Genomic DNA, 57,536 nt, shown 5'->3' on the forward strand with positions numbered 1-57,536 from the left:
AAAACATGGGCGAAAGTCAATAAAAACGGAACTCCTGACAAAAGATTCAAGAGCAATTATCAGATACCTGTTGTTCAATACGCAAGGCTGAGATTTTCTTCCAGTAGTGGTGTTAATGAGGAATATCAAATAAGTAATTTTGAGTTCGCCCAAGAGTTTGCAAATTCATTTCAGGAGTATAAAAGTTTGTGCAAGGAATTAGCTTAAAGTTGATTTCAGAAAGTAATAGATTAAAAATTTGATCTTTAATCATCTAGCAAAATTTAAAAATCAAATTTACTTTATCATCTAAAGTTAAATAAGCATCAAACTTTTTATCGTTCTTGCTTTTCATATCTTTGATTAATGATGTTTTGTTTTGAGTTAGTAGTAAAGTAAGATCTTTTATGCTAAGTTGTATTCCGCATATGGTTCTAAAGAGGATCCAGTTGCATTGCTCATCTGGGCATTTGACAATTTTCTCTTTGATAATGAGGTTATACTGTTGACATTTGGGACATTTTAATTGTGGGATATTTTCTTGGGGAATGTGCAGTGATAAAAGTTCGTTGGTGATTTCTGCTGTGTAGGCTTGGATGTCGTTTATAAATTGAGTTTTATTGAGTTCACCTTTTTCAATTCTATCCAGTGCTATTTCCCATTCTGCGGTCATTTGGACATTGGCTATTTTTTTATCTTTGACAAGGTTGTAAACCTGTAAGCCTTTATCAGTGGGAATTAGTGTTTTGCTTTTTCTGATGATATAATTTCTGCTGAGCAGGGTTTCAATAATAGAAGCTCTGGTGGCTGGGGTTCCAATGCCGATATTGGAGAGTGCTTTCTGTTCTTCTTTGTTTTCAATAGATCTGCCTGCATTTTCCATCGCTGATAAAAGATCTGCTTCAGTAAAAAGTTTGGGAGGTTGCGTTATTTTTTCCAGTAGTTCTGTTTTTGACATTTTCAGCTCATCTCCGATTTTGAATTCCGGAAGTTCAGTAAGGACTTCATTTTTATTATTGGAATTTTCATTATCAGACAGAATTCCTTTGATGGCTCGCCAGCCCTGATTGAGTATTTTTGAGCCCTTGATCTGGAATTCATAATGATGGACTTTTATCTGGATTTGGGTGACTTGTTTTAGACAGGTGTGGGATAGGGATTCCAATAAGCGGTAAGCAGTCATCTCGTAAATGGCTTTTTCCGTAGCGCTAAGTGCAGAAGGTGTTTTGGTGGTTATGAGTAATCCGTGATGGTCGGTAACTTTTAGATCATTAACGATCCGCTTGTTGAAGTTTCCGAATTTTAAATGGGTTATCGCGGCTTTGAAAGGTTCGGTCTGATTCAGTATTCTAACCAGCTCAGGTATATCAGTCCATACATCTTCAGGAATATACTTGCTGCCGGTTCTGGGATAAGTGATGAACTGTTTCTCATAGAGGCTTTGGGCTGTTTGTAAAACCTCATCAGCAGAAAGCCCCAGTTTTCTGTTGGCTTCTTTCTGTAATTCTGTGAGGTCGAAAAGTAATGGAGATTGCTCCTGTACTGTTTTAACAGATACATCTTCTACAAAGGCCCTACCCTCCCGCTCTATAATCTTTTGGATTTGTTCTGCCTGCTTTTTTTCTTCCCATTGTAATAGCGAAAGACTGGTGAAGTCTGTATATTCTTTTCTGTGGCTCAGCTGAATCTGAAAGTATTTTTGCTTGGTGAAGTTTTGATGCTGAAGAAACCGTTGACAGATTAAAGCCAGGGTTGGCGTCTGCACTCTGCCTAATGAATAAACATCTTGGTTCCCTGCGATGGTTAATGCCTGAGTAGCATTGATTCCTACCAGCCAGTCCGCTTCACTTCTGGCTTTAGCAGCTTGATACAAACCGTCAAAGGCATCGCCTGGCTGAAGGCTTTTAAAACCGTCCTGTATTGCTTTTTCTGTCAGGGAACTGATCCAGAGTCTTTCAAAAGGTTTGTTGCATTGTAGGTAATGATAGATATAACGGAAGATCAGCTCTCCTTCCCTTCCTGCATCTGTGGCGACAATAATACTGCTGCATTGCTTGATGACTTGTTGTATGGTGTTGAGTTGTTTTAAAGCGGAAGGATCAGGCTCATAGCCTTTTGCTTTCTTTAGTTTTTTAGGAGTTAGAATAAAAGGGTTGGGAAAGATAGGCAAAGAGGCTTTGTTAAAGCCTCTTATACCATAATCTTCTGGCATTCCTAACGATATCAAATGTCCCAATGCCCAAGTGACACAGTATCCGTTACCGGATAGATAACCGTCTTTCTTTTCATGGGCTCCTAATAATTGTGCGATTTCTCTTGCGACACTCGGTTTTTCTGCGATGATTGCTTTCATATGATGGATTTAGATTTATTATAGTTTTCGTCCTCTTGGTTTTCTAACCTTTTTTTGCTGGTCTTCCCGCTGTTGACTGGCAGGTTGCTGCTGTTTGGATTCTAAAGGCTCTTTCACATTTTTAGTAGCTTCATTGGTTTTACCATGGGTGTTAACCGCAGTTTGGGTCTTATGATCTTCTGTAGGCTTTGCCTCTTCTTTGAGCTTATTAGGATGATTGAAGGAGAAATCTGTTTTGGAAGTTTCTTTGTTGAAGGTAATATAACCTTGATAGGCTTTGCCCTTAGCATCGGTAAGACCGTCAATGTAAACGGTTTGCCCGGCTTTGAACTTTTCATACTGTAAATCATCCAGTTCTTTTCCTCTGAATATTTTGGGTGCTTCTTTATCCGTATGCTGAGTTTGCTGTTGATTGTGTTGTTGATTCTGATTATTGCCAAACAGAAATTCCACATACCGCTTATCCGCATTAAACTGTACGATGGCATTGAACAATTCTCCTTTTTTAGAAGTCATACCTTCAAGATACAATGGTCCTCCTTCCAGTAAAGTTTGTTTCTGATGTTCATCAAGCCTAATTCCTTTGATTTCATCAGGGATTTTCATGTACTCTGCCCGATAGGCAACTAATTCATTGGTTAAACGGTCACGGCTGATGACTGATGGAATGATTTCATCTGTTTTAGGATTGACAAGATCTACTACCCTGCCCATATTCCCGGTTTCTCTAAGGTTCTTTTTATCTTCATCACTGAACTGATGGCCTAAGAATGTATTATTGAAACTGGGCTCTTTTCGGATTCCATGCAGATGAACGGCAACCTGTCCTGTATCTCCTGTTTGAAGGGATAATCGGACATCCATCTTACTAACCGTCGTTCCCAGATTAATAGTAATCGGAATTAATGTATTGGTTTTAAAACCTCTGAGTAATGAATCCATCGCATTCATTTTTTCAAGCTTTTCCTGATTAAGTCCGAATTTTTCCATCGTTTTCCAGTCGATCTGTTCAGGCTGAAAACGATATTCCTGATTGTCTGTGTTGTTGTCCATTGTATTTTGATTTTTTGGATTGTTATTGTGTTGAGGTAAAACTTCGTAGCCTTTCAGCTTTTCTTTTTCTTCGGGGGATGCCTGATCAATATATTTTTGAAGATCCTGAGCGGTATTGACGGCATCATACTCCGAAACTTTGAAAAAGTTGAAATGCGTTGGATTTTTAAGCTGCCGGTAAAAATTAGAAAAGAAGTTGGAGAAAATATCTCCATGTTTATCAACGCTGATCAGCGGGTCGTTATCCTTTTTTTCTTGTGGAGGAACCTTTTGAAGGTTTCCATCTTTATCTACACCTTTGACCATCTCAACCTGATTGGTATGAATGTTCAGGACAAGGAGTGTGTCTGCTGATGGTTTGAGTTCATCGGGTTCCTGAGCGTTTATCAATTCATTTTCCATTGTATTTCATTTAATAGAACGAAGGTATAGGCTCAATTAAGAGGCTCTACAAGGTTGGAATGTTGATGAATGATTTGGCTGTAGATGTCTTGTTAGGATCAAGAGTTTAAACACTCTCGGATGAGTTGATGGACATCTGAAAGTTTATAGTACAGCTTTCCACTGATCGTATAGTAAGGCAGCTTTTTATCAGTTCTATACCGCTGTAATGATCGAGAACTTATTTTTAAAAGCTGTAAAACATCCTGGTTATCCAGAAGCTGTTCCCCGTCTACTTCTATAAATCTGGACTGGTTCTTAAGCATTTGTTCTTTCAGTAGGTCAAATCTTTCCATGATTCTCTCCATCCAGGCGATAAACTCTGTTCTTTCGATATTCATAATGGTGATTTTTATGATTGTTGGTGATGTAAAATTGAACAAGAGAAATCATATAAAATCACTACTTTTTCATAGTACCGAAAAGATTTTCACTGATTTTTTTATAGCTTTTAAGAATGATCGGTATGTTGATCCTAAGATGATAGGGAAAGAGATAAAATTGTTTTTATTAGAAAATTCAATTCTAAGTATCTGTTAAGATATTTTTTATTTTGAAACAAAAGCCATATTTTTATTAATGATTTAAGTACATCAGCTCATATAGGGAATATGTTTAATGTATTGAAGTAATTTTATTGTTCTCTTATTAATATTCGTCATTAATGGCCAATAATCGCAAATCAATTTACAGTGCACTTGCCGCTAATCTACTGATTGCTCTGACAAAGTTTATTGCAGGGGCATTTACCAACAGTACTTCAATGATATCGAAGGAATCCATTCAACAGTAGATACAGCGAATCAGCTGCTGCTTTTATATGGAATCAAAAGGAGCAGGAAGCCTGCAGATGAGTCCCATCCATTTGGATATGGTAAGGAACTCTATTTCTGGTCCTTTGTGGTTTCAATTCTTATATTTGGCTTAGGGGGCGCTTTATCCATCTATCAGGGAATTTTACACATTATAGAACCCGAGGTGATGAAAGATCCATTCTGGAATTATATTGTATTGATACTTTCCCTTATTTTCGAGGGGAGTTCTTTGTTTATTGCTGTAAAAGAATTTAACAAAACACGTAACGGGTTGAGATGGTGGGATGCGATCATCAAAAGCAAAGATCCGGGAAACTTTCTTGTGGTTTTTGAAGATGGCGCCGCCGTAGCAGGTCTGCTTGTTGTTATGATATTAATGGGGATCAGCCACTGGTTACAAATTCCGGAATTGGATGGGCTGGCATCGGTAATCGTAGGATTAATACTGGTTTTTGTCTCGCTTATTCTGGCCAGGGAAAGCAGGAGCCTGCTGATGGGTGAAGGCATAGCACCTGAAACAAGAGAAAAGATTGCTAAACTGGCTGAAAAAGACATTACTGTAGTCAGAACAAAAAATATACTCTCTACGTACCAATCACCTGAAGAAGTGGTACTGATGCTGATTATCGATTTCGAAGACCATCTGGATACAGAAGAGATCACAGAGGCCATACACCGTATTCGTGACCATATTAAAAATGAATTTCCATTGGTAAGGTTCGTTATTATTCAACCGGAATAACTTAATATATTTTATGATCTTGGAAATTTTCAATTTTTATCCTTTATTCGATACATAAACTATTATATATACCTTAAGATTACAAATATTAAAAGCTTTAGTTTGGTCAGATAATTAGATAACGAGTTAAAACGGTGATTAAAAAACCGTATCAACTGACAATAGATCAAAATTTATAGTATAACGTTATGAATTTTTGAATGGATACTCTTCGTATACGGTATTGATAAGTTCATCAGAATGAATATTTCGTGAAAAAATGGGATAATGAAAGGCATCAAGCTTGTTAAGAATACGAATAAGGTCCATCTTTTCTTTCTGGGTAAGGTTTCCGGCAACAATATTTGTTGCCTGACGAATTTTTTCCATATGTCTTTCGAGAACAACCAATCCTTTTTCGGAAATACGGATGAGCTTGCTTCGTTTGTCCATATCAGACTCTGTCTGCTCAACAAGTTTCTGACGAAGCAGTCTAGTAATTATAAGCATACCTGCTGGCTTATCATGAATATTCTTTTTGATAAGTGCCATTTTCGTCATTTCACCAAAAGCTTTTAAATTGATCAAGTAGATAAAGTCTTCCTGAGTCGAAAATTCAGAATTAACAATAGCGGACTTTGAATAAGTCTTAGCATATCGGTTGAGATGGACAATTAATGTGCTTATTGCACTTTCAGCCGTTCTTCCATTCTCTTTCCCTTCCCAATACGGTTCATCAGGAACACTCTCATAATCAACTTTATTTCCACCCGAAACCCATAATTTAAAGCCTTCAATAGTAGGTGGATAAGCGTTATTATCTGACTCGAATTGCTCGAGAAGAGTCATAAATTCTTTTATAAGGGTAAAATTCATTTTAATAAAATACTATACAAATATACCAGCTTTTAAATTAATATCAATTCTCTAATCATCGCATGGTAAGTTTGTTCAAAAACGATAAAAGAGAAACTATTATTATTTTATACACCATTCATTTTACCTAAATCACAAAAGAATATTAATAAACTAAATACAAAAAAACTGTCCGAAACTTTATCAGCTTCGGACAGTTTGTAGTATGTAGTCTTAAAATTAATTTGTTTTTTTTCTCCATTCAGCCTTAACATCTTCTGCTGCATCTTTTGTACTTTCCCATGCTTCATCGGCTTTATCTTTGATATCTTCCCATGCATCGGAAACATTTGATTTCACTCTATCTAACCAGTCTTCCTGTGTTGCTTCCTGATCATTATCTCTTTTTTCATTGATATAATCTTTCGCTTTATCCGCTAAGTCATTAATCTTCCATTTCGCATTATCCGCTGCATTTTTTAAAGAGTTTTCTGTTTCATTAACTGCATTTTCCGCTTTGTTATAATCTGAATTGTTCATAATATAATATTTTAGTAATTGGTGTATAAATAAACAATGTCCGTGCCTAAAATATTATTTAAAATGTTAAATTTTCTTAAAATACAAAATCATCATTTACAACAATTATAGTAAGTATATTCAGAAAAATTACTGGCAAATTACCTTTCGGAAATTTTAGCAATCTTCAGCAGTATTAGATTATGACATCTGAATTTAAATGAATCAAAAAAAAACATTATCCTCCGGATATACTCTTATATCTTCTCCAAAAGATGGCCAAAGTATTTTTTCTTCTTCGCAAGATAGCTCTCATTCACTTCATTGGAATCAATTTCTAAAGGGATTCTACTATTGAGAATGATTCCGGTATTTTCTATGGATTTGATCTTATCTGGGTTGTTAGTCAAAAGATTAATCATACTGATTTCCAAAATATTCAGCATTTTAACAGCTACATCAAAGTTTCTTCCGTCTGCCGGAAGTCCCAGTGTCAGATTGGCCTCAACGGTATCCAATCCTTTTTCCTGAAGTTCATAAGCCCGGAGCTTGTTGATAATCCCAATATTTCTTCCTTCCTGACGAAGATAGATAATCACTCCTCCCTTTTCAGACATATATGCCATCGCAGCATCCAGCTGTTGTCCGCATTCGCATTTTTTGGAATGAAAAACTTCTCCTGTAATACATTCCGAATGAAAACGTACATTTACGGTTGTGCTAAAATCTGTATTCTCTGCCACCCAAACCAAATGAGGACTCCAGTCTTCCTCATTGTCTGAAAATGCATATACGGTGAACACCCCATAATCTGTAGGTATTTTTGATTGTGCTTGTATTTTGAGCATTTTTTCTCTTTTTAAGTTTATATAATTATTTATCAAACGGACTTTTTTTGTCCTGCTTTACCCAGATAAGTTTTGATGTATCATAACCAATCTCCTGAGCTTTAGATATAAAATTTTGTTTTACGTTCTCAGGAATAGTCTTCTCACGAGACAGAATCCAGAGATAATCTAAGTTTTTACCAGCAACCAATGCATATTTATAATCTTCCAGCGCAACGACGTTATAACCGGCGTAAAAAGGCCAAAAAAAGCTCACTTTAAGTACAGCAACATCCTTATCTCCTTTGAATTTAGCAGTACCATCGACTGATACCCATTTGTTCTTCTTAAAATTATAGCCACTGTTAACTACCACTACACTTCCATCCGCATTAAGAGAGTACTGAGCCATTGCATTATCAAGATCTTTTTCAAAATAATAATCGAATCTTGCTATTTCATACCATGTACCTAAATACCGATTGACATCAAATTGTCTGACAGGCTGAGCTTTCTCAGGCATAGACGAACAGGAAGTCATACTATTTAGCAAAACGAACCATAGTATGACTATAAGAATTATTCTATTTTTCATTTTCAGTTACTTTTTTAAAGAAATAAATATTGAGTAAAAACTGGCTGTAACCATAGACGGCATCTTCAACAGGGATTGTTCCCATTCTAACGCCTAAAAAATCATCAGGATTATAATTAACAACCGGTGAAGGAATTAATGAGCCTGTCAGTATTCCATTCACTGCAAAGAAACCAGGCATCAGAACCAGGTATACAAAACTGGCTTTGCCTAACCATTCTTTTTTAGCCATAAAATGAAGATAACAAAGTGTAAGTATAGTTACAATTATCGTCAGCAATGTATATATTCTTTCATAACAAAGTAGCCCTACAACACCAAGAACAATAAAAGAAGTAAATACAATGAGATTATTAAAAGCATTCGTCCAGCCAAGATTAAAATACTTTTCAAAGCAATAATAAGTAAAAACACAAGCGAAAGGAATACAATAAAAAAACAACCATTCCTCTACTGGAAGTCCCGCTATTTTAAATCCTAAAGTATAATTGATATCAAACCACCATACTCCTTTTGCCGTGAACCAAATATCCCAGGCAATAAAGGGAATGGCTACAATGGTGGAAGACAGCAAAAATTTCCAAAAAAGCTTATTAAACTGTATTCTCCTGTCAAAAGATGCCAAAAAGCAGATAATGACAGTGAAAAAGTTAATCAGTATGTAAGTATAAGACATCATTTTTTATTGAAATACATTCTAAAATATTTAACAGGCACCCACAAAAAGCCGAAACATTCTCCATCTTCTTTTCCCAGATGCTTGTGATGCTGCTTATGAGCACGTCTGATGGCAAGAAAGTACGGATTCTTTGTTTTAGTGAAAATCTTAGCCCTCTGATGAATAAAAATATCATGCACAAAGAAATAAGCCATCCCGTAAAGGCTTATTCCCAGACCGATAAAAAACCAATAACTAAAATCGTGTTGTACTCCCAGATACAATAAGGCAATAGACGGGCTTGCAAAAATGAAAAAGAACCAGTCATTTCTTTCTAATTGGCCATCATGGCTGTGATCATGATGATCCCGGTGCAGGATCCAAAGGAAACCATGCATAATATACCGGTGAATAAGCCATGTAGCTCCTTCCATGGAAATAAACACGCCAAAAACAATCAGAACATTCATGATTCGTTATGTTTATTGTTAAAAAGATCATTTAAAACCTTGTATCTGAAATCGAAAATACTTTTAAGCTTTTCTTTTACAAATAACTGATGAGCTATTTTACCTAAAGATCCCATGGGAAGTTCATAGTCTACCGTATCTTTCATGAGTACTCCATGCTCATTAGGAATAAATTCATGAAAATGATTCCAGCGCTTATATGGACCTTTTTTCTGAAAGTCTGTAAAACTTTTATAATCTTCAACCTGGCTGATAATGGTTTTCCACCTCATGGGAATCCCCAATACAGGAGAGACTGTATAATCTATTTCCATTCCTTTAAAAATAGGCTTATCCTTCACATCGGAAAGAACCACAAAACCCATACTCTCAGGGGTTATTTCTGATAAATTATGAGGGGATGAAAAAAACTCCCATGCCTTTTCAATATTGCAGCTAAGCTGTTGTTCTCTGTATAATCTGTACATCATTTATTTTTATTGATTGTTAAACGCTCCACAAAATCATTTCAAACGGATTTCTACAATCAGAAATAAGCAGACTTGTAACGAATATAACTTTTGAAAGCAACCAGCAGCTTTTGTGAATTGGCAATCCTGATTCTCTGTTGTAATATATTCTGGGAGTTTGTTTTTTTTATTTTTTCAAAAAGGGAAAGATAATATCTATAGGCTAGGTATACTCCGAAGATGGATGAGCCTGGGAGTTTTTTAATTCCCTGCAACGCTTCTTTGAATTCTTCTTCAATTTCCTTTTCAATCAGCGTTTTAACGTTATTATCAAAGACTGACATATTCAGGAACGGAAAATAAGTTCTTCCTAAAATTTGATAATCATCTTTCAGATCCCGTAAAAAATTAACTTTCTGAAAAGCAGATCCTAATTTCATGGCAAAGGGTTTCAGTTTCTCATACTGCTGTTTATCACCTTCTGTGAATATCTGCAAACACATCAGTCCTACAACTTCCGCAGATCCATAGATATATTCTTTATACAATTCGGAGTTATAATCAATTTTATGAAGATCCATTTCCATACTGTGTAAAAACTGATCAATCAGCTGCCTGTTTATATCATACTGACGAACGGTTTCCTGAAATGAATGCAAAATAGGATTGAGTGATATACCATCTTCAAACGCCTGATAGGTTTCAGACTTTAATCTCTTAAGAAGTTTCTCTTTATCATAGCCATGAAAGCTATCTACAATTTCATCTGCCAAGCGCACATACCCGTAAACAGCATAAACAGCAGGTCTGATGGAAGGCTTCAATGCCAGTATTCCCAATGAAAAACTGGTACTGTATTTTTGCGTAGTGTACTTACTCACCTCGTAAGACAATTCATCAAACAATTTTTTCATATTATTTTATTTTTAGTTTACTGACTTCAGTCGCTACAATTTTTCCGGAAATTACTGATGGAGGAACGCCTGGACCGGGAACGGTTAACTGCCCTGTATAAAAAAGATTTCTGATCTTTCTATTTCTTATTTTCGGTTTCAAGACAGCTGTCTGTGATAAAGTATTGGATAGTCCGTAGGCATTACCTTCATAGGCATTATAATCGGAAATAAAATCACTTACACAATAGCTTCTTTTGTATTCTATTCTGGAAATAAGATCAGCATCACCGGTATGCTTTTCAATTCTTTCAAGCATCTCCATCAAGTATTTTTCTCTGATTGATTCTTCATCATGTATTCCAGGAGCAAGGGGTAAAAGCAAAAAGAGATTTTCACAACCTTCAGGCGCTACCTCCGGATCTGTTTTAGACGGGCAACAGGCATAAAAAAGTGGTTTGGAAGGCCATTTCTTATTTATATATATACAGTCTATATGATTATCCAGTTCATTTTCAAAGAACAGGGTATGGTGTTTTAAGTGAGGAATTTCACCTTTGATCCCAAGATAATAGATAAGACATGAAGGAGCAAATGTTCTCGTCTTCCAATATTTTTCGTTATAGTTTCTGAGAAATTTTGGGAGTAACGTTTCTGTATGATGATAATCTGAGGAAGCAATTATGGCATCAAACTCATATGCTTCACCATCAATTGTTATGGAAGATACCTTTCCGTTTTCTGTATTGATTTTTTGTACTTCGTGATTAAAATGAAAGGTCACCCCCTGCTTTTCCGCTACTTTCTTCATGGCGAGAACAAGCTGATAAAAACCTCCCATTGGGTATTTTGTTCCCAACACATAGCCTCCGTAATTCATAAGGCTGTAAAGAGCAGGAATTTGCTGCGGGGAAGCTCCAAGAAATATAACCGGAAATTCCATAAGAGATCTTAATTTCGGATCAGTAAAATATCCTGAAACATAGTTCCTAAAATTGCTTAAAAGATCAAGTTTCAGTGCACTTCCCGCTATTTTTAAAGAAGCAAATTCCAGCCAGTTATAACATGGTTTTGTTACAAACTCTTTCATCCCTACTTCATACTTAAATTGTGCAGACTGCATAAATTGATCGTATTGCATAGCGGCTCCTGTTTCTATTTTTTCAAAGAGCTTGCGGATATCTTCATTTTTCTTGGGAACTGCAATTTTTTCTTCTGGAAAAACCATTTCAAACTGAGGATCCAAAGAAACAAGATTAAAAAAATCGGATGCTTTACAGCCAAAATCACTAAAAAACCCCTCTATAATATCTGGCATCCAGTACCAGCTGGGCCCCATATCAAACACATATCCTTCATCTGTTTTAAATTGTCTTGCACGCCCCCCTGGCTGAGGGTGCTTTTCAAATACGTGTACTTCATTACCTGATTTTGCTGCATAAGCTGCCGCTGAGATTCCGGAAAATCCGGAACCTATCACCGCAATTTTCTTTCTTAAGTTTCCAATATTCATTGTAGTTTATTTAATAGTTTTTAGCAGATTCTATTAATATCTTATCAGTTCAGTCTATTGTAGACAATATCCAGCAAGTCTGTGGCTTCTATATTCATACGGTAAAAAGAATCATGAAATTCATCTAATTTAGAAAGTATACCAATAAGCAGCATTTGTTCAGAATGGTTCAGATTTCCTACTACCACCCTTGAAGCTTTACGGATCTCATCCATGTGCTCATCCAGCATAGAAAGTCCTTTTTCAGTTATTTGAATATGTTTGATCCTTTTATCTTTATGGGAGGCGGTCTGTTCAGCCCAGCCATTGCGGATCAAGCGGTTAATAATAAGTATCCCGGAAGATTTCTCACTAGCATTATATCTTATGAGTTCCATTTTTGTCATAGCTCCCATGGTTTTCAGGCTTATCAGATAAATAAAATCATCTTGGCTTGAAAAAACGGAATTACCAATTGAACGGGAGTACGTTTTTGCATATCTTCCCATTCTTATCAATAAGGTATTGATGATACTATCAGAACTTCTTCCTAATTCCTTTCCTACCCAATCTGGATGTTCCTGCTCAGAATAAGATTTCGAAGAAGCATTGATCCATTCTGTAAATCCCTGAAGATCGTTACTATAATGCACTTTATCTTCATTCTGTTCCATAAATTGCTGAACAAGTTCAACAACTGCTTTTATAAGATCAAAATTCATATCAGATAAATTAGTACACAAATATACTTATTATAGTTTATAAATACACTTTTTATTTTTTGTTTTTGTTTTCAAATTATAACCAAGTGTTAAAAGCACTTAAAAAAAACACCTTATAATCAACACCATATAAAAAAAACACCTTTAAAAAGGCCGATGCATGGAGTATATGCAACATAATAAAAATAGTATATTAATAAACTATAAATTTTTTAGAATATGAAAAAAGTGCACTTTAATTAAACGATTTATTAAGAAATAAATTGATAATGAAAGACTAATGAATCTGTATATTCTTTCCTATGACTCAACTGAATCTGAAAATATTTTTTTGATGAAGCTTTGATGCTGAAGAAACTGTTGACAGATTAAAGCAAGCGTCGGAGTCTGCACTCTGCTTAAAGATATTCCTCTTGGTTTACTGAGATCGTTAATGCCTGGATCACATTAATTTCTATCAGCTAGCTTTACTTCTGGCTACCTTCATACAATCCAGTTTATTAAAAGCCTTGCTGTACTGCCTTTTCAATAAAAGAACTGATCCAAAGTCTTTCAAAAGGTTTGCTGCATTGTATATAGTTATAGCGGAAGACCATCTTCCTTTCCTGCATATGTTGTTATAATAATACTATTACATTACAAGTTAAGGACATCATGTTTGTTTCTTCATTTAAATGATCAGCGACAAACCAACTTCCCTCAATTTCGATAAGGAGGAAGCCCGATATAGACTACCGTCTGTATCCTGAGAAATATAAAGTTGGTAAAGGTGAACAGGGCGCTTTGATCTGTGAACCTTATAAGTCAGAAATAGGAAAACACTGGCATTTCAAAAATACAGAAATTGCCAAAGTAAGCTCAGAAATGCTCTTTCCTATATTTTTGGATTATCTGGAACAGAATGACTTTGTCGGAGCAGATATGGCAAGAAGATATCTTCAAATGGGCTTTACAAGGGCGAGGCGGTATTTTAATTTTAAAGGAGGCAAAAAATACAATGCTGAAAAAGGATCAGCAGTTGGAAAAAGGAACGCGTGATCCAGAGAAAGCTAAAGCTGCGGATATTTTTTATAAAAAAAGGAAAGAGGCAGAGAAAAACCAAAAATACACCCAATTAAAAAAAATATGGAAAGAGAAGTATGGAGAAATTGTTTTGACAGCTTTATTATATTCTCTTTTTTAAAACAGCAGGGCTTTAACTGGGTTATAACTATTGCAATAATTTATAGATGCTATTTTTCATACGTTCCGCTATTCTGAAATACATTTAAACCTTCTATCTTCTCATTGGTAACATTATAAACAATTTCAACTGAAAAGGATGATACTTTATACAGTACAAATTTTAGTTTATCCTTATAAGTTTCACTAATTACAACACCTTCAGCGCTAACAAGTCTATGCTGAGATTCCTTTGATAGATTTTTAAAATCGTAATATGTGATGGACATAGAGTTAGTTTTTAATTTTATATCTGCCGGAGAACAAAAATTTTCTTTTTGTAAACAATACGTTAAGTTGGAAGTTAATATATTTTAAATACTATTGACCCGACATTCGGATGAATCGAAATGTGAGATTAATTCGTTCTTTCATTCGTATGGTTGATTTCGCAATGCGATGTTCCCAGTGTTCCTGAAGATCGCCTTTCATGATAAGTAATGAGCCATGAGGCAATGGTAAACTGTATTTACTCTGATGATGGTCTTTTTTTCTGAAATCAAAGTTTCTGGTTTGTCCAAGACTTATGGATGCGATAACCGGACGTTTACCATATCGGCTTTCCTTGTCCCGATGCCAGGCGACGGAATCGTTATGATCACGATATAGGTTTAACAGAACACCATTGAACTGACAGCCAAATTCCTTCTCAATTCTCTGTTTTAATGAAAACAATTCAGGAGTCAATGGATAAGTTGGTTTTTTATTTTCTTCGGAATCACTATATTTTGAATCACCATACCAGGCCGTTAATCTTGGAGTAAGCACCATCTTATCATACATTTTTTGAGTACGCTGTTCCCAGGGAGCAGTTTCCAACAATTTGTTTTTAAGTAGATCGGCCTCTTCCTTACTCAGAAAACTCTCTCTGTATTCCAAAAGGTCTTTTGGAAACTCATACAACTCTTCTGCATCAAATAAACTAAGCTGACTCATTGTAATTTTTCTTTAAATCATTTAACTTTGTCTTATTCCGTTTCTACGGAATAATTTTTTTTCATCATTTGTGTTTTTACTTCCCTTTGGGGAAATTTTTTGATTATGCCATCTACTCAAAATAAATTCAATTCTTATCTCCCATTTTTTCTTTGATCTGTTTGATATCAGTTTTAATTTCTGTGATAAAGTTTTGAATATGATGTTCTGAAAATTCATCAGGTTCATATTCTTTGGTAGTAATACTACAGGCAAATTCCCAGATTTCTTTAATTTCAGGCAATGGAATTTTATACGGCTCATAAAATTGATTGTCAGCCTTCACCCATATACCATCGGCTTCATGAAACTGAAACCTTTTGTAACTGATACCATCATTGGTGGTAATGAAAACATACGTTCTGTCCGTTTTCAAATCCGAAAGATTTTCTACATATTTTCCGACGATATAAGTTCCGTTCTTATAGGGGGGCATTGAATCTCCGTCAGCAGGAAATGCTCTGAACTTACCCCCTTTTAAAAAAGGTAATGATATGGTCTCCAGACTTTCTATGTATTCCGGATCTCCATAGCCATTCAAATAGCCCATAGAAGCTTTTTGGGGGATAATCTCAATCTGATTGTTTCCATCCTGATCAACCCTTATAGGCAGAACAATTCTATTCTCAGGAAGCTCCATGAGTTCATCGATAGAAAATTTTCTCACATCTACAGTCAACAATAGGTCGATGCTGATGTTATAGAATTTTGAAATTCTAAGCAGTATTTCAATTGGAGGTTCCGTTCTGCCATATTCATAGGCGACATATCTGGATCGGGTAAGAAATAATAGATCTGCCAGTTCTTGCTGAGTCATATTTTTCTTTCCTCTCAAAAACACGATGTTATCAGAGAATTTTGACATTGTTACAATTTTAGACAACAAAAATACAAAATATGTTTCAAAACGTAACTAATTTTACCACATGGAAAGAGCAATTGTACATATGGATTTAGATACGTTCTTTGTTTCCTGTGAAAGGCTGAAAAACTCCGAACTGGAGAAAAAGCCTGTCATCATAGGAGGTGGAGACCGTGGTGTTGTGGCGTCCTGCTCTTATGAAACCCGGTTTTTCGGAGTAAGGAGTGCCATGCCAATCAAAATGGCTTTGCGCTTGTGTCCCGAAGCAAAAGTCATTAAGGGAGATATGGAAATGTATTCCAATATGTCCCATATGGTGACTGAAATTATTCAGGAAAAAGTACCTGTTCTTGAAAAAGGAAGTATTGATGAATTTTATCTGGATCTCTCCGGAATGGATCAGTTTTTTGGATGCTATAAATGGACCCATGAAATCGCAGAAAGCATACAGAAAAACACAGGATTACCGATAAGTTTTGCTTTATCCACCAATAAGACCGTATCCAAAATCGGAACCGGAGAATCAAAGCCAATCGGAAGATTGGAAGTGAAAAAGTCTGACATACAGCCGTTTTTAAACCCGCTTTCGGTAAAGAAGATTCCTATGGTCGGAGATGTAACCTTTCAACTGCTCTCAAGACTGGGGATCAGAACGATACAAACACTTTCTGAAATGCCTGTTGATGTGCTTGGGCAGCTGATTGGTAAAAACGGAAATGAACTCTGGAAAAAAGCACACGGAATTGATGAAACCCCTGTCGTTCCCTACTCTGAACGAAAATCCATTTCTACAGAAGATACTTTTGCTCAGGATACTATAGATATTCAGGGGATTCAAAGTATACTCTCAGGAATGGTTGAAAAACTCTGTTATCAGCTCCGGGCAGAGAAATGGCTGGTATCGGTAGTAGTGGTAAAACTCCGGTATACCAATTTTGATACGGAAACCAAACAATGCAGGATTCCGTACACCTCAGCTGATCATACCCTGCTCAGGTATGTTTTGGAACTCTTTAAAAAAGTATATACCAGGCGTATGAGAATAAGGCTGGTTGGAGTAAAGTTTACAGGATTGGTTCACGGATGCCATCAAATGGATCTCTTTGAAGATACGGAAGAGTTGATATCACTGTATCAGACAATGGATAAAATCAAGAACCGGTTTGGAACTTCAAGTGTAGGAAGAGCCTCTGGTTTATTAAAATAATTACAAGATGTTTCTGAATTGTCATTCTTATCACAGCCTCCGGTATGGGACTATTTCTATTAAAGAACTGGTTGAGCAGGCTGTACATTTTAATATTAAAATCCTAGCTCTTACGGATATCAATACCATTACGGGAATATATGATTTGTATAAACTTTGCCAGGAGTATAATATCAAACCGATTGTCGGAGTGGAAATACGGGTTCAGGATGAACTGTATTATATCTGCCTGGCCAAAAATCAAAAAAGCATAGGAGAGATCAACAGGCTTTTAACCGCTTATAATTGTGAGGGTACTGAAATTCCTAAAGCAAATCCTGATTTTAAAGATACTTTCGTTATTTATCCACTGGAAAATATTCCTGAAAAGCTATCGGATCATGAATTTATAGGGATCAGGCAGGGTCAGCTCAACTTTTTGATTCAACCTGAATTGAAACAGTTCATCCATAAAATGGTCATCCTGCATCCGGTTACTTTCAGCAACCCTGAAGAATATGAGCTCCATAAAATACTAAGGGCAATTGATCACAATACATTGATCAGTAAGCTTACAGAAGCTGATTACTGTAAAGACAATGAAATGTTTACTGATAAAAAAAAGCTTCTGTCTCAATTTAAAAATTTTACTCAAATCATTGAGAATACAAAATATATTGTTAATAGCTGCCACTTTGATTTTGACTTTTCAACCCCTAAAAACAAAAAACATTTCACTGACAGCAGGGAAAATGATTTTAAACTTTTAAAACAGTTGGCGTATCAAGGGCTTTCAAAAAGGTATTCAGATGATCATCTACAGGCAAAAGCAAGAGTGGATAAAGAGTTAGGAGTCATTGACCAGCTTAATTTCTGTGCTTATTTCCTCATCACCTGGGATATTATTCAATACAGCAACCGGATGGGATTTATGCACGTAGGAAGAGGCAGCGGTGCCAATTCCATTGTCAGCTACTGTATAGGAATTACTGATATATGTCCTTTGGAACTGGATCTGTATTTTGAGAGGTTTTTAAACCTCAACCGTAAAACACCTCCGGATTTTGATATTGACTGGAGCTGGCAGACCAGGGATATTATCCTGGAATATATTTTTGATAAATATGGTAAAGACCATGTTGCTTTCTGCGGAACCAATGTTGAATTTAAATACCGCTCTATTTTCCGGGAAGTAGGAAAAGTATTCGGGCTTCCGAAAGAGGAACTCGATACACTGGCAACCAAACCCATCCAGGAGCATGATAACAATTCGGTATCCAGACAGGTTCATTACTACGGAAAATTGTTAGAAAAGTTTCCTAACCAGAGAAGTATGCATTCCTGTGGAATCCTGATATCAGAAGAACCTATCACCAATTATTCCGCACTCGAAATGCCACCCAAAGGTTTTCCGATCGTACAGTTCGATATGTATACCGCAGAAGAGATTGGCCTTGAAAAGTTTGATATTCTCTCACAGAGAGGTCTAGGTACCATTAACGACACGGTAAAACTGGTGAAGGAAAAAAGAGGAATCGATATCGATATCCGTGATACATCCCTATCAAAAGATGAAGCCAGATGCAATGAATTTTTAAGTTCCGGAAAAACCATCGGCTGTTTTTATATTGAGTCTCCTGCCATGCGGGGTTTACTCCGAAGATTGAAATGCGACAACTATAAAGTACTGGTTGCTGCTTCATCTATTATTAGACCCGGAGTGGCCCAAAGCGGAATGATGCGGGAGTATATTTTCAGGCATAACAATCCCACAAAATTTGAGTACTTCCACGAAGTTTTTGAAAAGGAATTAGGAGAAACCTATGGCATTATGGTGTATCAGGAGGATGTTATTAAAATTGCGCTTCACTTCGGAGGACTATCTGCTACTGATGGTGACATACTGCGAAGAGCGATGAGTGGTAAGGGGCGAGCTTTATCAGCTTTACAGAAAGTAAAAGATAACTTCTTTGAATCCTGTAAAAAGCTAGGGCATCCTGAACAGTTATCCATAGAAGTATACCGGCAGATCGAATCTTTTGCAGGATACTCATTCTGTAAAGCACACTCCGCTTCCTATGCCGTAGAAAGCTACCAGAGCTTATATCTGAAAGTCTACTTCCCTATTGAATTTATGGTTTCTGCTATTAATAACGGTGGCGGGTTCTACAGAACTGAGGTTTATATTCATGAAGCCCGGATGTCGGGAGCTGCTATCCATAATCCCTGTGTCAATCTGAGTGAATACCAGACAACGGTCTATGGTTCGGACGTTTATTTGGGATTGATGCATATTGAAAGGTTGGAACTTAAATTAGCGCAACTTATTCCTGAAGAAAGAAATCAGAATGGAGAGTATACTTCCCTGGAAAATTTTGTTAAAAGAATTCCTATTGGCATCGAAACACTACAAATTTTAATCTTTATCGGAGCATTCCGCTTTACCGGAAAACAGAAACATGAACTGCTGATTGAATCAAGATTTCTTCTGGGAACTCATAAGGTTCCTTTCAGACATTTGACTTTACTGGAAGAACCTCAAAAGGATTATAAGTTACCTAGTATAGAACGAAATAAGTTTGAAGATGCTTTTGACGAGATAGAAATATTGGGATTTCCTGTTTCATTCAGTCCTTTTGATTTATTACAGACCAGATACAGAGGCTCTGTTTTGGTAAAAGACTTATTGAAGTTCCATAAATGTCAGGTTAAAATGCTGGCGTATCTTATTTCAAGAAAGCATGTACCTACAAAGAAAGGAACGATGTACTTCGGAACCTGGATTGATGCAGAAGGAGAATATTTTGATACGGCTCATTTTCCCAGCTGTCTTGAAGAATATCCTTTTCAGGGTGGTGGCTGCTATCTCTTATTGGGAACAGTGGAGGTCGATTTCCATTTCCCTACCATTACCATTCATAAAATGGCGAAAATGCCTTTCATTCCTGATCCCAGGTATTCCATGGATAAAGAAAAATCATTGGAAGCCCAACGTAATTTGCATGAGGATGTCAGTATGACTTTTAGAAAACCGTATCCCCAGGAACATGAAATTGGATTATCCCGTAATAAGATGATTGAATAGTACAGAATAGAGATCCCTTCAATTAAAATTACACTACTGGTAAAAAATACTTAAAAGATTACTTCTGTATCTTTTATCAGAATCTTTACCGGTATTTGCAACTCCGTTTGAATTTTTACCCTTAATGCTTCCTGGGCAGAGGGTTCACCGTGAACAAGTATGATCTGTTTCGGTGGATTTTTAAATTTCCTTATCCACTCCATCAGTTCAGATTGATCAGCATGTGCAGATAATCCTGTCAATTCAACAACATTTGCGTTTACAGGATAATATTTTCCGTGAATTTTTAACTCATGAGATTCATTAAGCAATGCTCTTCCACGAGTACCTTCTGCCTGAAACCCGACAATTAATACGGTATTCCGGCTGTTTCCTATATCATGCTTTAAGTACTCAAGAACACGCCCTCCTGTCATCATACCACTGCCGGCAATTATTATTTTACTTTGTTTATTATGAACTATTTCTTCAGTATTCGTATATTCTTTATTGATATTCACCTGTTCAATAATTTCCAGCCATTTTTCTTTATTAACAATTGTGTGTTCAGCATATTCAACCATAATATCCGTAGCAGAAGCAGCCATTGGGCTATCCATAATTACAGGAAGATTGTAAGGGATTCTGTTCTGTTCCTTGAGCTGATAAAGAATATAAATAAGCTCCTGTGCCCTGCCTACAGCAAAACTGGGAATAATTATATTACCATGGTTTTTAACAGTGAGATTGATCCAGTGTTCCAATTTATCATATAAATTGGTATTGTCATGAAGTCTGTCTCCGTATGTCGATTCCATCACTATAAAATCCGCTTCGGTGAAAAAATCAGGAGGAGGTAAAATAGTGCTGTGAGTCCGTCCGATATCTCCTGAAAAAATGATCGTTTTCTCAAAACATTTGATCTCCACAGAACAGGCTCCAATAATATGCCCGCAGGGTTTAAACCTGCATTGAATATGATCACTAAGTTTGATCGCAGTGTTTTCACTAACCGTAAAAAATTGTTTAAAAGATCTTTCAGCATCATTTATCGTATACAACGGTTTTGCAGGATTATGTTTGGTATAATGATGAAAATTCGCTTTCTCCGCATCTTCTTCCTGCAGCTTTGCACTATCGAGTAAAATCAATTTTGCTAATTCTTTGGTAGGCTCAGTCATGTAAATTTTACCTTTAAATCCGTTTTTTACAAGAAGAGGAATATAACCGCAATGATCAAGATGAGCATGCGTAAGAATGACAATATCTATTTCAGCAACATCGACATGTAATGATTCCCAGTTTTGTTCACGCAAAGATTTAATGCCCTGAAATAATCCACAATCTACTAATATAGTAAGTTCCGAGGTCTTTAATAAATGCTTGGATCCGGTAACTGTTTCGGCTCCTCCAAGAGATTTTAAAATAATAGTATCCATTTTTTTAGTTTTATAAATCTGTTGCGCAACGGCCTATTCTGGCTCTGATACTTGAATAGTCTCCTGAATGCGCAATAGGTTTTTATGAATTAATACTGAAAAATTTTAGCGTATTTTGATCTCTTTTACTTCTTTTTTATCCAGATTAGATTTATTAATGGTAATATTTAATAATCCCCCTTTATAATTGGCTTTTATATGGCCTAAACTAATACTATCCGGTAAACGGAAACTGCGGACAAATGAGGAAGCTGAAAACTCTTTTCTGACATAATTTTCTTTTTCTTCTTTTTTCTCTGTACTGGTTGCAGCACTGATGATCAATGTTTCGTCCTCAACTGCAACTTTGAAGTCCTTTTTCTTAAATCCCGGAGCTGATACTTTAAGCTTATAAACACCATTTTTATCAATAATGTTAACTGTTGGCTCCGTTTTAGCCAACTGATTAACAAGATCATCATTCTTCCAAAAATCTTCTACCTGAGATTCTAATGATTGAGATTCATTTGATGGATTGGTTTTTTCCAAAGTTTTCATAACACAATTATTTTAAGGTTTATACTTCAAAGGTATAAGAGAAATAATTTTTAAATTATGACGATCGTTGCGTTTTGAAATGATGCTAATCACTTTTTTCCCAGGCATCGAGAATTTTAATTATTGAGGACATGTTCAATGTTGAATCTGTAATGGTAATGTATTTCAATCCGGTATCCTGAATTATTGATACATCCACAGGAGCCTGTTCCTGGAATCTGAATATAAAATATCTAATCCCAAAGGATATAAGTTTAAAAATAAGCCTGTTTGAAACTAGGTTTTCCTGATCAATAATTATGACAGCATCTTTTGCTTCTGCAAAATGAACGGTAGCTTCACTTAAAGGATTTATTATGATCGTAATTTTATGTTTTTTACGATTAGCCAAAGCCAGAAGCTTTTTATCTTCCTGGCTGATATGATAAACGATGACTTTCATACTGTCTTTTGAATCATCAAATGTATAGATCCCATTATCACTATTCAATGTATAAAATCATTATAAAAAGTGACAGAGATTAGTTTTTTAATTTTTGAAGACGGGGAACATCCAATATCGTAATCCTGCCTGCATTTCTATCTATTAAATTTTCTTCTTTAAAATCACTCAGAATTCTGCTTACCGTTTCAATAGCCATTCCAGCCATAGAAGCAAGGTTTTCTCTTGAAATTTCAAAATTTTCAGTGTGAGGATGTTTTGTATGGAGCTTAAGTAAAACTTCCGCCATTCTTTTTCTCACAGAAAAATAAGCAAGCTGCAATAGCTGCTCTTCGTGGGTAATAACATTCTGGGCAAGAATTTTGATGAATTTTTCCGCTATGTCCGGATATTTATACAGTAGTTGATCAATAACTTCTCTGGGAACTGAGCATAAGGTAGTATCCTCCAATACTTCAGCCGTCTCTTTATATTCTTTTCCTGCAAATAATGAAGTGATTCCAAAATATTCTTCCGGACTGTAGACTGCTGTCATGAATTCTTTTCCGTCTTCTGTCATTTTTGTTGTTTTCACTGAGCCTGATATAATAAGATAAACCGCATTTGCAGTATCACCCTCATAATAGATAATCTGTTTCTTTTTAAAAGATTTGACTTTTCGTTCATCAAAAGCTTTCTTTAATTCATCAAGTCCGTGCGCACCATGAAATAAATTGGTCATTTGACTAAGAATATTGCTATAAAGGCTTTTCTGACGTTCTTTCTTTTTCAATCGGCTTTCAATAGCACTGAGGAGTTCTATATCATCAAATGGCTTAGTAAGATAGTCATCCGCCCCCATTTCTATTCCTTTTCGGATTTCTATCCGATCCGTTTTTGCCGTTATAAAAATAAAAGGGATAAGCGCAGTATCCTCTCTTTTGCTTAAAAGATGTAAAACCCCATACCCGTCAAGCTCCGGCATCATAATATCACATAATATCACATCCGGTATATGCTTAATAGCCAGATCTACTCCCTGTTTACCATTAGAAGCCTGAAATACTTCATAACTGGCAAGCTGAAGAATCTCCGAAGTGCTTTCGCGGATATCGTCATTATCTTCGATTATCAGTAGGCGTATCTTTTCCATTGGTACTAAATTGGAGTATTGTTAGCTGAATTTTTATGAAATGATAAGGTAAACTCAGTACCCTTATCTGATGTACTTTCAAAATGAACCAGACCATCCATGAGATTTACATACCGCTGAACAATATTGAGACCTAAACCTGTTCCGGGAATATTTCCTATATTATGTGCCCTGAAAAATGGCTGAAAAAGACCGGACTGGTCTCCTTCGGGTATTCCTATTCCATTATCTTTTACTGAAAACACATACCTATCTTCATTTATTTCTGTAGAGAATTCAATCAACGTATGTTCTCCTGAATATTTTATAGCATTGCTCATTAAGTTCATTAAACAATTTCTTAATAAGTTTTGATCCAAATTGATTTCACTTTCTGATCCTGCGTGCTGGTAAATTATAATTTGGTCTTCTTTGGTGATAAGCTGCATTTCTTCTGTAAGTTCTTCTGAAAACTTAACAATATCAAATAAATCATAATGGGGTTTTACAATTCCGGTATCCAATTTTTCTAAGGAAAGAAAATCATTGAGGATGGAATTCAAACTGGCAATTGCATTTTTTATCTTATGGAGATGTTTTAATATTTGGATATTGTCTGAAGCTTGAAGATATTTTTCAATAAGTACGGCAGAAAGCTGCATAGAACTTAAAGGGGTTCGAAACTCGTGTGATGCCATTGATACGAACCGGCTTTTCATTTTGTTAAGATCTTTTTCTTTTTCCAGCGATGTATTAGCTTCTTCCTTGGCCACCTCCAATTCATGAAGCATTTTTTTTAGTGATTTTGTACGGTTTTCGACTAATTCTTCCAGCTCACCAGCATACCTTTTAAGAGATTCTTCCGCTTCTTTTTCTTTGGAAAGATCGTGGATAAAACCTGTATAAATCATCCTATCCTGATATTGTACTTCGCTTACAGCAAGCCTAAAAGGAAATTGTGTTCCATCCTTTCTTAATCCTCTGACTTCCCTTCCTTTTCCAATGATTTTCTTTTCTCCGGTAGTCTGATAATGAATAAGGTAATCATCATGTCTGCTTTTATCGGGTTCCGGCATTAATACTGAAATATTTTTTCCGATTAATTCTTCCTCTTTGTAGCCAAATATTTTTAGTGCAGAGGGATTCAGGCTTTCTATCCTCCCCCTGTCATCAATGGTTATAATACCGTCAATAGCCGTTTCAATAATGGCTTGCAACAGTTTGGCACTTTCCATAGTTATCGTATTATGCAGACATATAAAGTTATGCATTTTAGCATAATGAACATATATGATCTATGAAAATGTTTTCGTATTCAATATTATTTTTATTATAAACAATTATATGTAATAATTAATTCAAATATTCAAAAATGAATATGACCATTTTCAGGAATCGTTAATAGCGGAATTTCCAATTCTACAGCCTGTCTTGCGGCATGACTTCCCAAAAATAGTCTTTTGAAAAAACTTTTGTCATGATGGCCCATCACCAGCATATCGATGTCTTTGTATTTTAATATTTCCAAACCGTAATCTATATTTTCACTGTATATACAGTTGTAACAAATTTTACCATTAAGGTTCTTTAGAAATGTCTCTTTCTTATGTTCATAAGTGGCATCCTGAATCACATCATTATCACTCTGAATAATATGGGTAATTAAAAGCTCAGCGTCAAAGTATTTGGCAAATTCAATTAATAATTGGGCTGTTTTTATGTCTTTTTTATTCAGATCTGTAGCGAAAGCAATCTTCTTAAGCCCATTATATTTATGGTTTAAGGGAACTAAAAGAAGCGGATACTTTGTGTTTTCAATCATCTGTATGCTGTTGCTTCCGAAAATAAAACGGGTAAGCATCCCTGCTCCTTGCATACCCATGACGATAAGAAGCGGTTTTTTCTCGGCTGCCATATTGTTAATCACATGAACAGCATCGCCTCCCTCACTTCCATAATGTATTGAAGGATGAAATGGGAAAGCTTCATCTCCCCATACAACTTTTTCTCTGTCTTCCAATGCCTTTACCAACTTTTTAAGCTCTTTTGTATTTTCTTCATATAAATCTGGATATTCGTATACAGACCACGCGATCTGCCCCAGCATTGGACTTTCAACCGGTAATCCAAAGGCATGGCAGAAATCGATGTTGGCTTTCAGGGCATGGGCCAAGTGAAGTGCATAAAAAGCAGCATTTCGCGCTGGCTTTGAGTAGTCAGTGGCGACTAAAATCGTTCTCATAATCTGATTATTTATTTTGGTTAAACATATTTTCTAATGAATCATCTAAATGGTAAATATCCTTATATAATACAGGCTTTCCATCCGTTATAAGACAGGTCAGATAGGTTATAATAATCGGAACAGGTTGCTTTAGAACAAAATCTTTTCTTTTATACTCTGACATTGCATTTTCTAAAACAGGAATCTTGTTTCCTAAACCATCGTTTTTTAATAGGAGAGCTGCCAGCTCTTTAGCATTCTCAACACGAATACATCCGTGACTCAAAGCTCTTTCATCTTTACTAAACAATTGTTTTTGAGAAGTATCATGGAGATATATTCCATAAGAGTTGTCAAATCTAAAAACCACCGCTCCCAATGCATTATCACATCCGGATGATTGTCTTATACTATATCGGTAAGGGTTTTGACGGATCTCTTTTAGTTTTGATGAACTTATTTCAACCTGATTTCCATTTTTATCATAAACTGAATAATGATGGTTCTCTAAATACTGAGGACTTTTTAAGATTTTAGGCAGCATTTCTTTTATGAAAATACTTTGGGGAACCTTCCAGTCAGGCGCTGTTGTAAAATAATGAATACTGCTGCTCAAAACTGGCGTTTTGGTGTTTGGCTTTCCTATAATCACTTTAAAATCAAATACATCATCCTGGTGATAAAGTTTCAATGTATAGGAAGGAATATTGACCAGGATATAGGAAGTATCATGGGTATCAATCCACCGTAAGCGCTCCATATTGATGATGATTTTTTCAGATTCCCTTTGTGGAGCTATACAATCATCTTCCTCATAGAGAGTATTTAAATAGTTCTGGAAGTCCGTGTATTCTTTTATTTTAGGCTGAACCTCAAGGATTGTCTTAAGAAAATCTGTCTGCTGTCTTGCATTCAGCAGTATATGGTCGGATCGAAATCCATTTATATCATTGGAATCAATATATGATGATTTATACAAAGGGTTGTATTTCCCTAAATGCATGTTATTGATGAATGTGATAAGGGCGTCCGTCATCAGAATATCGAACTCAGCTTTTTCCTTTTGATTCTCTTCAACAGGAGTATCTCGCAATTTTCTTAATTTCTGAAGAGAAATGGCATCCCAATGATAATCAGATAAAGAAAGACCAAATCGATAGGAATATTCCAACAGTAACATTGCAGTTTCAGGTTGATCTGATTTCTCTGGAGTTATCCACGCATATTCAGAATTATTTCCGGTATAAAACCTAATAACCGATTGCGGATAATGCAGCTTTGAGAGCGTACCATTGTCTTTAAGTAAAGAAGTAATCTCGTTTGTTGTTTTCAAATCCTGAGCTTGTGTAATTATTGTAAAGCAAAGAATAATGGTGAATGTTAAAAAAGCTTTCATAATCTGAAGTTTATGCCACAAATTTCCAAATTACCATACTGTCAAATAATGACTGCCATCACTAAAAATAATGATATCGCTATACTTTAATCTGTTTTTTTCAACGCTTTCCAAATACTTACTAAATGCAAATCGATTTAAAATTTTATGCGTTTAAAAGATTGAAGTGTTGAACTGATCAGTATCATTTTTTGCAGTGATACCTGTCATATTATTTCTCATGCAGGTTCGTGACCTTTGGGATGAATTAACATACAGCATTGACTTAAGTAAAAAGTACTCTAAGAATTAGATGCAACTATAAAATTCTTGCAATGAGCAAACTTTAAACATTTATTAATCCAAAAAAAAATTGAAATGAAAACAAATGCGAAATTACAAAGAGATGTTCAAAATGCCATTAAATGGGAGCCATTACTGCATGCTGCAGAAATTGGCGTTATTGCAAAAGACGGTGTGATCTCTCTTACCGGCATAGTTGACAATTATGCGAAAAAAGCAGAAGCAGAAAATGCTGCGAAAAAAGTTGCAGGTGTTAAGGCTTTAGTTGAAAACATTGAAGTAAAATTTCCAAGCTCATTGAAAAAGGCTGATGCCGAAGTAGCCAAGGAAGCACTGGATGCCTTACAGTCTAATTACTCTGTTCCCGATGATAAAATAATGGTAAAAGTTGAAGATGGATGGGTAACCTTAGAAGGTGAATTACCGTGGCATTACCAAAAAGAGGAAGCAGCAAGTGTAGTAAAATATCTTACCGGTGTAAAGGGCTTGATTAATAAAATTACAATTAAATCAGAATTAGACGATGTGATACAAAAAAAAGACATTCAGGACGCATTGAAAAGAAGCTCAATTTATGATAATGATATTAAAGTATCTGTTTTAGGAACAACTGTAACTTTAACGGGAACTGCAAATTCACTGTATCAGAAAGAAGAAGCCGGTCGTATTGCCTGGAAAACTCCGGGTATATGGAATGTAAAGAATGAACTGGAAGTTAATTATGAGTATGATTTTTATTAACCCCGGATTTAATCTTTGACCTTTGGAAGATAACTTTTTCTGCAGTTCAATTTCAGTTCAATATAGATTACTATTAAAAAATTATCAAAATCTATTCATTAAATAAATCTGAACTCATGAGCAAATTAGAAAATAAAGTAGCCATTATAACAGGCGGCTCCGGAAGCATTGGCAAAATTACAGCTAAACTATTTTTAGAAGAGGGAGCAAAAGTAATGCTCGTCGACCTCTATGAAAAAGAATTACAAGAAGCTGCCTACGAATTAAATAGCGAACATATAAGATATGCAGTTGCTGATGTTTCAAAAGCTGTTGATGTTGAACACTATGTTGCGGAAACCATAAAGCTATTTGGAAAAATAGATGTGTTTTTCAACAATGCCGGTATTGAAGGAGTTGTGAAGCCAATTGAAAATTATCCTGAAGACGTTTTTGATACAATTATGTCCGTCAATGTCAAAGGGGTATGGCTGGGCAATAAATATGTTTTACCCCAAATGAATGATGGTGGAAGCATCATTATAACTTCATCTGTGGCCGGAATATTGGGGTTTGCAGGGTTAAGTGCTTATGTCACTAGTAAACATGCCGTAGTTGGCATTATGAGAACTACAGCCCTTGAAGCATCTTCGCGAAAAATCAGAGTGAATACAATTCACCCTTCTCCGGTAAATAACAGAATGATGCGTTCTATAGAAGAAAGCTCTTCTGCAGGGCATGGTGAAGAGGTTAAGAAGCAATTTGAGGCGGCAATACCATTAGGACGTTATGCTGAACCTATTGAAATTGCAAAACTGGCTTTATTTCTTGCAAGCGAAGACAGTCAGTTCATTACAGGAACAACTCAGATCATTGATGGAGGAATGTCTGCAAAATAGTAATATGTTTTGTCTGTAGTACAAAAAACAGTAAAATCAATTAAAATGAAAATACAAATAGGAATAGCAGACAATCATCGTCAGGCAATAGCGGATCAGCTCATAAAAATATTGGCAGATGAAAACGTTTTATATATAAAAACAAAAAATGCCCATTGGAATGTTGAGGGAGCTGACTATCATGACAAACGTACTTTTTTTGATACTCAATGCAAACAATTGGATGATATCATCAACAGTATTGCAGAAAGAATACGTTCTCTCGGTCAGTATGTACCGGCAACTCTAAAATCGTACGTAAGTTCAACACATTTTACAGAACAAAATGGGGAGAGACATAACAGCCATGCTTTTATTACAGAATTATTACAAGATCATGAAAGTCTTATTCTTAGACTTTGTGAATATACCATGAATTGTAAGGATGACTTACACGACGTAGCAACAAGTCATTTTATAACGCGTCTCTTAGAAATACATCAGAAAATGGCTTGGCCTTTACGTTCACATATAGTAGAATAATTTCGCAGACAAAAATTGGAGCTAACCATGATATCATTTTTGAGTAAAAGTTATTTCCAAATTTTATAAAATAAGTGCTTCGCATTTTCCCTGGTAAAAAGTCCTGTTCCTTCGGTCATTGTAGTGGCAGATCCACAAGCAATTCCCAGGGAAAGGACTTCTTTATAATCACCTCCCTTTACCAAAACCGAAACCATTCCTGCAACCATACTGTCTCCAGCGCCAACAGTGCTTTTTACTTCAACAACCGGTGCCTCAATCTTAATTTTTTCACTTCCTGAAAATAAGACAGCACCCTGAGAGCCCAATGATACTACCACAATCTCAGCTTTACCCTGTGAAATGATAAGCTGGGCGGCTTGATCTATATCAGGTTCTTCCAGTTTTTCTTTTCCTACTAAAAAGGCAAGTTCTCCAATATTAGGTTTTAATAAAAACACCCCTTCTTCTACCGCTATTCTAAGAGCTTCTCCTGATGTATCGATAATGACCTTAGTTCCCTTTAACTTATACATATTAACAAGTTTTCTTATAAAGTTTGGATTTGTTTGTGTTGGTAAACTACCACTGATGACGACAAAGTCCGGACAGGGGTTTATGGTAGGCAAACTGTTTAGAATACCTTTTTGTTGTTCCTGCGTCAGCTCTTCTCCGGGAAATCCGAACCTATACTGGTTGTTGCTGGAGATATCTAAAACGATGAAATTTTCCCGGGTTTCTGAAAAAACATGGAAAGGAAATATATTCAGCTCCTCGGCTTTAAGCAATTTTTCAAGTAACCTGCCGGTTCTTCCCCCTGAAGTAAAAAAAATGTCTGAGACTACTCCCAATCTTTTTAAGGCTCTGGATACATTAACTCCGCCTCCTCCCGGTTCATATCTAGGAGAATTACAACGCAATTTCTTTTCAGGAACGATGCTTTGAACGCTGCTGCTTTTGTCTACCGACGGATTCAGTGTTATTGTTAAAATAGTTTTGTCCATTTTTATTTTTTTTTAAGCTACACACGTACGTAGCTATCCAAATTTCAACAATAAAATACACACCACCAAGCATTTACCCTGATTAATATCATGATTCATTGTGATGTTGGTCATCTTATATTTTGTGAAGTTGCTGGAACTTTGAAGTATAAAACTGTATAAAAAATGAAAACAAATGCAGAATTACAAAAAGATGTTCAGGATGCCATTCAATGGGAACCTTTGCTGCATTCAGCAGAAATTGGTGTTGTTGTAAATAACGGAATTGTTTCCCTTACGGGTAATGTAGACAGTTATGCAAAAAAGCTGCAGGCTGAACATGCCGCAAAAAATGTTTTGGGAGTAAAAGTATTGGTAGAAGATATCGAAGTAAAATTACCAGATCCCAGGTCAAAAACCGATGTCGAAATCGCCAGTGAAATTATAGCTGCATTTAATGCAAACTCATTTATTCCACAAGAAAAAATAACAGTGAAAGTAGAAGATGGCTGGGTGGATCTGAATGGTGAAGTATCTTGGGAGTACTTAAGGGAAATTACAGAAAATGCTGTCAGGTATCTTCCCGGGGTTAAAGGTATTTACAATAATATCACCATTAACCCCGAAATCCGGGACACCGTTGAAAAAAGTGATATTGAGAGGGCACTTGAAAGAAGTTCGATCGATAATAGTGAAATCAGGGTGTCCGTAACCGAAACTACAGCCACATTAACAGGAACAGTACATACCTGGCATCAAAAGGAAGAGGCTGGTCGTATTGCCTGGAAAACGCCTGGTATACAGGATGTAAAAAATAAGTTAGAAGTAGATTATGAGTATGATTTATAACTAATAAACCTTTACCCCATTTCTAAGCATTGCAAACCACCGGTTTTGTTGATAGGTTAAATCCTATAGATTATAAACAAAATGCACTGGAATATTTTAAATCCAACATCGTGAAAACCAATTTTAAAAATTACCTTAGCATCGCAGGCAATATAGCTTTATTCTCCCGTCGCTTTTTTAAAGAAATTTTAAAACCGGGATTTGAGTTTAAGGAGTTTATACGACAGTGTTTTGTTGTTGGTTACCAGTCATTGCCTTTAGTAACGATAACAGCTTTTATCATGGGATTGGTGCTCACTATACAGTCACGTCCGGCTATGGCAAGGTTCGGTGCAGAATCTATGATACCCGGTATGGTTTCACTGTCATTAATAAGGGAAATTGCACCGGTCATTACGGCTTTGATTTGTGCAGGAAGAGTTTCGTCAGGAATTGGAGCAGAACTGGGTTCTATGAAAGTCACAGAACAAATTGATGCCATGGAGGTTTCAGCGATCAATCCATATCGGTACCTGGTGATAACCAGAACTCTTGCTACGACATTAATGATTCCTGTTTTAGTACTGTATGCCGATCTGATTGGGATTATCGGTGGCTTTATCGGCATCAATATGCATAGCGAAAGCAATCTTGAACATTATTTTTCCCATGTATTTCAATCGTTAGAATATGAAGATATTTTACCGGCTATCATTAAAACCTTCTTTTTTGGATTTTTTATTGGTATTATTGGTTGTTATGAAGGATTTAATGCTTCGGGGGGAACTAAAAGTGTAGGAAAAGCGGCAAATTCAGCCGTAGTTTCAGCATCATTGATCATTTTTATCATTGATCTTATAGCCGTACAGATAACCGACTTATTTTTTGAATTATGATGGAAAATAGGGAAAAATTTACAGCCGAGTATAATGAATTACAAAACTGCGAGACATTGATAGAATTTAAAAATGTTTACAAATCATATGGCAGTAATAAGGTACTCAATGGAATCAGCTTTACCGTTAAAAGAGGAGAAAACCTGGTCATTTTAGGAAAATCGGGCTCGGGGAAGTCAGTTACTGTTAAATGTCTAGTAGGTCTCACCAAAGTTGATAAAGGAGAAATATTAATATCAGGAAAGGATATAACAAAATTGGATGAGGAAGGACTCAACCGGATCCGAATGAAAATTGGTTTTTTATTCCAAAATGGAGCCTTATATGATTCAATGACGGTCAGAGAGAATTTAGTTTTTACGTTGCAGCACAATAATAAAATGCTTACCGAACAGGAAATAGAAATAGTTGTTAAAGAAGCTTTACAAAATGTAGGGCTGGAGGAAGCGATTGACCTATTGCCGGCAGAACTGTCCGGAGGAATGAGAAAGAGAATTGGGCTGGCGAGAGCACTAATCATTAAACCTGAAATTATCATATATGATGAGCCGACAGGAGGTCTTGATACCATCACAGCTCGTGAAATTATCGGGCTCATTCGAAATATCAAACTACAATACAATACCTCATCCATTATCATAACACATGATTTAACCTGTGCTAAATATACAGGTGACAGAGTCATCGTCCTTAAGGACGGTCTAATTAAGGCCGAGGGCAGCTATAAAGACATAGAAAATAATGCCGATGATTGGGTAAAATCTTTTTTTGAAAAATAAATAGAACAATCATGAACAATGAGTCATCAAACAACTGGAAATTGGGAATTTTTGTCACAATTGGCATCCTTCTTTTCATAACAACCATATACTTTATTGGGGTGAACAGAAATTTGTTTGGCTCTAACTTCGCTCTTCGTTCTGAGTTTAAAAACGTCAGCGGATTAAAGCAAGGCAGTAATGTCCGTCTTTCCGGAATTAACATTGGAACAGTCAGCAAAATAGATTTTATTTCAGATTCATTGGTTTTGGTAAAGTTATTAATTAGAAAGGATGTTCAAAAATATATCAAAACTGATGCAGTTGCCAGCATTGCATCTGACGGATTAATGGGTGATAAAATACTTATTATTACCCCCGGTCCACAATCTAACACTATAGTGAAGGATAATGACTTCATTACTTCTTATAAAACCATCGAGATTGATGATCTACTCTCGAGTGTAAAACAAAGTACCGATAACGCTAAGACCATTACTGATGAGCTGGTTAAATTCAGTAGTAAAATGAATGATAAGAATAGCTTGTTGACAAAAATAATGACCGATAAAGATTTTGCATCAACTATTGACAGAACCATAGAAAATTTACAGATAAGCTCTCAGGAACTGGCAAAATTCACCCTTATACTGAATAATAAAAACGGAACTATTGCAAAAATATTTACCGATAAGAAATGGTCAGATAATATTGAAAGCAGCATTTCTAATTTACAGAACAGCTCTCGTGAAATCAGTATTTTCACTACAAAACTAAATGACAAAAACAATATGTTTTCTCAATTATCTTCCAACGATTCTTTAGCTCTCTCAATAGAAAAGATACTGCACAATCTTGAAAAAAGCTCTGATGATCTTATTCAATTTACGTCTAAAATAAATAATGATGAAAATGTATTATCGAAACTTACTAACAATCCCAAACTTGGGAAATCTGTAGATTCCACTATTGTCAATATTGAAAAAGGTGTTGGTGAACTGAGAGAAATAGAAGCTGCCGCTAAGAACAATTTTTTGCTAAGGGGTTATTTTAATAAAAAGAAAAAAGAAAGTGAAAAACAAAAAAAATGATTGCTGCCTAATCCATTCAAAATGGTATGATTTATTTATTCATACCAACCTACTATAATATACACGGAAAGGCAACTAAGTTAAATATTTTTTATTTTAGGTTTGATTTCTTTGGCATACATCATTAAGCTTTCTTCAATACAGTTGAAAGCTTCTTTCTTATTTTTGAAACCAAATACCTGTACCGTTTTCCCTTCTAATTTTTTATATTCTTCAAAAAAATTCCGAATCTCATTAATGGTATAAGCCGGCAGGTCTTCAATATCATGGATATGCAGCAGAGAAAAATCATTTTCAGCTATTGCTATTATTTTATGATCTTTTTTATCTTCGTCTATCATCTCCATTATTCCTATCACCCTCGCATTAACCAGAGTAAGTGGAACGAGGCTTTCCGAACATAGTACAAGAATATCCAACGGATCTCCATCACTGTAATAGGTCTGTGGTATGATCCCATAATTGGCAGGATAATACATGGAAGATAAAAGAATCCTATCCAATCTTATTAATCCCGAGAGTTTGTCTATTTCATATTTTGTGCGGCTGCCGGTGGGAATCTCAATAACTGCTGTAACTATTTGTGGCAGATGCTCTCCTGGTGAAACATCATGCCACGGATGTTGGTTTCCTATCATTATATTAGTATTAATTGTTTATTTCCATTGTCTTAATTCATTCCTATAAGTTTCAAGAATATAGTATTCTTAAGAGTGGGTAGTAGTCACTATGCTTTTGCTTTTCCTATTCTCTTCACGTACTTATAGATCTCAAACCATAAGACAGAAACCGCTGCGATGAAAACAGTCATTCCCAATTCACCTATATTAAGAGCTGTTACTTTAAAGAATTGAGAGATAGGCTTTACGTATAATATTGCAAAAAGCAAACCCAAAACTAAGGCAGAAATACCAATAAGCAAGGGATTACGGTTTCTGAAACTTTCCACCACACTGTAAAAGAATGATCGGTTGACAAAACTCAGTAATATGTTGGCAAAGATCAAAGTACTGAATACCATTGCTCTTGTCTTGTCTTCATCCCCTCCATTTTGAACGGTAAATTGATAGACCAATAAAACGCCGAGGGTTATCAAGATCCCCTGAATAAAGCTGATTCCCAACTCATTCAAACTTAAAAAAGTATCTCCGATGGCTCGTGGCGGCTGCCTCATTGTGTTTTTTTCCATGGGCTCATTCTCATAAACGATAGAACAAGTCGGCCCCATCACTAACTCAAGGAAAATAACGTGTACTGGAGTAAATATGTGCGGAAATACCCATCCCAAAAACAGAGGCAAGGAAACCGTCAGTATAATAGGAATATGAATAGAAATAATATACTGAACCGCCTTTTTAATATTGTTATAAATTCTCCTTCCTGCAGCAATTCCAACAATCAGTTTTTCCAAATCATCATTCGTGATAACCAACGCAGCAGCTGATTTGGCAATTTCGGTTCCTTTACTTCCCATTGCAACACCAACGTGCGCTGCTTTTAAGGCAGGACCATCGTTTACACCATCTCCAAGCATAGCCACCACTTCGCCTTTCTTTTTCAGCGCATTGACTACTGCAAGTTTCGCATCCGGAAACATCCTGGTAAATAAAGTAGTTTTTTCCGAGATTTCCATTAATGCTTCTTCAGTATTATTCATTATTTCACTACCATTGATGGCAGGAGTAGTGTTGATAATTCCTGCCTGTATTGCAATTGCTTTGGTTGTATCTTCATTATCTCCCGTTATAACCTTTACCTTAATACCGGCATCATAAATACTTTGAAAGACCTCTTCTATTCCTTTTTTAGGAGGATCATAAAATACAGCCAGCCCTAAAAATTCAAATACAAAATCCTGCTGTCTTTTGGGAAAATTGTTCCCTACAAAATGCGACTTTGAAACTCCCAAAACGCGGTAACCTTGCTGTCCAAATGTTTTTATAATGTCCCTTATCTTTTCTTTCTCTGTCTCTGAAAGGCGGGAAACATTCAAAATTGCTTCCGGAGCTCCTTTTGCTGCAATAATTCTATCTTTATTTTCATTCTCAAAAAGATGAGTCATCATGGGTGGCTTGCCTTCAAGCGGATATTCATGAAACATTTTATATTCTTTTCGTAAATCATTCTTTTGAGTTTCGTCATACGTTTTATGCAGAGTGATTTCCATAGGGTCAAAAGGGACTGGCTCACTACTCCACATTGCATAATCAATAAGTTCACTTAAATCATCATTTTTAAATTCTTTTTCTTCATAAATTTTATCGGATAGGTAATTATATAAATGTTGAAGCTTCATCGAATTCTCAGTAATGGTTCCGGTTTTATCAGTACAGATAACCGTGGTACTTCCCAGGGTTTCTACAATACTGCTCCGCTTAATAATAATGCCCTGACGCATAAGCTTCCACGCTCCCAAGGCCATAAAAGTTGTAAATGCCACAGGAATTTCCTCAGGTAATACAGACATTGCCAGGGTTAATCCACTAAGCAGGCTCGTAACCAGATCTCCGGTTTTAATATAACTGAATATGCAGACCATCAAAAAAATAATGACCCCAATGACAGCCATCCATTTTACAAACTTTCGGATCTGGAATTGTAATGGTGATATTTCTTCTTTTATATTCAATATAGATTCCCCAATTTTTCCTACGCGGGTTTCTGAGCCTATTTTTTTAACTTTAAAAACCGCCAAACCTGAAACTGTAACCGTACCACTATATACAAGATTATCCTCGGATTTACTATCCTTAAAAACTGAAAAACTTTCGCCCGTAAGAGATGATTCATTCACAGAGAAATCATTGCTGTGCACAATCACTCCATCAGCATTTATATTTTTTCCTTCTTCAGTAACACATAAATCACCTACAACAATTTCATGGGTTGGAATTTCTACTATTTGGGAGTTTCTGATGACCTTACTTAAAGGTTCGTTCAGCTTCTCAAGTTCCTCAAGAGCTTTTTTACTGCGATTATCCTGATAAAAAGAAATAGCAGTTACCGCTACGATAGCCACAAACATAAAGGCAGCCTCACCATAATCCTCCACTATCACATAAATGACAGAAATAATGATAAGCAAGATGAGCATCGGTTCTTTTAAAATATTAACGACCAGATCAAACCATGTATTCTTACGAATTTCCTCCAACCGATTATATCCATTTCGTTGTCTGGAAGCTTTCACTTCATTATCTGTAAGACCTTTCAAGCCTTCGGGTATATTGTAAGACATAACAAATAAATAGGTTATCTAAAAATAAGCAATTATTATATACGAATTCAATTTCCCTTCTTGACCAGTATCAGGTTTCAATGTGATGTATATCATCGTATTTTTTCCCAAGTTTCTGGAATTTTGATTGATAAATTACGTTATCATGAAGACAAATACAGAATTACAAAAAAATGTTCAGGATGCCATTAAAAGAGAGCCATTACTACATGCAGCAGAAATAGGGGTGACTGCAAAAGACGGTGTCGTTGCCCTTACTGGAGTAGTTGATCATTATGCAAAAAAAATAGAGGCCGAGAATGCTGCAAAAAAAGTTATTGGAGTAAAAGTTTTAGTAGAAAACATTCTCGTTAAATCTCCAGATTCCTTATCAATAACTGATGATGAAATTGCCAAAGAGATTTTAAAAACTTTTAAATCCAATGCATTGATTCCAGAGAACAAAATCAAAGTAATTGTAGAAAATGGTCAGGTGACTTTGGAAGGTGAATTGCAATGGGATTATCAACGGGAAATTACTCAAAATTCAATCCGGTATCTTTCAGGCGTAAAAGGGGTAATCAATCATATTAAAATCATATCAGACATAATGGATGATATTAAACAAAAAGATATTGAACATGCAATGAACATGAACTGGGCGTTTTATAATAATGATGTTCACATTCAAGTATCCGGTGCTACAGTAATCTTAACAGGAACAGTAAATTCATGGTATCAAAAAGAAGAAGCCGGTCGTATTGCATGGAAAACTCCTGGGATACGGCATGTAGATAATAGGCTATTGGTAGATTATGAATATTCAAACAATAATTTATCATCGTAGATATGACTCTTTTATTCAAGCTGTAGAGCAGCGAATTGTGAAATTAGAGCAGACTTTGTTTTAACAATAATGAATAGCAATTAAGATTAACATTATTCTGTAAAAAAGTCACGAAAAATAACTTTTAAAATCCAAAGCAAATGTGTTTTTCAGCAATTTCAAGTTTTTCAGCAGGTATATCACTCACGGCTGTTGGTATAGCATGTATAAAAAAAACACGGCATTCTTCACAGCATCTTTTTGCATGTATTCCATTAATTTTTGGAGTCCAACAGGTAACAGAAGGAATACTATGGCTAACCCTTCCCCAGACAGATCATATCATTATGCAACGGGCTACAACCTTTATATTTCTATTTTTTGCAGAGATTCTGTGGCCTGTTTGGGTACCTATTTCTCTTTTAATGTTTGAGGACAATGAGCCACGAAAAAAAGTACAGAAGATATTATTAGGTGTAGGAATCATTGTGAGTATTTATTTGGCTTATTGTCTTTTATCATATCATGTGGAAGCAAAGATTATTGGTCATCATATTACTTACATACAAAACTATCCCGTTTCATTGAGAAATTACAGTATTATATTATACGGTGTGGCAACAATTGCTCCTCCGTTTTTTTCCCACCTAAAAAGAATGCACTTTTTTGGTGTAGCCATTTTGGTTTCTTATATAGTTTCAGAGATCTTTTACAATCATTATATACTTTCTGTTTGGTGTTTTTTCGCTTCGATCATAAGCATGTCTGTTTATATAATTGTGAGTGAAAAAACAGATAAAAATCAAAGAGAGTATCATGAAATTTATGTCAAATAAAAATAATTTAGCTATATCACTAAAAAACAACAGAAAAGATAAAGAAATACAAGCTCGGGAGGGTAAGCATGGTATTTTAAATGGATTAAAAATGGATTTCCCCAACTTTTCAAAAGCTCACTGTATTTCTTGAACTGAATACTTACAGATGTCTTACATTAACTTTAGTAAAGTAAGAACCTGATATTTTCTACAAAAATATCTTAATTAATAGTATATTATACTTAAAAACAATTTAGCAATGTCTATCAAACAAAATGTTGAGAATCAAACAAAAAAGATTAAAAAATTCTTCGGCCTATTAGGTCCAGGACTGACAACAGGTGCCGCTGATGATGATCCCTCTGGCATTGCTACATACTCTCAGACAGGAGCCCAATTCGGTTATGGGCAGCTATGGACCGCACTCTATATGCTACCATTTATGATCGCAGTACAGGAAGCCTGTGCAAGAATAGGAATAGTTACCGGTAAAGGATTAACAGGCGTAATTAAAGAACATTACAGTAAAAAAATCCTATATAGCTCGGTAGGGCTTGTTGTTATTGCTAATACGATCAATATCGGAGCGGATATTGGAGCAATGGCAGCTGCCGCACAATTAATTATTCCTGCCGATATTGTTATCCTGATGCTGTTTTTTACTATTAGTATACTTATATTAGAGGTCTTCACCAGTTATCGCGTATATTCAAAAGTTCTTAAGTGGCTGGCATTATCACTTCTTGCCTACCCCCTTACAGCTTTCATGATTGATCAGCCATGGAAAGAAATACTAAAAGCCTCTATGGTTCCTCATTTTGAATTTTCATTCAATTTTCTTTTCATAATCACTGGAGTTTTTGGGACGACTATAACACCTTATATGTTTTTTTGGCAGGCATCTCAGGAAGTAGAAGAAGAAAATGAAAGAGGGTTGATCAGAGATGGAAAACCAAGTATCGGATGGCGTCATATTCATGCGATGAGAAAGGATAATAATATAGGTATGGTCATTTCTGAATTTACAACATGGTGTATTATATTAGTTGGAGGAACTGTACTGCATAGTGCCCATATAACAGATATTAATACTGCCGCTGACGCAGCGAAGGCTTTAGAACCTTTAGTACAATCATTTCCAAATTCAGGAATGATATCAAAAATCATATTTGCCATTGGAATCATTGGGCTGGGATTACTTGCTGTGCCTGTTCTCTCAGGCTCCGCATCTTATGCTGTTTCAGAAGCTTTCAATTGGAATGCAAGTTTAAACCTGAAATTTACAAAAGCAACAGGTTTTTATATGGTTATTATTATCGCAACACTTCTCGGTCTGTGTATGAATTTCATTGGAATTAATCCTGTGAAAGCATTAGTTTATACCGCAGTACTCAACGGAGTAGCAGCAGTACCTCTGTTGTTTCTTATCATCCGAATATCTGCAAGTGAGCATATTATGGGAGAGTTTAAAAGCAGGCGGCTTTCAAAAACTTTATTATGGGCCACTTTTTTCTTTATGGCTACAGCATCAATTGCTATGTTTTTTACTATTTAAAATAAATCTGTAAATAATGTAGAAAGGTAACAGCTAATATTAACCATTTTTATATAATTATATATTAAGTTAATAGCTGCAATATCTGAGTGTTATATTAAAGGAAATCTTCTTTTGAGACTTAAATATTAAATAAAGGACTAATAATTATCATTCCTAATGACATCAATCAATGCAGAGAACAATTTCTCCTTTTCATTCAGTATCCTTCGTTACTATTTCAAGAAATAATCCTGTATTATAATTATAACCCAGTATCCAATATGCTGAAACTTTATTGCATCTAAAATTTAATGTTAATCTCAAAAGCTTTTTACACTGCTGAAATCAATGCTCAGATAACGTCATAGTCATTCATGGTTGTTACAAAATAATGCTCTATCATTTCCTTTGCATTTTCGCACATTGACAAAAGATCTTCTCTGGTCATATCCTCAAAAATAAAATCATCATGAACCTCAATAATGAACTCAGTCATTTTTTCAGTGTTCATAAGATCATAAGCCATTAAATCATTTAAATTATCTAATCTGCATTCTTCCTTAAAAAAAGGATGTTTTAGGGAAATAGAATTCTTAAATTGAAAAAGATGTATTGTTTTCATAATTTCTAGCGTTAAGGTGGTAATAAGAAAGTCTGTTTTATATATAAACATGATGTTTAATCATGAATGTTCAAACAGATTTCTTTTTGTAGATTCAGTTGATGAAATATTATATATATCAATAGGGTTAAAAAGGACAGAAACCAGAGGTTCCTATCCTTAATTAATTAAAACCTTTTGAAAACAGATTTACCTATTTTATAGAGATTTTAATAAGCTCATTATTAAAATTGAGAATCCCTAAGTCTATTAATTTTATCATGGTGTATATTCGTTTTCCCTAGTTTTTTTTACTATTACAATGTTTTCAAATATGGGACACCAGCATTTTGTACGATATATACTTTCAACTGCTTGCTATATTTTCCAGTCTAAAATTTGCATTATTTATAGTGATATAAACTTTAATGGATCTGATAAATCCCTGACTATTATACTACAAAGATGACCGTTTAAATATAGACTACACTATAGATATCCGGAATAATCTTACATATATCCCACCTTTTATAAGTCTTCCAGATTGCCAAGGCGTCTTTGCTTCAACTGCTTATAAAATGAAGGAGAAAGCCCTGTGATCTTTTTAAACTGGTTAGAAAGATGGGCCACACTGCTGTAGTTGAGTTTATAAGAAATTTCTGTAAGATTCAGTTCGTCATACAACAGCAGTTCTTTTACCTTTTCTACTTTATTAATAATGATAAAATGCTGGAGTGTCATTCCTTTCACTTCAGAAAAGGTATTCGCAAGATAAGTATAGTCATATCCTAATTTTTCGCTTATATAATCTGAGAAATTTTCTTTTGGAAGTTCATCTGAATAATGAATCATTTCGATCACTACATTCTTTATTTTCTCTATCAGGATACTTTTTTTATCATCTAATACCTCAAGTCCTGTTTTAAGTAAATTTTCTTTAAGGATTTGTCTTTTTTCTGAGCTAATATCATCCAACAATTCTACTGTTCCCAAATCGACGACAGCATTTTTAATGCCCAGTTTTTCCAGTTCCTGATGGACAACCATTTTGCAGCGCAAACTTACCATATATTTTATATACAACTTCATCTCCCTTACGATTTATACCGGCCAATTATTTCATTAACAGCCATTTATTCAAAGTTAGTCTATTCAATCGGAAATATCTATGATTTATACAACAAATTAAAAGACAATTGCAAAGCTTTCCTTTTTTAATGATTGAAATTTACAGGTAACAAAAAAAATTACAATGTCAAAAGAAAAAGACGGAAAAAAGAAATCAGATAAAACGCCACCCGCAAAATCCGCAAAAGAGAAACGGGAGGATAAAATGAGTAAACTAAGAGGAAGGAAACAAGAAGCCCGAAATAACGTAAACTGAGTGGTATCTGTAAAACGAGACGGAATTATACTCACAAAAACAGCTTTAGACTTTGAGAGTGAGGGTGTTTTAAACCCTGCTGTCATTCAGGATAGCGGAAAAATACACTTATTCTACAGGGCTCTTGCCAGAAATAATTTCTCCAGTATCGGATACTGTATATTATCAGATTATAAGACCATAGAAACAAGATTGAGCATTCCGGTGATCATTCCCGAGTTTGAATATGAAAAGCATGGGGTTGAAGATCCAAGAATCGTAAAAATCGATCATTTATTTTATATTACCTATACAAGTTATGATGGGGTTAACGCATTGGGAACACTTGCCGTATCAGAGGATCTTACTTCGTGGCAAAAACAGGGGATAATTGTTTCCAAAATTCCCTATAACAAGTTTAGATTTTTATCGGAGTCCCAAGGTGAAATAGGAGAAAAATACAAACGTTTCAACAAACTCCCGTCTGCTCATAAAAAAGATAAAGAGATCTTTCTTTGGGACAAAAATGTCATATTTTTCCCAAGAAGAATTAACGGTAAGCTTTATTTTCTTCATCGCATAAGACCTGATATCCAAATTGCAGGTATAGAAAGCATTGAAGATCTGAATCCAGATTTCTGGAAAGATTACTTCCTTCATTTTAAAGAACATATTGTATTATCTCCTAAATATGAGCATGAAGTAAGCTATATTGGCGGAGGATGTCCCCCTATAGAAACCAAGCATGGATGGCTTTTGATATATCATGGGGTACATGATACCATTGAAGGGTATGTTTACAGTGCATGTGCTGCTTTACTGGATCTTGATAATCCCCAAAAGGAAATTTCAAGGCTTCCTTATCCTCTTTTCAAACCCGAAGAAGAATGGGAACAGAAAGGAGAAGTAAACAATGTCTGCTTCCCTACCGGAGCCATCGTAGAAGGAGATACACTCCATGTTTACTATGGAGCAGCAGATCAAAGAATTGCTGTTGCTTCTTTAAGTATTTCAGAATTACTGAAAGAATTACTACGGTACACACCATAACTGACGATTCAATACAGGATGTCAGACTTTAAAACAGATATCATCATGAATAAAAATATAAAATCAGACGTGGAGGAAAAGACAAAAAGACGATCTGTACAAAGTAATAAAAACACATTTTATCATAAACCTGAAATTATCTTTATAAGTACTTTTCCTCCTAAGGTGTGCGGTATTGCGACCTATTGTCAGGATTTGATACAATCCCTTAAGTTAAAATTCAGAGAATCATTTAGCATCATTACCTGCCCGATGGAAACTGAGGATGAGCATTATCAATATGAAGCAGATCCAGCATATCGCTTAAATACATCCGATGCCATATCTTACTTGGAGCTGGCTGATAAAATCAACAAAAATGACAGGATTCAACTGGTTATGCTCCAGCATGAATTTGGATTTTTCAACGAAACCCAAGACGGATTACTCCTTTTCCTTCAAAATTTACAGAAAGACCTCATCATTACTTTTCACACTGTTCTACCGAAACCTGATCCCAAATTAAAAGAAAAAGTAAAAGAAATCAGCAGTTTCGTAAAATCCATTATTGTCATGACCGGTATTTCTGCGGATATCCTTACCAATGATTATGATATTTCATCTGATAAAATTAAAGTGATACCCCACGGTACCCATTTGCTGCCATTTATAGATAAAATTTCACTGAAAACAAAATACGGATTTAAAGATAAAAAGGTACTTTCAACATTTGGTTTACTGGGTGCTGGGAAAAATATTGAAACCACTTTAGAAGCTCTGCCTGCAATCATTTCCCAAAATCCGGATGTAATGTTCCTGATTATCGGAAAGACACATCCCGGAATCATTAAATATGAAGGAGAAAAGTACCGTGATTTTTTACAGGATACTATTAAGAGGCTTCATCTGGAAAAACATACGTACTTTATCAACCAATATCTGCCTTTGAATGAGTTGCTAGATTATCTTCAGCTTACCAATATCTATCTTTTCACTACAAAAGACAGAAATCAGGCAGTAAGCGGTACTTTTTCCTATGCCATCAGCTGTGGATGCCCTATTGTTTCTACCCCTATTCCTCATGCTGTGGAAGTCTTAAATGAAGATCTGGGAATTATTATTGATTTTGAAGCTCCGGAACAGCTTGCTGCTGCCGTGAATACATTATTGAAAAATGAAACCGCACAGGAAAAATTACGATCAAATAGTCTGGAAAAAATGGCTCCCACAGCCTGGGAGAATTCATCTATTTCACACGCCTTATTATTTCAACAATACAACAAAGACAAAATGACATTACACTATACATTCCCGATCATCAATCTTAGCCATATCAAAAATATGACAACGGATTTTGGAATGATCCAATTTTCTAAAATCAACAAACCTGATATCAATTCCGGGTATACTTTGGACGATAATGCCCGTGCTTTGATTGTAGCCTGCAGACATTACGAAGTAAGCAGAGATGAATCTGATCTTGACTTAATCTCAACCTACCTGAATGTAATAAAGTTTTGTCAACAACCGGATGGTAGTTTTCTCAACTATGTAAATAAAGATAAGGAATTTGCACAACAAAATTACGAAACCAACCTTGAAGACTCCAATGGCAGGGCAATCTGGGCATTGGGATACCTTCTTTCTATAAAAGCAATCTTACCACGACTTTTTTCTGATGAAGCAGAGTCCATCATTGAAAAAAGTCTTCCGTCTAGTGATAAAATTTATTCTACACGTGCAATGGCTTTTATTATAAAGGGATTGCATTATCAAAACTCTGAAAACAATATTCCATTATTGAAAAAACTGGCTAACAGACTGGTAAAAATGTATCAGCATGAGAAACATAAAGACTGGCATTGGTTTGAAAGCTACCTGACCTATGGAAACAGCGTACTCCCTGAAGCTTTATTGTGTGCGTGGATTACGACCCAGGACGAAATGTATAAACAGGTTGCCAATGAATCGTTCAAGTTTTTGCTTTCTAAAACATTTAGTAAGGGAGGCATTAAAGTAATATCTAACAAAGGATGGCTGCAGAGAGAAACGATTAAAAGCCCTGAATCAATTGGTGGTGAACAGCCTATTGATGTCGCTTATACCATATTGGCCTTATCCACATTCTATAAGGTTTTTAAGGATGAAAAATACCTTCAGATGATGAGAAATGCTTTTAGTTGGTTTTTAGGAAAGAATCACTTACATCAGATTATTTATAACCCTGCAACAGGCGGATGTTATGATGGGCTTGAAGAGAAAAATGTTAATCTCAATCAGGGAGCAGAATCAACAGTCAGTTACCTCATGGCAAGGCTCTGTTTTAAAAAGTAATAACATAATTAATATTGTAATACATTGTAATGAAAGTAAGTATAGCATTCATGACAATAGCCTTCAAAGTATTAGTTTACTGGTAATTCCAACCAACAGTCAAACTTCTGATCAAACACTGATGTTGGTCATTTATCCACAGAAATGACACATTAAAAAGTTATTCATAAAAATACCTCCCAAAGAAGAGTTAAAATAACTGTATTAATTCTATTGCAAATACAACAAAAATAAATAGAATAGTATGACTTGCAGCATATAAATGTAATTGATTAACACCTACATTTACTGTTCATAATAGTTGTACATTCTCATTAGTACAATTGACTCTCCCCTAAAAAGGAGGGTTTTTGTTATATAATCCACTATAGGACATTAGGGAGGCTAATAAGACTTTCACAAATTTATTATATATGTGTTTTCGCGGATATGATTGCGATCATATCCGCGAAAACACATATAATAGCGGATTTTTTTTATTATACAAAGTTTGCGATTCTATGTGTAATGGTCTAATGACTTTCATGTAGGAAATCATAATTACTAACTGAGGTGGCTGATTAGCAATAATTATGCAAACCCACAGGTAGCCAAAAGAAATCAGCCAATTTATTTATTATTATCCAAGAATCCAGTTGTAATAAAAAAATTATAGAGTAGAAAGTAACTGTTATCTAAAACTGCTGAACTCTTATTAAAAAGCTTAGTGCGGGATATAAAAACTCTCATAATGAAATAGATGATTTAACAATTAAAAAGGGGCTCTGCCGTACAGGAAACAACAAATATGACATTATAGCTTTCAGAGACCATCAAAGCAAAATAAAACAAGTATCGGTATCCCAAAGAAATGTGAGTTCTAACATCAAGCTATAATGGGAAGAATAATAAAAGTATAACAATGTTTATGTTTATTGAATAGTATAACTATATACTGTATCTTCACTAAGATATAAATAAAGTCTTATTTTAAATATTCCGAAAAATGTTTTTTTCAGGATATAAACACGCTCTATTGTATGTAGTTTTTGTAATTGATAATCAGTAAGAAAACATTCTATCTCATCCATCTTTTTTCCAATTAACTGATCTTCTGATATAATATTCTGACTTTTATCTTGGAAGTAATATTTTTTACTAGTCATATCGATAAATAATTTTTATTGCAAAATCTTTTTATTATTTTCTGAGTACTTTTTTTCAAACTTGATGTCCGACGGTGGTTAATTATAAGAACGGTTTGTTTGGTAAGGAAAAATTATTTCCCTGAGTCTTCAAAAGTTTTTTGTGGATTCAGTTGATGAAATATATTCTATATCAAGCTATATAATACATAGCTTAAATAAGTTTATGGTACGATTGTAATAAAAAGATAAATTAAAAATATAGCAATCAGTACAATTCCCTGCATAATATTGGTTCTGCCCGTTGCCAGTGAAACAGTAATAATAAAAAGCGACAGCCCTAAAAGTATTGTTGATTTAATATCTATTCCTAATGTCATTCTTATACCGGTTATTACAGATATGATAGCTATGGCAGGAATACTGAGTCCGATACTGGCCAAAGCAGAACCAAAGGCCAGATTTAATGAGGTTTGGATCTGATCACTTTTTGCAGCCCTGAATGCAGCCAGTCCTTCCGGAAGAAGAACAATACCTGCAATAATAATACCTACAAGAGATTTTGGGGCACCTGCGGAAACCACTATATGCTCAACATCCTTTGAAAGAAGCTTTGCCAGTAAAACGACTATTCCCAGGGATAATAGTAACAATATACAACTGATATACAATTGTTTTCGGGAAATCAGTTCATGATTATCTTGTACAGTCTGATTTTTGGACAGTTTATTCTCTGGAGAAATGAAAAAGCTTCGATGTCTAAACGTTTGAATCATAGTAAATCCGAGATAAAGTCCTAAAGAAATCAAGGCGATAAAAAGCAATTGAAAGGATGTATATTCGCCTCCGAGATGACTCACCGTATAATTGGGGAGAATAAGCACAAAAATAATAACTGACGTTAGCGTAATGAGTGCCGTACTTACTCCCTGTAATGTAAAGCTCTGCTCTCTGTATCTTAAGGAACCTATCACAATACAGCTCCCAATGATTCCGGTAAGGATTATCATTACGGCAGCAAAAACCGTATCTCTGGCAAGGGTAATGGTTTCCAAGCCTTTTGCTCCCATCATAATAGAAATAATAAGTCCTACTTCTATGACCGTAATGGCAAATGCCAGAAGCAAGGTTCCAAATGGCTCTCCCAAGCGATGGGCAATAACTTCGGAATGATACACTGCTGCCAAAACACTCCCCATCAAAAATAAAGCAAGAATCACAGAATAATATCCTGAAGAAAAAATAGTATTCCCAACATAAGAAAGCCACGCCAGGATAGGAACTAAAAAAGTCCACATCCATAAATATTTTTTTATATTCATAAAAACAATAATATTTTTTACAATTGAATTGTCCTTTGGAGAAAATCACAAGATTTATATTCCCTTTTTCAAAACAGTTTCTATAAATGATTTGAAGCAGACTAGAGAGGTTATACTGGAAATATCAAATAATGAAAAAAGTGAATAGGTCGGAACTTAAAGTCCGGATCATCAGTTCAATGTAGTTATTCAGCAAGATACGATTAATTAATCACTTATTTGGAATTATATAGTAGTATTTTAGGTTTGTAATCATGTCCTAAGGCTCAAAAATCTCCATTACTTCATAAATAGCCATCAAAGCAACTGTTTTTATGATCAACCCTCTTACATATTCTTAAAAAGAAGCTGGAATTTTGTAAAAGTGTGATATGTGCAACATAAAAGAAACAATCTGTAATACAATAGATTATTAAACACCCATCTTTGTATGGTAGCAATGAAGTTACACTAAAATCCACCTTATGGACACAAACCAAAACAAAGGCGACAAATTTTTCAAAACTCCTGGAGCCTGGATTGAGCAGTCAAAACAACTGAAAGAAAAATTTTCAACATTAACGGACCACGATCTGAAACTTGAAGAAGGGAAAGAAAGGGAAATGCTGGAAAGAATCGGAAACAGATTAAGAAAAAACCGTGAAGAAGTTCTCAATATTATCAAAGAAATCAATCTTTCATAAATTGTTTTCAAGGACAGTTAAAGCCAATGAAAAAATATATTTATCAAAAGTTTTACTGTAAAAGGGATGGAATATTAGATAGTTCTGTCCCTTTTATTTACAATACCATCTGCTCTTTTTATCTTTAAACCCACAGTGATGAATCATAGAGAACTTGAAAAATCGAAAGTATATATTACAAGCCAGATTGTAGATTACATCCCAAATTCTGTAGTGAGTAAAAATATACTGGAAAAACTGACCGGTAATATCAGTATTTTATCTTTTGATGACAAAGAAGGGTTATCTGAAAAGATTTCTCCTTTTGATACTGTTGCACAGATCATTGAAGGTAAAGCTGAAATCATTATAGACGGAGCTTCTTACTTTATGGAAGAAGGTGAATGCATTATCGTTCCTGCCCATAAATCTCATTCTATAAAAGGAAATAAGCGCTTTAAGATGATCGTAACAATAATAAAAAGCGGCTATGAATAATCTGAATACCCTATCTATTTTAACGAAAAAGATATTAAAAAAAACAGTTGAAATTCAAAAAGAATTTCCTGAACTCTATGAGCTTTTAGACGAAACACCACTATTTTTTTCTTTTACAGAGAAAAATATAACAATCAGAGATCTAAGACAGTATCTTATTTCCCTTATAATACAGCAAAAGGCCTTTGAAAAAAGGGCTATCATGAAAAATGATTTACAATAAAATTCTGATGAAAAAGTTAACTAAGCATCCAAAGAGTAAATTAGGGCTCAGAAATAAAAAAAATATTTCAAGAAGATCCTATTATTCCCAGTTTACCTCGCTGTTCTATCTACGAAATACAAACATAACCTTAGAAAGAGATGCTAAAGAGATTCTAAGAATGTTAAAAGAATTACAGCAGCTTATCAACAGATCAAGATTGGTATTTAGCACATACTGTAGTTTAAGCCAGCATAACCTGTGGCAGTCTGTTTTAGAAGACCTGAGCGGGAACATACAGAATATTAGAATCCAGTTTGAATATATACTGGAAAATATTACTAAAAAAAATAAAATCAATGCATCTATATTCTGGCAGCAAAACGAAGTCTATACAGATGAAATGGAAGTAACCCATAAAAAACTCATTCTATTGACTACTCAGATTTTACCGGAAGAAGAAAGATCATCATGGAAAGTAAATATTTGTAACTTTTACGATGAAATTTTTTCTTTACTCATTCCACTTATTGGGATGTGCAGGCTTGAATTGAACTTTATAGAAAAATATTCGCCTAAAATCTTCAACCAAACTGCTATGGATATTATTAAAAATATTCCAAAAAATTACACATTACAGGAAGCAAAAGAATATGAACATGAATACTTAAAAGTATTAACTAACTACAATCATAAATTCTATAGAAAAAATAATTTTTGGAACAGCATATTATACATCCTTTCAGGTGGTATGTGCCCATTACCATCAGAACGTACCTTATCCAAAAGAGAGATCAGCAGAAAAATGAAAGATAAGTTTTCTTAATGAACCTCCACCTAATTTTTTTATCTTATTAAATATTTTTGAAATGAAAACAATACATCTCTTTCGGTTTAACGATTCTATTTTCCGTAAAATTCCTTTCTTCAAAGAAGAGCATAGGTTGAAAACCGATGTAACGGAAATTGATTTAATGAATATTGAAATAGTAACTGAATATATTGTGAAAACACATGATGACTTTAGTTTCGACAATACATCAGGAAATGATCTTTTATCAATGTGCAAGAAAGCTCAAAAAACAATTGAACATTATTTTGTGATAAAACTGGATCACTATGATTTTATATGAAAAAGTTATTTAATCAAATGTTAGTATCATAATCCAAACAGTAAGATATTGGAGGCTTCCCGTATTTTAATCTTTTTAGCCTGGCTTTTATTAGAAAAAATGATACAGAAAAATTACATCCCCTGTATAGGCAGGTTTCACATGATTCTTTATAAGAAGTTTAGCTTCCACCACTACTTTTATAGTTCCTCTGAGATCTGTCACCGATTTCACAGTGGCCTGTAGTTTTACGTCAGTCTCTACAGGAACAGCCTGGCCAAATTTAAGGTTCTCAATCCCATAATTGATTTCCATTTTTACATTTCTCACCTCAGCAATTTGTTTCCAGAGATAAGGGATCAGCGATAAAAGCAAATAGCCATGAGCAATTGTAGATTTGAACGGGCCTTCTTTTTCAGCTCTTTCTTTATTAATATGGATCCACTGGTCATCTAAGGTTGCCTCTGCAAACCTGTTGATCTGCTTCTGATCTATGGTATGCCAATCAGAAAACCCGACCATTTGTCCTTCGAAAGCCTTATACTCTCTAAAATTGTTAATGATAATCATGTTTGTCTGTCTTTTTTATTTAGACTGATTGAAATTCTTCCTTGAAAAACCTCTCACGTCGATGTGAGAGGTAAATGAACATAATGGAAAATAAAAAGTAATTTAACTTACACCAATGTTCTTTCAAACAATATACTCAAATTCCAAAGATTACTGGACTTTGAATTGTAAAAAAATATAAAAATATAATACTGAAATTGAAAATAATATTTATTTCAAACAGATGATATTAAAGCTTAATTATGCCAGTTTTACATTAACCGCATTTAAACCTTTATCACTCTTTTGTACATCGAAAACGACTTTATCATTTTCACGGATTGATCTTGAGTCTAATCCTGAAGAATGTACAAATATATCTTTACTCCCGTCTGTAGGAGAAATAAATCCGAAGCCTTTTGCTTCATTGAAAAATTTTACTGTGCCTTGTTGCATTGTAATTATTATTAAAAAATTATTTATTGTTTTCTGTAAACTCTACAGATTTATTTATAAAATGATCTGACCGGCATTGTGAATCCTATCAGTTTTTGAATATTTTTAAGATCTAAGCGCTCATCGGTATCGCAAAATGAAATAGCGGTACCTTCCGTTCCTGCCCTTCCGGTTCTTCCGATCCTGTGAACATACGTTTCAGGAATATTGGGAAGCTCATAGTTTACTACATGTGGAAGATCATCAATATCAATACCTCTGGCTGCAATATCTGTAGCTACCAATACTTTAATCTTACTGCTTTTAAAATCATCAAGTGCATTCTGTCTTGCGGTCTGAGATTTGTTCCCATGAATCGCTGCAGCAAAAATCCCTACTCCTTCCAATTGCTGTACCAGCTTATTGGCAATATGCTTAGTACGGGTAAAAACCAGTGAACGCCTCATATTTTCATTTTGCAATAAATCAATCAACAAACCCGTCTTATCTCTTTTTTCCACAAAATAAACGGATTGTTTCACCGTTTGTGCGGTTGAAGATACTGGAGTTACAGTAACCTCTACAGGATTATTCAGAATTGTTTCCGCAAATTTTCTTATACCTGAAGGCATTGTGGCCGAAAAAAATAAGGTCTGCCTTTTCTGGGGAATCAGCTTTAAAACTTTTTTGACATCATTGATAAACCCCATGTCAAGCATTCTGTCTGCTTCATCCAAAACAAATATTTCTATTTTAGAAAGATCAATATGTCTTTGATTAACCAAATCCAGCAATCTGCCGGGTGTAGCCACCAGAATATCTACTCTTTTCCTAAGAGCCGCAAGCTGTCCGCCCGCTGGGACTCCTCCATAAACAGAGAGTTGTGATAAAGGTAAATATTTGCTGTACACAGCAAAATTCTCTTCAATCTGTATTGCTAATTCCCGGGTCGGCGTAAGTATTAATGTTCTGATCTCTTTATGATCAGGGGTATATTTTTTTAACAACTGAAGAATAGGCATTGCAAATGCTGCCGTTTTTCCTGTACCTGTCTGGGCACATCCTATAATATCTTTTCCTGCAAGAATATGGGGTATTGCTGTATACTGTATTTCAGTTGGCTTAGAATACCCTGCTTCTGTTACAGCACGGATAATAGGATTGATTAAATTTAAATTTTTGAAACTCATCATAATGTTCGGTCTTCCCGATATTTTGTAAGCAAATTCCCTTTTCAGAATTTGAATTGGTGTATCATAATGATGAATAAAAAAATCTTTTTTCTTCATCATTTTACTTGCTTAACTTCCGATAAATTACCTGTGTAGTATTCATGAGCCTGCAATAACGTATCCTTCTAGGATGAAAAGACTTGTGGAGTGTTTTCACATTCGAAACCCGATTGATAATTGGGTGGCTGAAAAAGCAAAAACTGAAAGAAAAAATGGTGAGTTTAAACTATTACAGAATGGCAAAGGCAGAAACCTGTTTTATAAATGCATTGCAAATATACAACAAAACAATTAGGTAACAGTAAATTTAATTAACTGATTATCAAAAATATATTCGTAGCTTACGCACATAAACTGAATTGTTTGCCTTTGCGGATGATTTTAAATTTTACTCCCATGCAAACTTCATTTCCCATAACTCATCCCCATTCCCAAACTACCGATCTGCATTCAACTCCGCATGTGACAATTGCTTACTTTATTATGATCCATCATAGACCTGATGCATTTAAAGAGATGTTTCAGAAAATTTATACAAGGGATCAGTTTTACCTTATTCATATCGACCGGAAAGCAAAAGCTGAATTTACAGAAGAAATACAATTATATCTAATACATTTCCCCAATGTGTATATTTTGGAAAGCATGAATATTGTGTCCGGAGGATTTAGTATGATCCAGGCTGAACTTAATGCGATGGAATATCTTTTGAATGTAAGTCATGACTGGGATTATTTTATCAACCTGAGTGGTGAAGACTTCCCACTCAAGTCACAAAATATTATACGTCAATTCCTTACCGTTAATAACGGAAGAAACTATCTTTTTTATTATGACCAGAAATTTTACAGGCCTGATACACTGCAAAGGATACAAAATCATTTTACAGAGCTGACCCATAAAATATCTTCATTTATTTATAAAAGAGAATTTATGAAGGAAGTTATACCTTATATTGGTGGGAAGTGGTTTATCCTTACAAGAGAAACCTGTGTATTTTTAACCAATAATAAAAGGGTAATGGATTTTGAAGATTATTACCTTCACACTCTTTTACCAGCTGAATCATTTTTCCAGACAGTACTCCTCAACACAGCCTTTAGTGATATTATTGTGAATGATGATAAAAGAGCAGTCATTGAAAAAACTTTTTTTAGTAAAGACCAATATGCTGACAACTTCATCGAAACTCTAAAATCCTCCAATAACCTTTTCATTAGAAAAATAGATGATAAAACAAATAAAAATATTCTAAAATATATTAATGACACTTATCTTCTTCCTTTACCTGAAATTAATGAAGTTGAAAGAGAACTTAAGAGAAATGATCACGACGACAAATGGTCTTAAGAAAACTTTGTACACTTGTAAATAAATTAGGAACTGTACACAAGGTAGTTTCATATGAATAATTAAAATAAAAATTGATGCTGATAAAAGAGGAGCTTTTGATGAACTATGGAGCTAAAATTGTAAATTTTACAAAGGGAAAATATGTATTTAAAGAAAATGATGACGTAGTCTCTTATTTTCAAATTTCAACAGGAACTGTGAAGATTGTCAGTGAGAAAAAAGCGGGTCGTGAATTTATTCACAACATTTCTATTCAAGGTGATTGTCTAGGAGCACTTTTCCTGTTCTTAAAACATCCATATTCTGTAAGTGCCATTGCAATGGAGAACTCTAGGATAATCAAATTGGAAAGATTGGGCTTTGATTTAATGCTAAAAGATAATCCCAAAATACTGTTAGATTTATACAAATATACCGCAGAAAATATGCATTATACCTACCTGATGAAAGGATTTGCTTCAGAAAGCCCGTCAGAAAAAATAACGAATCTATTCAACTACTTAAAAAAATCAAAACCTCCGACTGATTCTTATCAAGTATTTCTCACCAGACAGCAAATTGCATCGCTAACAGGATTACGAGTGGAAACTGTTATAAGAACAATTAAAAAACTGCAAAATCTAGGAATACTCCTGGTTATCAATCGCAAAATATTTTATTAATAATATATCTTTTTACTTGACTAAAAACTTCCAAATTGAATATTATAATGGCTACAGAAAATAATTTAGGTTTGCTTTTCATAAAATTTATTTTTGATTGGTTAATAATTATCTATTAAGAATCTTCCCCATTTCCATTATTTATGATACTCTTCATCAGTCACAGGTTGTAACCATACTACCGAACCATTCTTATTATCAGTAACGGCAACCTGAACGAAATAAGAATCTTTACTCGCACCGTGCCAATGCTCAACATTTGCAGGACATTTGATAACATCTCCTTTATGTAAAATCTTTTTCGGCTGCCCTTTTTCCTGATAATATCCTACACCATCGGTTACGAGGATAATCTGCCCACCGGGATGGAGATGCCATTTGGTTCTCGCTCCGGGTTCAAAAGTTACATTACCCACACCTGTATTAAGTGTCTGCTGGTCTTGCCCAAGCATTTGCAGCCAAACGTTGCCTGTAAAATTGTTATTGGTTACTTTTCCCCCTTTAGGAAAAATATTAGTCCTTGCTCTTTCCAATGTAGATTTACTGCAACAGCTTGATACAATTAATATTGATAAAAGTAATGTAACTATTTGTTTCATATTTAAATATTTAATCTTAATTCTTTAATAAAAGAAGGCTTGTTATAATTTGCCTTGCCACATTTAATATTAAAACTTTCAGCTTTTTATAGATTTTTTCCAAAAAATTCAGTCAGCTTTTTCGCTGCTTTTTCTACATATTCAGGTCTCCAATACGTTTGGATATGTGTCGCACCATCGATAATGAATAATTCTTTTTCCTTTGCATTTATGGCTTTTGGAAACGCTTCATCCGTCATATATTTGGTATCTGCTTTACTTCCAGCTATCATCAATAAAGGTTGATTAATCAAATCCATATTGTCCGCAGCATCCCAGGTCATTAAATCCAGTAAATTGCTGGTGGGATATAAAAAAGTCGAGTTGGGATGAGCATTGGTGCGATAATAATAAATATAACCTTCCCGATAGAGATCCGTATTTGTTTTTTGAATTTCTTCATCGGTAATGCTTGCCACACCTGAATATACTATTTTACCACCCGCTACTTCCTGTGCCCTTGCATCGGAGGCTTGTTTCAAACGCTCCTGAATAGTATTCAATCCCGAATTCATAAATCCATTACGTCTTACTTCTCCAGAATTAAACATACTTAAAGTAGCAATCGCTTTAAATCTTTTATCTGATTGAGTGGCTTTCACAGTATAGCCACCACCACCGCAGATACCGAATGCTCCGATTCTATTAATATCAACTCCAGGATATTGTGAAATGAAATCTGCCATTCCGCGAATGTCTTCCGTTCTATATACAGGTCTATCGGTGTGTCGAGGTTCTCCCCCACTTGCTCCCTGATAAGATGCATCTGCAGCAATGGTAATATAGCCAGCTTCCGCTAAACGTTGTGCATAAAGACCTGCTGTCTGTTCCTTAACACCTCCATTTGGGTGTGCAACAGTGATCGCAGCATATTTTTTTGAAGGATCATAATTTGCCGGCGTGTAAACATTGGCAGCGATATCAATTCCATTCAATTTATACTTTACCGTATGGATATTCACTTTTCCTGATACATTTTCTGTGATCGCATCATCATAAACCAGTCCGAAAGGATTATTATGTTGGATTACTTCAATTTTTTCCATTTTTGGTTTTTTGGTTTGAGTATTATTTTTTGTTTGTGCATTAATATTAAAGCTTGTTGCCATAATTATTAATGCCGTTATTGACATTGTTATCTTTTTCATTTTTTTAATATTTAGCAGCTTATTTTGATCTGTTTTTTAAAACCTGATCCAGAACCACTTTTGCTGCATTTGATTTTTCTTTACTAAGAGTAGAACTGACAACAGTAACAAATTCATTCAACTGCTGTGGTGACCATCCAACGTTTAATGAGATGCCTAAATGAGATTGCAACATTGGTTCAGCATCACCAATTGCACTGATTACAGAAATTGTAACCAATTCTCTTTGTGCATAAGTCAAAACATCCCTATCAAAAATATCCGCAAACAGATGTTCCTTTAGAAATGTATCTATTGTCGGTGCAAATGCTGAATAGCCTGAAAGTTTGTCAGGTTGCTTTGCTTGGGTAAGTTGACCAAGAATTTCCTTTCCACGTTCATACTTGTTGTTTTCACTATCAACAATAGAAGCTTCTTTTCCAACAACATCATTAATACCTTTTGCCTTTCTTTCCTCAAGAACTTCCATAAAAGTCTGTAAACCTCTTATGCTTCTCGGAAAACCACAATAAGCATAAGTATGTACCAAAATTTCTTTTATTTCATTAATAGTCAGACCGGAATCAAGACCGGAATTTAAGCGACCTTTTAATTCCTCTAATTTACCTTGTGCTGTA

62 protein-coding genes (2 of these 62 cut by a window edge) are annotated in these 57,536 nt (G+C 35.0%); 27 read left to right on the forward strand and 35 right to left on the reverse strand.

Annotated features, from left to right (window positions below; all coding sequences use genetic code 11):
- Positions 1-207, forward strand: partial view of a DUF4236 domain-containing protein gene (locus tag REB14_RS03445; protein ID WP_309521518.1) — the 3' portion only. 915 nt of this gene lie to the left of the window's left edge; only the last 207 of its 1,122 coding nucleotides appear in the window; the start codon falls outside the window, past its left edge; it ends in the stop codon at positions 205-207.
- 46 nt (positions 208-253) lie between these two features.
- Here REB14_RS03445 and REB14_RS03450 read toward each other — a convergent pair whose 3' ends face one another.
- The 3 genes from REB14_RS03450 to REB14_RS03460 all read right to left on the reverse strand — a co-directional run bounded on the left by REB14_RS03450 (position 254) and on the right by REB14_RS03460 (position 4,167).
- Positions 254-2,332: a type IA DNA topoisomerase gene (locus tag REB14_RS03450; RefSeq protein WP_309521519.1), complete on the reverse strand. Its 2,079-nt coding sequence runs from the start codon at positions 2,330-2,332 to the stop codon at positions 254-256.
- Between the two features lie 18 nt (positions 2,333-2,350).
- Positions 2,351-3,787, reverse strand: a complete 1,437-nt coding sequence (locus REB14_RS03455; protein ID WP_309521520.1) for a DUF3945 domain-containing protein — start codon at positions 3,785-3,787, stop codon at positions 2,351-2,353.
- Between the two features lie 98 nt (positions 3,788-3,885).
- Positions 3,886-4,167 (reverse strand): helix-turn-helix domain-containing protein, encoded by a 282-nt coding sequence (locus REB14_RS03460; RefSeq protein WP_002980966.1) that lies wholly within the window; start codon positions 4,165-4,167, stop codon positions 3,886-3,888.
- Between the two features lie 323 nt (positions 4,168-4,490).
- Here REB14_RS03460 and REB14_RS03465 point away from each other — a divergent pair, with 323 nt between their 5' ends.
- Together REB14_RS03465 and REB14_RS03470 are read left to right on the forward strand one after the other, a co-directional pair.
- On the forward strand, positions 4,491-4,619 hold the full coding sequence (locus tag REB14_RS03465; protein WP_309521521.1) for a hypothetical protein: 129 nt from the start codon (positions 4,491-4,493) through the stop codon (positions 4,617-4,619).
- Positions 4,620-4,651: 32 nt separating this feature from the next.
- Positions 4,652-5,383, forward strand: coding sequence for a cation diffusion facilitator family transporter (locus REB14_RS03470; protein WP_309521581.1), 732 nt, complete (start codon positions 4,652-4,654; stop codon positions 5,381-5,383).
- 186 nt (positions 5,384-5,569) lie between these two features.
- On the opposite strand, the gene REB14_RS03475 is transcribed toward REB14_RS03470, so the two are convergent.
- The 10 genes from REB14_RS03475 to REB14_RS03520 all read right to left on the reverse strand — a co-directional run bounded on the left by REB14_RS03475 (position 5,570) and on the right by REB14_RS03520 (position 12,842).
- Positions 5,570-6,238 (reverse strand): MarR family winged helix-turn-helix transcriptional regulator, encoded by a 669-nt coding sequence (locus tag REB14_RS03475; protein WP_309521522.1) that lies wholly within the window; start codon positions 6,236-6,238, stop codon positions 5,570-5,572.
- Positions 6,239-6,457: 219 nt separating this feature from the next.
- Positions 6,458-6,757 (reverse strand): hypothetical protein, encoded by a 300-nt coding sequence (locus REB14_RS03480; RefSeq protein WP_309521523.1) that lies wholly within the window; start codon positions 6,755-6,757, stop codon positions 6,458-6,460.
- Between the two features lie 236 nt (positions 6,758-6,993).
- Complete coding sequence (gene ribA, locus REB14_RS03485; RefSeq protein ID WP_309521524.1) at positions 6,994-7,584, reverse strand: GTP cyclohydrolase II; 591 nt, start codon at positions 7,582-7,584, stop codon at positions 6,994-6,996.
- Positions 7,585-7,609: 25 nt separating this feature from the next.
- Complete coding sequence (locus REB14_RS03490) at positions 7,610-8,158, reverse strand: lipocalin family protein (protein ID WP_034692203.1); 549 nt, start codon at positions 8,156-8,158, stop codon at positions 7,610-7,612.
- Entirely contained in the window at positions 8,148-8,837 is a 690-nt protein-coding gene (locus tag REB14_RS03495) for a lycopene cyclase domain-containing protein (RefSeq protein ID WP_034692202.1), read from the reverse strand. Before REB14_RS03495 ends, REB14_RS03490 begins: the two co-directional genes overlap by 11 nt.
- On the reverse strand, positions 8,834-9,286 hold the full coding sequence (locus REB14_RS03500) for a sterol desaturase family protein (RefSeq protein ID WP_034692201.1): 453 nt from the start codon (positions 9,284-9,286) through the stop codon (positions 8,834-8,836). Before REB14_RS03500 ends, REB14_RS03495 begins: the two co-directional genes overlap by 4 nt.
- Positions 9,283-9,756, reverse strand: a complete 474-nt coding sequence (locus tag REB14_RS03505; RefSeq protein WP_034692200.1) for an SRPBCC family protein — start codon at positions 9,754-9,756, stop codon at positions 9,283-9,285. Before REB14_RS03505 ends, REB14_RS03500 begins: the two co-directional genes overlap by 4 nt.
- 56 nt (positions 9,757-9,812) lie before the next feature.
- Complete coding sequence (locus REB14_RS03510) at positions 9,813-10,649, reverse strand: phytoene/squalene synthase family protein (protein ID WP_034692199.1); 837 nt, start codon at positions 10,647-10,649, stop codon at positions 9,813-9,815.
- A gap of 1 nt (position 10,650) precedes the next feature.
- A complete protein-coding gene (locus tag REB14_RS03515; RefSeq protein ID WP_034692198.1) occupies positions 10,651-12,141 on the reverse strand; it encodes a phytoene desaturase family protein in 1,491 nt (496 codons plus the stop codon).
- Between the two features lie 44 nt (positions 12,142-12,185).
- Complete coding sequence (locus REB14_RS03520; protein ID WP_309521525.1) at positions 12,186-12,842, reverse strand: MarR family winged helix-turn-helix transcriptional regulator; 657 nt, start codon at positions 12,840-12,842, stop codon at positions 12,186-12,188.
- A 738-nt stretch (positions 12,843-13,580) separates the two neighbouring features.
- On the opposite strand from REB14_RS03520, the gene REB14_RS03525 reads away from it, so the two are divergent.
- Both REB14_RS03525 and REB14_RS24250 read left to right on the forward strand, forming a co-directional pair.
- Positions 13,581-13,880 carry a DUF4385 family protein gene (locus tag REB14_RS03525; RefSeq protein WP_309521582.1) on the forward strand — a complete coding sequence of 100 codons (300 nt, stop codon included), beginning with the start codon at positions 13,581-13,583 and terminating at the stop codon, positions 13,878-13,880.
- Positions 13,861-14,025 (forward strand): hypothetical protein, encoded by a 165-nt coding sequence (locus tag REB14_RS24250; protein WP_309521526.1) that lies wholly within the window; start codon positions 13,861-13,863, stop codon positions 14,023-14,025. Before REB14_RS03525 ends, REB14_RS24250 begins: the two co-directional genes overlap by 20 nt.
- 49 nt (positions 14,026-14,074) lie before the next feature.
- On the opposite strand, the gene REB14_RS03535 is transcribed toward REB14_RS24250, so the two are convergent.
- From REB14_RS03535 to REB14_RS03545, 3 genes are all read right to left on the reverse strand, one after another.
- Positions 14,075-14,293 (reverse strand): hypothetical protein, encoded by a 219-nt coding sequence (locus tag REB14_RS03535; RefSeq protein ID WP_034692196.1) that lies wholly within the window; start codon positions 14,291-14,293, stop codon positions 14,075-14,077.
- Positions 14,294-14,384: 91 nt separating this feature from the next.
- A complete protein-coding gene (locus REB14_RS03540; RefSeq protein WP_309521527.1) occupies positions 14,385-14,999 on the reverse strand; it encodes an alpha-ketoglutarate-dependent dioxygenase AlkB family protein in 615 nt (204 codons plus the stop codon).
- A gap of 127 nt (positions 15,000-15,126) precedes the next feature.
- Positions 15,127-15,903, reverse strand: coding sequence for an XRE family transcriptional regulator (locus REB14_RS03545; RefSeq protein ID WP_309521528.1), 777 nt, complete (start codon positions 15,901-15,903; stop codon positions 15,127-15,129).
- Between the two features lie 61 nt (positions 15,904-15,964).
- Between REB14_RS03545 and dinB the strand changes: the two genes are divergently transcribed.
- Complete coding sequence (gene dinB, locus REB14_RS03550; protein ID WP_309521529.1) at positions 15,965-17,107, forward strand: DNA polymerase IV; 1,143 nt, start codon at positions 15,965-15,967, stop codon at positions 17,105-17,107.
- Positions 17,108-17,114: 7 nt separating this feature from the next.
- Entirely contained in the window at positions 17,115-20,171 is a 3,057-nt protein-coding gene (locus tag REB14_RS03555) for a DNA polymerase III subunit alpha (protein ID WP_309521530.1), read from the forward strand.
- Between the two features lie 50 nt (positions 20,172-20,221).
- Here REB14_RS03555 and REB14_RS03560 read toward each other — a convergent pair whose 3' ends face one another.
- The 7 genes from REB14_RS03560 to REB14_RS03590 form a co-directional block, all read right to left on the reverse strand.
- Positions 20,222-21,589 (reverse strand): MBL fold metallo-hydrolase RNA specificity domain-containing protein, encoded by a 1,368-nt coding sequence (locus tag REB14_RS03560; protein WP_034692191.1) that lies wholly within the window; start codon positions 21,587-21,589, stop codon positions 20,222-20,224.
- Positions 21,590-21,694: 105 nt separating this feature from the next.
- On the reverse strand, positions 21,695-22,126 hold the full coding sequence (locus REB14_RS03565; protein ID WP_034692190.1) for an Hsp20/alpha crystallin family protein: 432 nt from the start codon (positions 22,124-22,126) through the stop codon (positions 21,695-21,697).
- Positions 22,127-22,211: 85 nt separating this feature from the next.
- The gene (locus REB14_RS03570) at positions 22,212-22,568 is read right to left on the reverse strand and encodes a Rossmann-fold NAD(P)-binding domain-containing protein (protein WP_309521531.1); all 357 of its coding nucleotides are present in this window, start codon (positions 22,566-22,568) and stop codon (positions 22,212-22,214) included.
- 79 nt (positions 22,569-22,647) lie between these two features.
- Positions 22,648-23,700, reverse strand: a complete 1,053-nt coding sequence (locus tag REB14_RS03575; RefSeq protein ID WP_034692189.1) for a response regulator — start codon at positions 23,698-23,700, stop codon at positions 22,648-22,650.
- Positions 23,701-23,705: 5 nt separating this feature from the next.
- Entirely contained in the window at positions 23,706-24,914 is a 1,209-nt protein-coding gene (locus REB14_RS03580) for a PAS domain-containing sensor histidine kinase (protein ID WP_034692188.1), read from the reverse strand.
- Positions 24,915-25,045: 131 nt separating this feature from the next.
- The gene (locus REB14_RS03585; protein ID WP_034692187.1) at positions 25,046-25,921 is read right to left on the reverse strand and encodes a universal stress protein; all 876 of its coding nucleotides are present in this window, start codon (positions 25,919-25,921) and stop codon (positions 25,046-25,048) included.
- Positions 25,922-25,928: 7 nt separating this feature from the next.
- The gene (locus REB14_RS03590; RefSeq protein WP_034692186.1) at positions 25,929-27,299 is read right to left on the reverse strand and encodes a L,D-transpeptidase family protein; all 1,371 of its coding nucleotides are present in this window, start codon (positions 27,297-27,299) and stop codon (positions 25,929-25,931) included.
- A 357-nt stretch (positions 27,300-27,656) separates the two neighbouring features.
- Between REB14_RS03590 and REB14_RS03595 the strand changes: the two genes are divergently transcribed.
- From REB14_RS03595 to REB14_RS03605, 3 genes are all read left to right on the forward strand, one after another.
- Entirely contained in the window at positions 27,657-28,322 is a 666-nt protein-coding gene (locus REB14_RS03595) for a BON domain-containing protein (RefSeq protein ID WP_034692185.1), read from the forward strand.
- A gap of 116 nt (positions 28,323-28,438) precedes the next feature.
- Entirely contained in the window at positions 28,439-29,200 is a 762-nt protein-coding gene (locus REB14_RS03600) for an SDR family NAD(P)-dependent oxidoreductase (protein WP_034692184.1), read from the forward strand.
- A gap of 45 nt (positions 29,201-29,245) precedes the next feature.
- Positions 29,246-29,722, forward strand: coding sequence for a Dps family protein (locus tag REB14_RS03605; protein WP_034692183.1), 477 nt, complete (start codon positions 29,246-29,248; stop codon positions 29,720-29,722).
- 50 nt (positions 29,723-29,772) lie between these two features.
- Here the strand turns inward: REB14_RS03605 and REB14_RS03610 are convergent, their stop codons facing one another.
- Positions 29,773-30,705 carry a 1-phosphofructokinase family hexose kinase gene (locus REB14_RS03610; RefSeq protein ID WP_034692182.1) on the reverse strand — a complete coding sequence of 311 codons (933 nt, stop codon included), beginning with the start codon at positions 30,703-30,705 and terminating at the stop codon, positions 29,773-29,775.
- A 165-nt stretch (positions 30,706-30,870) separates the two neighbouring features.
- Between REB14_RS03610 and REB14_RS03615 the strand changes: the two genes are divergently transcribed.
- From REB14_RS03615 to REB14_RS03630, 4 genes are all read left to right on the forward strand, one after another.
- Positions 30,871-31,533 carry a BON domain-containing protein gene (locus REB14_RS03615; protein WP_309521532.1) on the forward strand — a complete coding sequence of 221 codons (663 nt, stop codon included), beginning with the start codon at positions 30,871-30,873 and terminating at the stop codon, positions 31,531-31,533.
- Between the two features lie 110 nt (positions 31,534-31,643).
- Positions 31,644-32,408: an MlaE family ABC transporter permease gene (locus tag REB14_RS03620; RefSeq protein ID WP_034692343.1), complete on the forward strand. Its 765-nt coding sequence runs from the start codon at positions 31,644-31,646 to the stop codon at positions 32,406-32,408.
- Positions 32,408-33,187 (forward strand): ABC transporter ATP-binding protein, encoded by a 780-nt coding sequence (locus REB14_RS03625; protein ID WP_034692340.1) that lies wholly within the window; start codon positions 32,408-32,410, stop codon positions 33,185-33,187. Before REB14_RS03620 ends, REB14_RS03625 begins: the two co-directional genes overlap by 1 nt.
- Before the next feature lie 11 nt (positions 33,188-33,198).
- Positions 33,199-34,257: an MlaD family protein gene (locus REB14_RS03630; RefSeq protein ID WP_051934194.1), complete on the forward strand. Its 1,059-nt coding sequence runs from the start codon at positions 33,199-33,201 to the stop codon at positions 34,255-34,257.
- Between the two features lie 80 nt (positions 34,258-34,337).
- On the opposite strand, the gene REB14_RS03635 is transcribed toward REB14_RS03630, so the two are convergent.
- Together REB14_RS03635 and REB14_RS03640 are read right to left on the reverse strand one after the other, a co-directional pair.
- Positions 34,338-34,895, reverse strand: coding sequence for an inorganic diphosphatase (locus REB14_RS03635; RefSeq protein WP_034692180.1), 558 nt, complete (start codon positions 34,893-34,895; stop codon positions 34,338-34,340).
- Between the two features lie 89 nt (positions 34,896-34,984).
- Positions 34,985-37,495 carry a cation-translocating P-type ATPase gene (locus tag REB14_RS03640; RefSeq protein ID WP_309521534.1) on the reverse strand — a complete coding sequence of 837 codons (2,511 nt, stop codon included), beginning with the start codon at positions 37,493-37,495 and terminating at the stop codon, positions 34,985-34,987.
- A gap of 145 nt (positions 37,496-37,640) precedes the next feature.
- On the opposite strand from REB14_RS03640, the gene REB14_RS03645 reads away from it, so the two are divergent.
- The 3 genes from REB14_RS03645 (at position 37,641) to REB14_RS03655 (ending at position 40,673) form a co-directional block, all read left to right on the forward strand.
- Positions 37,641-38,321, forward strand: coding sequence for a BON domain-containing protein (locus REB14_RS03645; RefSeq protein ID WP_034692178.1), 681 nt, complete (start codon positions 37,641-37,643; stop codon positions 38,319-38,321).
- A 140-nt stretch (positions 38,322-38,461) separates the two neighbouring features.
- Positions 38,462-39,136, forward strand: a complete 675-nt coding sequence (locus tag REB14_RS03650; protein WP_309521535.1) for a DUF6629 family protein — start codon at positions 38,462-38,464, stop codon at positions 39,134-39,136.
- Positions 39,137-39,377: 241 nt separating this feature from the next.
- Positions 39,378-40,673: an NRAMP family divalent metal transporter gene (locus REB14_RS03655; RefSeq protein WP_034692175.1), complete on the forward strand. Its 1,296-nt coding sequence runs from the start codon at positions 39,378-39,380 to the stop codon at positions 40,671-40,673.
- A gap of 334 nt (positions 40,674-41,007) precedes the next feature.
- Here the strand turns inward: REB14_RS03655 and REB14_RS03660 are convergent, their stop codons facing one another.
- Both REB14_RS03660 and REB14_RS03665 read right to left on the reverse strand, forming a co-directional pair.
- Entirely contained in the window at positions 41,008-41,277 is a 270-nt protein-coding gene (locus REB14_RS03660) for a hypothetical protein (protein WP_050791153.1), read from the reverse strand.
- Positions 41,278-41,784: 507 nt separating this feature from the next.
- Positions 41,785-42,345, reverse strand: a complete 561-nt coding sequence (locus tag REB14_RS03665) for a helix-turn-helix domain-containing protein (RefSeq protein WP_202971510.1) — start codon at positions 42,343-42,345, stop codon at positions 41,785-41,787.
- A gap of 163 nt (positions 42,346-42,508) precedes the next feature.
- On the opposite strand from REB14_RS03665, the gene REB14_RS03670 reads away from it, so the two are divergent.
- Genes REB14_RS03670 through REB14_RS03680 form a run of 3 tightly spaced genes read left to right on the forward strand, consistent with a single transcriptional unit; the run spans position 42,509 to position 45,982 of the window.
- The gene (locus tag REB14_RS03670; protein WP_309521536.1) at positions 42,509-42,640 is read left to right on the forward strand and encodes a hypothetical protein; all 132 of its coding nucleotides are present in this window, start codon (positions 42,509-42,511) and stop codon (positions 42,638-42,640) included.
- Positions 42,641-43,669 (forward strand): glycoside hydrolase family 130 protein, encoded by a 1,029-nt coding sequence (locus REB14_RS03675; RefSeq protein WP_034692173.1) that lies wholly within the window; start codon positions 42,641-42,643, stop codon positions 43,667-43,669.
- A 45-nt stretch (positions 43,670-43,714) separates the two neighbouring features.
- Complete coding sequence (locus REB14_RS03680; RefSeq protein WP_309521537.1) at positions 43,715-45,982, forward strand: glycosyltransferase; 2,268 nt, start codon at positions 43,715-43,717, stop codon at positions 45,980-45,982.
- Between the two features lie 1,348 nt (positions 45,983-47,330).
- Here the strand turns inward: REB14_RS03680 and REB14_RS03685 are convergent.
- Entirely contained in the window at positions 47,331-48,428 is a 1,098-nt protein-coding gene (locus REB14_RS03685) for a calcium:cation antiporter (protein ID WP_034692170.1), read from the reverse strand.
- A gap of 464 nt (positions 48,429-48,892) precedes the next feature.
- Between REB14_RS03685 and REB14_RS03690 the strand changes: the two genes are divergently transcribed.
- The 5 genes from REB14_RS03690 (at position 48,893) to REB14_RS03710 (ending at position 50,923) form a co-directional block, all read left to right on the forward strand.
- A complete protein-coding gene (locus tag REB14_RS03690; RefSeq protein WP_034692169.1) occupies positions 48,893-49,111 on the forward strand; it encodes a hypothetical protein in 219 nt (72 codons plus the stop codon).
- Positions 49,112-49,249: 138 nt separating this feature from the next.
- On the forward strand, positions 49,250-49,588 hold the full coding sequence (locus REB14_RS03695; protein ID WP_034692168.1) for a cupin domain-containing protein: 339 nt from the start codon (positions 49,250-49,252) through the stop codon (positions 49,586-49,588).
- Positions 49,581-49,811 (forward strand): hypothetical protein, encoded by a 231-nt coding sequence (locus REB14_RS03700; RefSeq protein ID WP_034692167.1) that lies wholly within the window; start codon positions 49,581-49,583, stop codon positions 49,809-49,811. The genes REB14_RS03695 and REB14_RS03700 overlap by 8 nt, the downstream gene beginning before the upstream one ends.
- A 7-nt stretch (positions 49,812-49,818) precedes the next feature.
- Complete coding sequence (locus tag REB14_RS03705; RefSeq protein WP_149831874.1) at positions 49,819-50,616, forward strand: hypothetical protein; 798 nt, start codon at positions 49,819-49,821, stop codon at positions 50,614-50,616.
- A gap of 43 nt (positions 50,617-50,659) precedes the next feature.
- Positions 50,660-50,923 carry a hypothetical protein gene (locus REB14_RS03710; RefSeq protein ID WP_034692165.1) on the forward strand — a complete coding sequence of 88 codons (264 nt, stop codon included), beginning with the start codon at positions 50,660-50,662 and terminating at the stop codon, positions 50,921-50,923.
- A 90-nt stretch (positions 50,924-51,013) separates the two neighbouring features.
- Here the strand turns inward: REB14_RS03710 and REB14_RS03715 are convergent, their stop codons facing one another.
- The 3 genes from REB14_RS03715 to REB14_RS03725 all read right to left on the reverse strand — a co-directional run bounded on the left by REB14_RS03715 (position 51,014) and on the right by REB14_RS03725 (position 53,076).
- A complete protein-coding gene (locus tag REB14_RS03715) occupies positions 51,014-51,472 on the reverse strand; it encodes a MaoC family dehydratase (protein WP_034692164.1) in 459 nt (152 codons plus the stop codon).
- A 240-nt stretch (positions 51,473-51,712) separates the two neighbouring features.
- Positions 51,713-51,907 carry a cold-shock protein gene (locus REB14_RS03720; RefSeq protein ID WP_002980989.1) on the reverse strand — a complete coding sequence of 65 codons (195 nt, stop codon included), beginning with the start codon at positions 51,905-51,907 and terminating at the stop codon, positions 51,713-51,715.
- 50 nt (positions 51,908-51,957) lie between these two features.
- Positions 51,958-53,076, reverse strand: coding sequence for a DEAD/DEAH box helicase (locus REB14_RS03725; RefSeq protein ID WP_047438315.1), 1,119 nt, complete (start codon positions 53,074-53,076; stop codon positions 51,958-51,960).
- 438 nt (positions 53,077-53,514) lie between these two features.
- Here REB14_RS03725 and REB14_RS03730 point away from each other — a divergent pair, with 438 nt between their 5' ends.
- Both REB14_RS03730 and REB14_RS03735 read left to right on the forward strand, forming a co-directional pair.
- Positions 53,515-54,468 (forward strand): beta-1,6-N-acetylglucosaminyltransferase, encoded by a 954-nt coding sequence (locus tag REB14_RS03730; protein ID WP_309521538.1) that lies wholly within the window; start codon positions 53,515-53,517, stop codon positions 54,466-54,468.
- A gap of 77 nt (positions 54,469-54,545) precedes the next feature.
- Positions 54,546-55,133, forward strand: coding sequence for a Crp/Fnr family transcriptional regulator (locus REB14_RS03735; RefSeq protein WP_007845912.1), 588 nt, complete (start codon positions 54,546-54,548; stop codon positions 55,131-55,133).
- Positions 55,134-55,270: 137 nt separating this feature from the next.
- Here REB14_RS03735 and REB14_RS03740 read toward each other — a convergent pair whose 3' ends face one another.
- The 3 genes from REB14_RS03740 to REB14_RS03750 all read right to left on the reverse strand — a co-directional run.
- Positions 55,271-55,732 carry a cupin domain-containing protein gene (locus REB14_RS03740; protein ID WP_034692162.1) on the reverse strand — a complete coding sequence of 154 codons (462 nt, stop codon included), beginning with the start codon at positions 55,730-55,732 and terminating at the stop codon, positions 55,271-55,273.
- Between the two features lie 86 nt (positions 55,733-55,818).
- Positions 55,819-56,919 (reverse strand): alpha/beta hydrolase, encoded by a 1,101-nt coding sequence (locus tag REB14_RS03745; RefSeq protein ID WP_034692161.1) that lies wholly within the window; start codon positions 56,917-56,919, stop codon positions 55,819-55,821.
- A gap of 19 nt (positions 56,920-56,938) precedes the next feature.
- Positions 56,939-57,536, reverse strand: the 3' portion of a protein-coding gene (locus REB14_RS03750; RefSeq protein ID WP_034692160.1) for a carboxymuconolactone decarboxylase family protein. It continues 143 nt past the right edge of the window; 598 of the gene's 741 nt are visible here — the last part of the coding sequence; its start codon lies off the right edge, out of view; its stop codon occupies positions 56,939-56,941.

Source organism: Chryseobacterium metallicongregator (assembly GCF_031324065.1).
Taxonomy (GTDB): Bacteria; Bacteroidota; Bacteroidia; order Flavobacteriales; family Weeksellaceae; genus Chryseobacterium; species Chryseobacterium metallicongregator.

Coding starts and splice junctions, on each gene's coding strand:
- REB14_RS03490 (WP_034692203.1), bottom strand. CDS start 8,158: ATGAAAAATAGAATAATTCTTATAGTCATACTATGGTTCGTTTTGCTA.
- REB14_RS03510 (WP_034692199.1), bottom strand. CDS start 10,649: ATGAAAAAATTGTTTGATGAATTGTCTTACGAGGTGAGTAAGTACACT.
- REB14_RS03520 (WP_309521525.1), bottom strand. CDS start 12,842: ATGAATTTTGATCTTATAAAAGCAGTTGTTGAACTTGTTCAGCAATTT.
- REB14_RS03460 (WP_002980966.1), bottom strand. CDS start 4,167: ATGAATATCGAAAGAACAGAGTTTATCGCCTGGATGGAGAGAATCATG.
- REB14_RS03700 (WP_034692167.1), top strand. CDS start 49,581: ATGAATAATCTGAATACCCTATCTATTTTAACGAAAAAGATATTAAAA.
- REB14_RS03570 (WP_309521531.1), bottom strand. CDS start 22,568: ATGAAAGTCATCGTTTATCATATCAGCCAGGAAGATAAAAAGCTTCTG.
- REB14_RS03545 (WP_309521528.1), bottom strand. CDS start 15,903: ATGTCAAAATTCTCTGATAACATCGTGTTTTTGAGAGGAAAGAAAAAT.
- REB14_RS03450 (WP_309521519.1), bottom strand. CDS start 2,332: ATGAAAGCAATCATCGCAGAAAAACCGAGTGTCGCAAGAGAAATCGCA.
- REB14_RS03695 (WP_034692168.1), top strand. CDS start 49,250: ATGAATCATAGAGAACTTGAAAAATCGAAAGTATATATTACAAGCCAG.
- REB14_RS03505 (WP_034692200.1), bottom strand. CDS start 9,756: ATGATGTACAGATTATACAGAGAACAACAGCTTAGCTGCAATATTGAA.
- REB14_RS03670 (WP_309521536.1), top strand. CDS start 42,509: ATGTCAAAAGAAAAAGACGGAAAAAAGAAATCAGATAAAACGCCACCC.
- REB14_RS03730 (WP_309521538.1), top strand. CDS start 53,515: ATGCAAACTTCATTTCCCATAACTCATCCCCATTCCCAAACTACCGAT.
- REB14_RS03595 (WP_034692185.1), top strand. CDS start 27,657: ATGAAAACAAATGCGAAATTACAAAGAGATGTTCAAAATGCCATTAAA.
- REB14_RS03685 (WP_034692170.1), bottom strand. CDS start 48,428: ATGAATATAAAAAAATATTTATGGATGTGGACTTTTTTAGTTCCTATC.
- REB14_RS03610 (WP_034692182.1), bottom strand. CDS start 30,705: ATGGACAAAACTATTTTAACAATAACACTGAATCCGTCGGTAGACAAA.
- REB14_RS03575 (WP_034692189.1), bottom strand. CDS start 23,700: ATGGAAAAGATACGCCTACTGATAATCGAAGATAATGACGATATCCGC.
- ribA (WP_309521524.1), bottom strand. CDS start 7,584: ATGCTCAAAATACAAGCACAATCAAAAATACCTACAGATTATGGGGTG.
- REB14_RS03680 (WP_309521537.1), top strand. CDS start 43,715: ATGAATAAAAATATAAAATCAGACGTGGAGGAAAAGACAAAAAGACGA.
- REB14_RS03725 (WP_047438315.1), bottom strand. CDS start 53,076: ATGAGTTTCAAAAATTTAAATTTAATCAATCCTATTATCCGTGCTGTA.
- REB14_RS03645 (WP_034692178.1), top strand. CDS start 37,641: ATGAAGACAAATACAGAATTACAAAAAAATGTTCAGGATGCCATTAAA.
- REB14_RS03495 (WP_034692202.1), bottom strand. CDS start 8,837: ATGATGTCTTATACTTACATACTGATTAACTTTTTCACTGTCATTATC.
- REB14_RS03565 (WP_034692190.1), bottom strand. CDS start 22,126: ATGAAAACTTTGGAAAAAACCAATCCATCAAATGAATCTCAATCATTA.
- REB14_RS03555 (WP_309521530.1), top strand. CDS start 17,115: ATGTTTCTGAATTGTCATTCTTATCACAGCCTCCGGTATGGGACTATT.
- REB14_RS03500 (WP_034692201.1), bottom strand. CDS start 9,286: ATGAATGTTCTGATTGTTTTTGGCGTGTTTATTTCCATGGAAGGAGCT.
- REB14_RS03600 (WP_034692184.1), top strand. CDS start 28,439: ATGAGCAAATTAGAAAATAAAGTAGCCATTATAACAGGCGGCTCCGGA.
- REB14_RS03590 (WP_034692186.1), bottom strand. CDS start 27,299: ATGAAAGCTTTTTTAACATTCACCATTATTCTTTGCTTTACAATAATT.
- dinB (WP_309521529.1), top strand. CDS start 15,965: ATGGAAAGAGCAATTGTACATATGGATTTAGATACGTTCTTTGTTTCC.
- REB14_RS03745 (WP_034692161.1), bottom strand. CDS start 56,919: ATGAAAAAGATAACAATGTCAATAACGGCATTAATAATTATGGCAACA.
- REB14_RS03625 (WP_034692340.1), top strand. CDS start 32,408: ATGGAAAATAGGGAAAAATTTACAGCCGAGTATAATGAATTACAAAAC.
- REB14_RS03710 (WP_034692165.1), top strand. CDS start 50,660: ATGAAAACAATACATCTCTTTCGGTTTAACGATTCTATTTTCCGTAAA.
- REB14_RS03640 (WP_309521534.1), bottom strand. CDS start 37,495: ATGTCTTACAATATACCCGAAGGCTTGAAAGGTCTTACAGATAATGAA.
- REB14_RS03740 (WP_034692162.1), bottom strand. CDS start 55,732: ATGAAACAAATAGTTACATTACTTTTATCAATATTAATTGTATCAAGC.
- REB14_RS03540 (WP_309521527.1), bottom strand. CDS start 14,999: ATGAGTCAGCTTAGTTTATTTGATGCAGAAGAGTTGTATGAGTTTCCA.
- REB14_RS03455 (WP_309521520.1), bottom strand. CDS start 3,787: ATGGAAAATGAATTGATAAACGCTCAGGAACCCGATGAACTCAAACCA.
- REB14_RS03665 (WP_202971510.1), bottom strand. CDS start 42,345: ATGAAGTTGTATATAAAATATATGGTAAGTTTGCGCTGCAAAATGGTT.
- REB14_RS03660 (WP_050791153.1), bottom strand. CDS start 41,277: ATGAAAACAATACATCTTTTTCAATTTAAGAATTCTATTTCCCTAAAA.
- REB14_RS03630 (WP_051934194.1), top strand. CDS start 33,199: ATGAACAATGAGTCATCAAACAACTGGAAATTGGGAATTTTTGTCACA.
- REB14_RS03655 (WP_034692175.1), top strand. CDS start 39,378: ATGTCTATCAAACAAAATGTTGAGAATCAAACAAAAAAGATTAAAAAA.
- REB14_RS03480 (WP_309521523.1), bottom strand. CDS start 6,757: ATGAACAATTCAGATTATAACAAAGCGGAAAATGCAGTTAATGAAACA.
- REB14_RS03690 (WP_034692169.1), top strand. CDS start 48,893: ATGGACACAAACCAAAACAAAGGCGACAAATTTTTCAAAACTCCTGGA.
- REB14_RS03635 (WP_034692180.1), bottom strand. CDS start 34,895: ATGATAGGAAACCAACATCCGTGGCATGATGTTTCACCAGGAGAGCAT.
- REB14_RS03560 (WP_034692191.1), bottom strand. CDS start 21,589: ATGGATACTATTATTTTAAAATCTCTTGGAGGAGCCGAAACAGTTACC.
- REB14_RS03615 (WP_309521532.1), top strand. CDS start 30,871: ATGAAAACAAATGCAGAATTACAAAAAGATGTTCAGGATGCCATTCAA.
- REB14_RS03585 (WP_034692187.1), bottom strand. CDS start 25,921: ATGAGAACGATTTTAGTCGCCACTGACTACTCAAAGCCAGCGCGAAAT.
- REB14_RS03715 (WP_034692164.1), bottom strand. CDS start 51,472: ATGATTATCATTAACAATTTTAGAGAGTATAAGGCTTTCGAAGGACAA.
- REB14_RS03465 (WP_309521521.1), top strand. CDS start 4,491: ATGGCCAATAATCGCAAATCAATTTACAGTGCACTTGCCGCTAATCTA.
- REB14_RS03605 (WP_034692183.1), top strand. CDS start 29,246: ATGAAAATACAAATAGGAATAGCAGACAATCATCGTCAGGCAATAGCG.
- REB14_RS03705 (WP_149831874.1), top strand. CDS start 49,819: ATGAAAAAGTTAACTAAGCATCCAAAGAGTAAATTAGGGCTCAGAAAT.
- REB14_RS03475 (WP_309521522.1), bottom strand. CDS start 6,238: ATGAATTTTACCCTTATAAAAGAATTTATGACTCTTCTCGAGCAATTC.
- REB14_RS03650 (WP_309521535.1), top strand. CDS start 38,462: ATGTGTTTTTCAGCAATTTCAAGTTTTTCAGCAGGTATATCACTCACG.
- REB14_RS03735 (WP_007845912.1), top strand. CDS start 54,546: ATGCTGATAAAAGAGGAGCTTTTGATGAACTATGGAGCTAAAATTGTA.
- REB14_RS03720 (WP_002980989.1), bottom strand. CDS start 51,907: ATGCAACAAGGCACAGTAAAATTTTTCAATGAAGCAAAAGGCTTCGGA.
- REB14_RS03535 (WP_034692196.1), bottom strand. CDS start 14,293: ATGTCCATCACATATTACGATTTTAAAAATCTATCAAAGGAATCTCAG.
- REB14_RS03580 (WP_034692188.1), bottom strand. CDS start 24,914: ATGGAAAGTGCCAAACTGTTGCAAGCCATTATTGAAACGGCTATTGAC.
- REB14_RS03515 (WP_034692198.1), bottom strand. CDS start 12,141: ATGAATATTGGAAACTTAAGAAAGAAAATTGCGGTGATAGGTTCCGGA.